General features: G+C 39.2%; 37 protein-coding genes, 2 tRNA genes, 1 rRNA gene, 1 other RNA gene, 1 riboswitch and 1 other annotated feature. Of the genes, 8 read left to right on the top strand and 33 right to left on the bottom strand.

What is annotated here, in order from left to right; genetic code table 11:
- From IEW76_RS03960 to tadA, 8 genes are all read right to left on the bottom strand, one after another.
- Positions 1-202: ribosomal RNA gene (locus IEW76_RS03960) — 16S ribosomal RNA — on the bottom strand; the annotation flags it as partial.
- A gap of 453 nt (positions 203-655) precedes the next feature.
- Entirely contained in the window at positions 656-919 is a 264-nt protein-coding gene (locus IEW76_RS03955; RefSeq protein WP_188651095.1) for a pro-sigmaK processing inhibitor BofA family protein, read from the bottom strand.
- A gap of 64 nt (positions 920-983) precedes the next feature.
- Positions 984-1,202 carry a YaaL family protein gene (locus IEW76_RS03950; RefSeq protein WP_188651094.1) on the bottom strand — a complete coding sequence of 73 codons (219 nt, stop codon included), beginning with the start codon at positions 1,200-1,202 and terminating at the stop codon, positions 984-986.
- A 13-nt stretch (positions 1,203-1,215) separates the two neighbouring features.
- Entirely contained in the window at positions 1,216-1,812 is a 597-nt protein-coding gene (recR, locus tag IEW76_RS03945; protein ID WP_188651093.1) for a recombination mediator RecR, read from the bottom strand.
- A gap of 11 nt (positions 1,813-1,823) precedes the next feature.
- On the bottom strand, positions 1,824-2,138 hold the full coding sequence (locus tag IEW76_RS03940; protein WP_036780665.1) for a YbaB/EbfC family nucleoid-associated protein: 315 nt from the start codon (positions 2,136-2,138) through the stop codon (positions 1,824-1,826).
- A 13-nt stretch (positions 2,139-2,151) separates the two neighbouring features.
- On the bottom strand, positions 2,152-3,852 hold the full coding sequence (dnaX, locus tag IEW76_RS03935; RefSeq protein WP_188651091.1) for a DNA polymerase III subunit gamma/tau: 1,701 nt from the start codon (positions 3,850-3,852) through the stop codon (positions 2,152-2,154).
- Positions 3,853-4,008: 156 nt separating this feature from the next.
- Positions 4,009-4,274, bottom strand: an RNA gene (gene ffs, locus IEW76_RS03930) — signal recognition particle sRNA large type.
- Between the two features lie 107 nt (positions 4,275-4,381).
- The gene (tadA, locus tag IEW76_RS03925; RefSeq protein ID WP_188651089.1) at positions 4,382-4,861 is read right to left on the bottom strand and encodes a tRNA adenosine(34) deaminase TadA; all 480 of its coding nucleotides are present in this window, start codon (positions 4,859-4,861) and stop codon (positions 4,382-4,384) included.
- A 74-nt stretch (positions 4,862-4,935) separates the two neighbouring features.
- Between tadA and IEW76_RS03920 the strand changes: the two genes are divergently transcribed.
- From IEW76_RS03920 to IEW76_RS03910, 3 genes are all read left to right on the top strand, one after another.
- A complete protein-coding gene (locus tag IEW76_RS03920; protein ID WP_188651088.1) occupies positions 4,936-5,469 on the top strand; it encodes a cysteine hydrolase family protein in 534 nt (177 codons plus the stop codon).
- A 69-nt stretch (positions 5,470-5,538) separates the two neighbouring features.
- Positions 5,539-6,825: a glycoside hydrolase family 18 protein gene (locus IEW76_RS03915; protein ID WP_188651087.1), complete on the top strand. Its 1,287-nt coding sequence runs from the start codon at positions 5,539-5,541 to the stop codon at positions 6,823-6,825.
- A 187-nt stretch (positions 6,826-7,012) separates the two neighbouring features.
- A complete protein-coding gene (locus tag IEW76_RS03910; RefSeq protein ID WP_188651086.1) occupies positions 7,013-7,594 on the top strand; it encodes a DUF421 domain-containing protein in 582 nt (193 codons plus the stop codon).
- Between the two features lie 3 nt (positions 7,595-7,597).
- On the opposite strand, the gene IEW76_RS03905 is transcribed toward IEW76_RS03910, so the two are convergent.
- The 6 genes from IEW76_RS03905 to aldA all read right to left on the bottom strand — a co-directional run bounded on the left by IEW76_RS03905 (position 7,598) and on the right by aldA (position 14,814).
- Positions 7,598-8,356, bottom strand: coding sequence for a DUF3891 family protein (locus IEW76_RS03905; RefSeq protein ID WP_188651085.1), 759 nt, complete (start codon positions 8,354-8,356; stop codon positions 7,598-7,600).
- 93 nt (positions 8,357-8,449) lie between these two features.
- Positions 8,450-8,962 (bottom strand): type 1 glutamine amidotransferase domain-containing protein, encoded by a 513-nt coding sequence (locus IEW76_RS03900; RefSeq protein ID WP_308422035.1) that lies wholly within the window; start codon positions 8,960-8,962, stop codon positions 8,450-8,452.
- A 75-nt stretch (positions 8,963-9,037) separates the two neighbouring features.
- The gene (locus IEW76_RS03895) at positions 9,038-10,354 is read right to left on the bottom strand and encodes a lysine N(6)-hydroxylase/L-ornithine N(5)-oxygenase family protein (protein ID WP_188651084.1); all 1,317 of its coding nucleotides are present in this window, start codon (positions 10,352-10,354) and stop codon (positions 9,038-9,040) included.
- A gap of 210 nt (positions 10,355-10,564) precedes the next feature.
- Positions 10,565-11,005 carry an RrF2 family transcriptional regulator gene (locus IEW76_RS03890; protein WP_188651083.1) on the bottom strand — a complete coding sequence of 147 codons (441 nt, stop codon included), beginning with the start codon at positions 11,003-11,005 and terminating at the stop codon, positions 10,565-10,567.
- Between the two features lie 419 nt (positions 11,006-11,424).
- The gene (gene acsA, locus IEW76_RS03885) at positions 11,425-13,140 is read right to left on the bottom strand and encodes an acetate--CoA ligase (protein ID WP_188651082.1); all 1,716 of its coding nucleotides are present in this window, start codon (positions 13,138-13,140) and stop codon (positions 11,425-11,427) included.
- Between the two features lie 225 nt (positions 13,141-13,365).
- The gene (aldA, locus tag IEW76_RS03880; RefSeq protein WP_188651081.1) at positions 13,366-14,814 is read right to left on the bottom strand and encodes an aldehyde dehydrogenase; all 1,449 of its coding nucleotides are present in this window, start codon (positions 14,812-14,814) and stop codon (positions 13,366-13,368) included.
- Positions 14,815-14,954: 140 nt separating this feature from the next.
- Positions 14,955-14,999, top strand: a riboswitch (PreQ1 riboswitch).
- A 65-nt stretch (positions 15,000-15,064) separates the two neighbouring features.
- Here aldA and queF point away from each other — a divergent pair.
- Positions 15,065-15,562 (top strand): preQ(1) synthase, encoded by a 498-nt coding sequence (gene queF, locus IEW76_RS03875; RefSeq protein WP_188651080.1) that lies wholly within the window; start codon positions 15,065-15,067, stop codon positions 15,560-15,562.
- Between the two features lie 337 nt (positions 15,563-15,899).
- Here queF and IEW76_RS03870 read toward each other — a convergent pair whose 3' ends face one another.
- From IEW76_RS03870 to IEW76_RS03860, 3 genes are read right to left on the bottom strand one after another with little or no spacing between them, the layout of a single operon-like run.
- Positions 15,900-16,091, bottom strand: coding sequence for a twin-arginine translocase TatA/TatE family subunit (locus IEW76_RS03870; RefSeq protein ID WP_188651079.1), 192 nt, complete (start codon positions 16,089-16,091; stop codon positions 15,900-15,902).
- 26 nt (positions 16,092-16,117) lie between these two features.
- Complete coding sequence (locus tag IEW76_RS03865; RefSeq protein WP_188651078.1) at positions 16,118-17,830, bottom strand: GMC family oxidoreductase; 1,713 nt, start codon at positions 17,828-17,830, stop codon at positions 16,118-16,120.
- Positions 17,831-17,845: 15 nt separating this feature from the next.
- A complete protein-coding gene (locus tag IEW76_RS03860; protein WP_188651077.1) occupies positions 17,846-18,592 on the bottom strand; it encodes a gluconate 2-dehydrogenase subunit 3 family protein in 747 nt (248 codons plus the stop codon).
- A gap of 172 nt (positions 18,593-18,764) precedes the next feature.
- Between IEW76_RS03860 and IEW76_RS03855 the strand changes: the two genes are divergently transcribed.
- Positions 18,765-19,364, top strand: a complete 600-nt coding sequence (locus tag IEW76_RS03855; protein WP_188651076.1) for a hypothetical protein — start codon at positions 18,765-18,767, stop codon at positions 19,362-19,364.
- Here IEW76_RS03855 and IEW76_RS03850 read toward each other — a convergent pair whose 3' ends face one another.
- Both IEW76_RS03850 and IEW76_RS03845 read right to left on the bottom strand, forming a co-directional pair.
- Positions 19,365-19,877, bottom strand: coding sequence for a site-2 protease family protein (locus tag IEW76_RS03850; protein WP_188651075.1), 513 nt, complete (start codon positions 19,875-19,877; stop codon positions 19,365-19,367). It lies immediately after the preceding gene.
- Positions 19,878-20,017: 140 nt separating this feature from the next.
- Positions 20,018-20,090, bottom strand: a tRNA-Arg gene (locus IEW76_RS03845).
- Positions 20,091-20,301: 211 nt separating this feature from the next.
- Here IEW76_RS03845 and IEW76_RS03840 point away from each other — a divergent pair.
- Both IEW76_RS03840 and IEW76_RS03835 read left to right on the top strand, forming a co-directional pair.
- The gene (locus IEW76_RS03840; RefSeq protein WP_188651074.1) at positions 20,302-20,940 is read left to right on the top strand and encodes a deoxynucleoside kinase; all 639 of its coding nucleotides are present in this window, start codon (positions 20,302-20,304) and stop codon (positions 20,938-20,940) included.
- Positions 20,940-21,620: a deoxynucleoside kinase gene (locus tag IEW76_RS03835; RefSeq protein WP_036780606.1), complete on the top strand. Its 681-nt coding sequence runs from the start codon at positions 20,940-20,942 to the stop codon at positions 21,618-21,620. The genes IEW76_RS03840 and IEW76_RS03835 overlap by 1 nt, the downstream gene beginning before the upstream one ends.
- 280 nt (positions 21,621-21,900) lie before the next feature.
- On the opposite strand, the gene IEW76_RS03830 is transcribed toward IEW76_RS03835, so the two are convergent.
- The 6 genes from IEW76_RS03830 to guaB all read right to left on the bottom strand — a co-directional run bounded on the left by IEW76_RS03830 (position 21,901) and on the right by guaB (position 28,575).
- Positions 21,901-21,993, bottom strand: a tRNA-Ser gene (locus tag IEW76_RS03830).
- Between the two features lie 289 nt (positions 21,994-22,282).
- Positions 22,283-23,557, bottom strand: a complete 1,275-nt coding sequence (serS, locus tag IEW76_RS03825) for a serine--tRNA ligase (RefSeq protein ID WP_188651072.1) — start codon at positions 23,555-23,557, stop codon at positions 22,283-22,285.
- A 60-nt stretch (positions 23,558-23,617) separates the two neighbouring features.
- Positions 23,618-23,843 (bottom strand) — a binding site (T-box leader).
- Positions 23,844-23,881: 38 nt separating this feature from the next.
- A complete protein-coding gene (gene pdxT / locus IEW76_RS03820; protein WP_188651070.1) occupies positions 23,882-24,472 on the bottom strand; it encodes a pyridoxal 5'-phosphate synthase glutaminase subunit PdxT in 591 nt (196 codons plus the stop codon).
- A gap of 21 nt (positions 24,473-24,493) precedes the next feature.
- Positions 24,494-25,378: a pyridoxal 5'-phosphate synthase lyase subunit PdxS gene (pdxS, locus tag IEW76_RS03815; protein ID WP_188651069.1), complete on the bottom strand. Its 885-nt coding sequence runs from the start codon at positions 25,376-25,378 to the stop codon at positions 24,494-24,496.
- 106 nt (positions 25,379-25,484) lie between these two features.
- A complete protein-coding gene (locus tag IEW76_RS03810; protein ID WP_373285941.1) occupies positions 25,485-26,816 on the bottom strand; it encodes a serine hydrolase in 1,332 nt (443 codons plus the stop codon).
- A 289-nt stretch (positions 26,817-27,105) separates the two neighbouring features.
- On the bottom strand, positions 27,106-28,575 hold the full coding sequence (gene guaB / locus IEW76_RS03805) for an IMP dehydrogenase (protein ID WP_188651066.1): 1,470 nt from the start codon (positions 28,573-28,575) through the stop codon (positions 27,106-27,108).
- 136 nt (positions 28,576-28,711) lie between these two features.
- Between guaB and IEW76_RS03800 the strand changes: the two genes are divergently transcribed.
- Positions 28,712-29,674, top strand: coding sequence for a YaaC family protein (locus tag IEW76_RS03800; RefSeq protein WP_188651064.1), 963 nt, complete (start codon positions 28,712-28,714; stop codon positions 29,672-29,674).
- A 32-nt stretch (positions 29,675-29,706) separates the two neighbouring features.
- On the opposite strand, the gene IEW76_RS03795 is transcribed toward IEW76_RS03800, so the two are convergent.
- The 8 genes from IEW76_RS03795 to dnaA all read right to left on the bottom strand — a co-directional run bounded on the left by IEW76_RS03795 (position 29,707) and on the right by dnaA (position 39,991).
- Positions 29,707-30,795 carry an HD-GYP domain-containing protein gene (locus tag IEW76_RS03795; RefSeq protein ID WP_188651062.1) on the bottom strand — a complete coding sequence of 363 codons (1,089 nt, stop codon included), beginning with the start codon at positions 30,793-30,795 and terminating at the stop codon, positions 29,707-29,709.
- 78 nt (positions 30,796-30,873) lie between these two features.
- Positions 30,874-33,417 carry a DNA gyrase subunit A gene (gyrA, locus tag IEW76_RS03790; protein WP_188651060.1) on the bottom strand — a complete coding sequence of 848 codons (2,544 nt, stop codon included), beginning with the start codon at positions 33,415-33,417 and terminating at the stop codon, positions 30,874-30,876.
- A gap of 150 nt (positions 33,418-33,567) precedes the next feature.
- A complete protein-coding gene (gyrB, locus tag IEW76_RS03785; protein WP_188651134.1) occupies positions 33,568-35,490 on the bottom strand; it encodes a DNA topoisomerase (ATP-hydrolyzing) subunit B in 1,923 nt (640 codons plus the stop codon).
- Positions 35,491-35,546: 56 nt separating this feature from the next.
- Positions 35,547-35,819 carry an extracellular matrix regulator RemB gene (remB, locus tag IEW76_RS03780; protein ID WP_188651058.1) on the bottom strand — a complete coding sequence of 91 codons (273 nt, stop codon included), beginning with the start codon at positions 35,817-35,819 and terminating at the stop codon, positions 35,547-35,549.
- Positions 35,820-35,828: 9 nt separating this feature from the next.
- Positions 35,829-36,947 carry a DNA replication/repair protein RecF gene (gene recF / locus IEW76_RS03775; RefSeq protein WP_188651055.1) on the bottom strand — a complete coding sequence of 373 codons (1,119 nt, stop codon included), beginning with the start codon at positions 36,945-36,947 and terminating at the stop codon, positions 35,829-35,831.
- A 29-nt stretch (positions 36,948-36,976) separates the two neighbouring features.
- Positions 36,977-37,198, bottom strand: a complete 222-nt coding sequence (gene yaaA / locus IEW76_RS03770) for a S4 domain-containing protein YaaA (RefSeq protein ID WP_188651053.1) — start codon at positions 37,196-37,198, stop codon at positions 36,977-36,979.
- Between the two features lie 113 nt (positions 37,199-37,311).
- Positions 37,312-38,454: a DNA polymerase III subunit beta gene (gene dnaN / locus IEW76_RS03765; RefSeq protein WP_188651051.1), complete on the bottom strand. Its 1,143-nt coding sequence runs from the start codon at positions 38,452-38,454 to the stop codon at positions 37,312-37,314.
- A 184-nt stretch (positions 38,455-38,638) separates the two neighbouring features.
- Positions 38,639-39,991 (bottom strand): chromosomal replication initiator protein DnaA, encoded by a 1,353-nt coding sequence (gene dnaA / locus IEW76_RS03760; RefSeq protein WP_188651049.1) that lies wholly within the window; start codon positions 39,989-39,991, stop codon positions 38,639-38,641.
- Positions 39,992-40,534: the final 543 nt, after the last annotated feature.

Raw genomic sequence — 40,534 nt, 5'->3', positions numbered from 1 at the left:
TTCACTGGGTTATTCGGTATTAGCTCCGGTTTCCCGGAGTTATCCCGATCTCATGGGTAGGTTGCCCACGTGTTACTCACCCGTCCGCCGCTCGATCCACAACAATCACCCCGAAGGGATCATGTTGATTCACGCGCTCGACTTGCATGTATTAGGCACGCCGCCAGCGTTCGTCCTGAGCCAAGATCAAACTCTCCATAAAGTTAGAGTTTGCCTAGCATCAAATAAATGATTACTGGCTTTAAAAAAATAATTTAAAGACATTGACGTTACATGTTGTTTCGTTCAGTTTTCAAAGATCAAATGTTTCTTTAAAGTGTTTGTATAACTTGTCCGCTGTTTAACAGCGACTTAATTATCTTAACACGCGGTTGTTTTTGAGTCAATAACTTTTTTGAAGTTTTTTTAACTCGTTTTTAACCTGATTTCGAACTCCTTATAGAAGTTGCCTTCTGTTTCTAGTATAATAAGAAACTTGCGTGTTTCGAAATCGTTTTGTTTTGCCGCTCTCAATGCGACATAAATAAATATACCACGCTGTATTATATAGTGCAATGGTTTTTCTATATTTTTTTGGTTTTTTTATTAAAAAAGTACACATAAACAAGAAAAACCCGCTTATAGCGGGCTTTTCTTACGTTAGTATTATTTACTATTAAACTACAAACAATTGAATTGCAGCGAGAGATGCTAGACCCGGGAGTCCTAGAAACCCCGAAACAAAAGCTGTAAAGACGTTAATAGGAATATGGATTCCCATTGAAGCACCAAATACATTGAAAAAGAACAAGAATAAAACCCCAATAACCACCTTAATTGCTCCGCTTCCTAAAAAACGCAATGGTTTTAAAGGAGCACCTGCAAACAACAAGACGCCAATCATTAAGACTACGCTTACGATAATAACTGTAGTATTCAAAATAAATCCCCCTTTGCCTGTCCTACAGTAAATGTATGAACAGACCCAGGGGGAAATGACAGAATCAATGATTTATAGCTCTGATTTCTCTTTTCCTTGCTTCTTTTAATAAGTAGAAATACTTTGCTTCTACTAAATGTAAATCCATTAAACCTTTCTCACTTGCATCAATACTGTGCTCCATTATCCGCTCAAGAGATTCCCATTCCTGCTTGAGACGTTGGATTTGATCTAGAAGCTGTTGATCACACTCTTTTTTCTTGATCCTTTTACGTCTAAACATGATGTCCCCTCTTTTACAGTTCTCTTCTTCCTTCTAATGCCTTGGATAATGTAACTTCATCCGCATATTCGAGATCGCCGCCCACAGGTAGACCATGAGCAATTCTCGTAGTGCGAATACCAGCTGGTTTCACTAAACGTGAAATGTACATTGCTGTTGCTTCTCCCTCAATATTAGGGTTTGTAGCAATAATGAGTTCTTGAACCCCTTCATCTTGAAGGCGGTTGATTAGGCTCGAGATATTAATATCCTCTGGTCCAATCCCATCCATAGGAGAGATGGCGCCATTCAATACATGATACCTGCCACCGAACTCTTTCATTTTTTCCATTGCAATTACGTCTTTAGGGTCTTGAACTACACAAATTACACTAGAATCTCTCTGCTCATCCTGACAAATGGCACAAGGATCCTGATCCGTAATGTGGCCACACGTAGAACAGTGAGTTAGCTCCCTTTTGGCACTCACTAATGCTTTAGCAAAGTCTAAAACATCGTCCTCTTGCATTTCTAATACGAAAAAAGCCAGGCGCGCAGCCGTCTTGGGCCCAATCCCTGGCAATTTCGTAAAACTATCGATCAATTTGGAGATGGGTTCCGGATAATACATCTCAATTCCTCCTAGAACATTCCAGGCATATTCATTCCTTTAGTAAATTGCCCCATTGTATCGTTTGTTTTATCATCTACTTGCTTTAATACATCGTTAGTAGCTGCAAGAATTAAATCTTGTAACATATCAACATCATCAGGGTCTACTACATCTTCTTGGATTTCTACATCCGTAATTTCCTTTTTACCATTAGCTACTACTTTAACAACACCGCCACCAGCTGTAGCTTCAAAGCTCATTTCGTGTAGTTCCTCTTGAGCTTTCATCATTTTCTTTTGCATCTTCTGCATTTGCTTCATCATATTGTTCATATTACCTTTCATGGTAATACCTCCTTTAGTCTTCTTGAATATCTAATAAATCATCGCCAACTAACTTACGCGCTTCTGCTATAAGTGGATCTTCCTGTTGAGATTCCTCTTCTGGTTGATCTTGTTGACGTTGCTTCTGGACATACTCCTCACGCATCTCCTGCCAATTCGTTTCTGGGATTGGAATGATGGTAATTTCTTTCCCCATAAATTCAAGCAACTGCTGCTGGATAATGGCTTGATTTTCAAGAGCGAGTGAGCAGTGAATTTCATATTTAAAGGACAAGACTATCGCATTGTCGGATGCAGCTCTTGGTGTACTATTCATTAACCTTGCATGAGCCGGGGGACTCGTCTGTCTAAGAGAATCCATAAAGTTAGCCCACTGGTTTTTAATTGTTTGTAAATCTTGTTTAGAAGCCTCATTCATAACATGTCGAATTCGTTCGAACGGAATCTTATAAGCATTTTTTCTATTGGACTTTTGCTGCGGGCGTTTTTGTTCCGCAGGAGAAGGAGATGCTGCTGGTTGTTGCTGAACATTAGCTAACCGCTTTTCCAATGCCTCAACTTGTTGTTGAAGCTTTTGAACAGATTCTGGTTCAATTGAAGATTGTGGTTGAGCTACAGGTTTAGCTATGCCTTGTATATCACAAATATTCAACATAGCAATCTCAATGAAAACCTTGGGGCTGTTTGTCCACTTCATCTCTTGCTGGCACTGATTTAGAACAGATATGGTTTGTTGAATCCAGTCAGAGGTAATACCGCCACTTAACTGCTTAAACGCTTCATCTGGTATAGCGCGTTCAAGAATATCTTCAAGTCCTGGTGCACTTTGATAAAGAAGGAGATCTCTTAAGTAGTAGATAAGATCGAATATAAAACGCCCAGGATCTTTCCCCTCTTGAATGAGCGAATCCACCTGCTGTAAGGTTTCCTTCACTTCATTCTTTTGCAGGGTTTCTACAATAGTAGCTAGTTTTTGTTGAGACACGGATCCTGTTACGGCCAGCACATCATCTATACCTACTTGTGCTTCACTGTATGAAATGGCCTGATCGAGTAGACTCAACGCATCACGCATACCACCCTCCGCTGAAAGAGCTACGGCTTCCAATGCTTCTCTCGTTACATCAATTTGTTCCTGTTGCACGATATGTTCCATCCGCTCCACAAGGGCTCCTTGGGATATACGTTTGAAATCAAATCGTTGACACCTGGATATGATGGTCAAAGGAATTTTATGAGGTTCTGTAGTTGCTAGTATAAAGATGACATGTTTCGGCGGTTCTTCTAGCGTTTTTAACAAGGCATTAAATGCTCCGATGGAAAGCATGTGTACCTCATCCACAATGTACACTTTGTAAGGAACAGAACTTGGTGCATATTTCACCTTATCACGTATATCCCGTATTTGTTCTACTCCGTTATTAGAGGCCGCATCAATTTCAATAACATCTGAAATGGATCCATTCATTATGCCTAAACAAGCTGAACACTCATTGCATGGCTCTTTAACGGGAGAACGTTCACAGTTTACCGTTTTAGCGAAGATTTTAGCTGCACTGGTTTTCCCTGTTCCTCGAGGTCCTGAGAACAAATAAGCGTGGGAAAACTTATTCTGGACAGTCGCATTTTGCAATGTGCGTGTAATATGTGTTTGTCCAACGACATCAGAAAAGTTTTTCGGACGCCATACCCGGTATAAAGCCTGATAACTCATTGTTCCCAATCTCCTTTATGGTTTCTTCCTCATTATACCTAAATGCAGAGGGGCATTTCAAAAGTTATTTCCCTCTTCAACCTAGATGTTTACTATTCATTTTTTATAATAAAAAACTCACCCTATTATAAGGTGAGTTGAGTTTATGTATTGGCGCCGTGCACCCACCGTCGATGAGGCGGCCCCAAGCGTTACTTGAGTTCATGGCTCGACCCGGGCTGTCCCGCAACACACGGGAATGACCGCTTACTGCTGCTTCCTTCCGGACCTGACAGGATTTACGGGTTCCCATTGTGCGGGACCCGGGTGTCAACACCAATCCCTCAAGGCAGACCTTGAAACCGCCCCACCTTGGGTGGGAATTCGGCCTCGCTATAGCGGATTGCGAGTACAGGACACCGCTACCTTCCCGCTTAGCACGGCAAACTTGTTATCAATTTGTTCGTGCGCTCTTCTTTAAGTGCGCACTAATTAGTATATCTATTTTTCATTTAAAATGCAAACAAAAATAGCGTTTGTGTTCTGTAAGTTATTGTAAATCTTTTTTTAGGCGTTTCTTTCTTGCCCTTAGTTCACGAAAGAAATCAGTCAGAAGCCGACTGCATTCAGGTTGAAGTACTTCAGATACCACTTCACATGTATGATTAAAACGGTCATCTTCTAGCAAGTTCATTAATGAACCCACACAACCTGCTTTCGGATCATATGCTCCAAAGATAACACGAGGTATTCTAGATTGCAATATTGCTCCTGCACACATTGGACAAGGCTCTAGAGTGACATATAACGTACATTCTTCAAGACGCCAGCTCCCCACCACTTGGTTAGCTCTCTCAATAGCTATAAACTCAGCATGAGAAGAAGCTAATTGCTCTGTCTCTCGAACGTTGTGCCCCCTGGCGATCACTTCTCCGTCTTTAACAACTACAGCACCAATTGGTACCTCACCCTTTTGTTCTGCTTTCTTGGCTTCTTCTATTGCTATTTCCATAAATGCCACGTCGTTCATGTTATCACTTCACTTTACTTGTTTAATTCTCAAAACTCTAGAAAGAATAACAGTAAAAGGGAGGTTCATCTAGTATGACCAAAAAGACCGCCATTCTCTTCATTGATCTCATTAATGATTTTGAGTTCCAGCACGGACCATCACTTTTAAAAGAATGTTACACTATGCTACCAAATATTTTACGATTAAAAGCTTACGCCAACAAGCACAACCTTCCTATTATCTACATAAATGATCATTACAAACTGTGGCAAGCAGATTTAAATCGAATTATAGATCAATGTACAAATGAACAAAACAAAGCTTTTCTTGAACAAATTGCTCCAACTGAATCTGATTACTTCCTTATTAAACCGAAGCATTCCGCTTTTCACCAAACGGCTCTACAAGCTCTTCTGGTTGAATTAAACGTAAACCACCTTATTATAAGCGGGATTGCGGGGAATATATGTGTGTTATTCACTGCAAATGATGCCTATATGCGAGAATACAAACTACACGTCCCGTCTGATTGTATTGCCTCTAATGACGTCGAAGATAACATCTACGCTTTAAAGATGATGAAAAACGTTTTAAAAGCGGATGTTTCGCCTATTCACAAGAAATGATCTATTCATACTTCTCCCCCTTCTTACATAAGTCTTAATTAGTTAAGCATTTAAAAAGGGGGCAATGGTGTGCAGATACATGTCGTGTCTTCAGGCGAAAGTCTATATAGTATAGCGAACCAGTATAGCGTTCCAATGGAGGAGATTGTAAAAGCAAATGAACTAGATGCACCAAATAATCTCGTCGTTGGGCAAGCTTTAGTCATTCCAGATCGGGGCGAGTACTACTTCGTAAAAAAAGGGGATTCATTATATTCTATTGCGAAACAGTATGGTTTAACAGCCCAGGAACTAGCGAATATCAATAATATTCCTGTCGATAAACCTCTCCCACTCAATTTACGTCTATATATTCCTCCACAGCCGAAAGTAAAAGCTGCCTTTAATGGTTATGCCGAAACTTATGGTGAAGAAGTATCACCAGAATTAGAGGAATATGTGAGGGAGCACGCTAAATCCCTTACGTACTTAGCACCTTTTAGTTATGAAATTAACCGTGATGGTTCACTCGTAGAACCACCGCTTAATGACTACTTCGCCATTGCCAAAGAAAACAATGTGGAAATGATGCTTGTTGTTAACAATATTGAAGAAGGTGGTTTCAGCAAAGAATTAGGTCGCCTCATTGTAACAGATACAGAATTACAAGATACATTACTCGATAATCTTATCCAAACAGCTAAAGATAAAGGGTTCGGAGACGTTCATTTTGATTTTGAGTTTCTTCCACCAGAGACAAAAGAAGATTATAATAATTTCCTTCGAAAAGCGAAGAAGCGCCTCTCGGCAGAAGGACTACAAATGTCAACAGCACTGGCTCCTAAAAAAAGTGCTGAACAAACAGGAGCTTGGTATGGCGCACATGATTATAAAGCACATGGGGAAATTGCTGATTTCGTAGTGCTTATGACGTATGAGTGGGGTTATAGTGGTGGTCCCCCTATGCCGGTATCTCCCATCAATCCAGTACGAAATGTAGTCGACTATGCCTTAAGCGTTATGCCAGCTGAAAAGATCTTCCTCGGGCAGAACCTTTATGGATATGACTGGACGCTCCCATATAAAAAGGGTAATGAACCTGCTGAAGCCCTATCCCCTCAAAAAGCTATTCGAAGGGCTAGAGAGAATAATGTAGAAATTCAATTTGATGAAGAAGCCAAAGCTCCATTTTATACGTATAAAGACGCTAACGGAAACAAGCACGAAGTGTGGTTTGAAGATGCACGTTCGATCCAAGCTAAGTTTGATCTTGTAAAGGAGCTAGGGTTAAAGGGCGTGAGTTACTGGAAGTTAGGTCTTCCTTTCCCTCAAAACTGGCAGTTAATTGAAAGTCAATTTGATGTGGTTAAACGATAAAGTATCTTTACGAAAAAGCCATTCAAGAACAGGGAGCGCTATAGTTGCGCCCCCTATTTTTATTGTACTCTACAAGTAACTCGTAAAATCTTTCGTCATGAACCAACACAGACGTTTATTTTCTCGTCTTGTAGTAAAAACTGCTCCTTTGCCACAAGCTATCATTGTGAGAAAGGAGCTGTATTTGATGTCTGTCATTTTAAAATCTATCCTTATGATAACAGCTGGTGTATGTTTACTGAGGTTCGCAGGAAGAAAATCTATTTCACAAATGTCTTTAGCCCAAACCGTTATCATGATCTCAATTGGTTCGATTATCATTCAACCCATAATTGAAACAAGTGTTTGGCGTACTATAACAGCAGCCTCTGTTTTTGTGCTATTTCTTATTATGCTTGAATACCTACAATTAAAATTTAACTCGTTGGAAAAGTTAGTAACCGGAAAGGCGAGAGTTGTGATTCAAAATGGACAACTTCAAACGAAAGAGTTAAAAAAACTCCGCTTATCGGTCGACCAGTTAGAAATGCTTGTACGACAACAAGGCATTAAGACGCTTTCTTCTATTCAAACAGCTACAATTGAACCTAATGGACAGTTAGGTTACGAATTGAAAGAGGAAGAGAAGCCATTAACAATTGGGGAATTTAAGCGACTAATACATCCTTCTATGCTTAAGCAGGCACCAAACCCCACTCCCCAATCAAATAACGATATTTTTAAAGAAATGGCTAACAAAGAACTTCATTCAGACCCAAAACTAAAATAACTTTCATCCTTCTATAAATGTAATGGTCCTCAAATGGCATTCGGCTGATTTATATGTGTCCTCCCATAAGTCAGCCGATATTGAGTCACTTATTCTTTTATAAGGAATAGAGACAGTAAAAGGACCTTTAAACGGAAAAGGCTTAACCGCAATATGTTTTTCATCACGCCATTCAGCCTCTAACCCTGCCGTAGCAATTGAAAAAGTTTGGGGGAATCCATCCCGAAACCAAGATAACTCGTTCTCTTTCTTCACTCCAGGTGAATTCATGCAACAATAAAGGGAGAGGTCATCACAAAATTGAAGAAGGTCTAAATGCTCCTTCAGATTAGCAGTCTCTTTGGAAAGCAAGGATATGAGGCGTTCTCTTCTCATTTCTTCATTATGTAAAAACTCTCTGACCGCTTCAGATAAGGTATCAGCTTTTGAGTAAAAAGAAGCATAATGCATGCTACACAATACAGCCGCATAAAAAGAGTATTCTTCAACCTCATCAACACCTCGTCGATACGCAGCCACCTTGTCTTCTTCCGGGAAGTCAATGAATGAATAAGGCTGCTTTTTATGATCACTCCAACGAGGTTTCTGGTCTAAAGGAATCCAAGCACGATCATGAAAGGCAACAGCATATTCCACATCACCTCTAAGTTCCTCCCCCACGAAACCAGTTTCTTTCCAATTCTTAGCCATAATCCCTGATACAAGAGCGTGGTGGTGCTGTTGAAATAATAGTATATGATTAGGTTCACTTACGACGATCACATTTATCCCCTCTTCCTCTAGATAGCTAGATAAAATCCTGCAACCTAAACAGTTGCAGGATTTATATATATCTATTCAGTTACTTTCTTACCTTTACACCAATAGCTTAAGCGATTCTCGGTTAAATGCAGGGATATCATCAGGCTGACGACTTGTAACAAGCTGGTTACCGCATACTACAACTTCTTCATCTTTATAATCGACACCTGCATATTCCATGTCTACAGCAATAGATGTAAAGCCAGTAGCTGTACGTCCCTCTAATGATTTAGCTGTAATAAGCAACTGAGGACCATGGCAAATGGCAAATACAGGCTTTTTCTCATCCATGAAGTGCTTAGCAAACTTCACAAAGCGTTCATCTGCACGCAATTGATCAGGGGAAAAGCCTCCCGGGATAAGTAAAGCATCAAAGTCTTCTGGTTTCACATCGTCAATGCTCTTGTCGATTGTTACTGTTTCATTTCCTTGCTTACCAGTAACCGTCTTCCCTTGTTGTTTCTCAATGGTTACAACTTCATGACCAGCTTCTTTAAATGCCTTAACCGGATCTGTGTATTCTACGTCTTCAAAAAGTTCTGTTACGACACATGCAATTTTACTCATGATGATCTCCTTTCCTTTGCTTTGATTACATTTCCTATATTTCCCTCACAAGAATTCTTTAAACCATTGAACTCGTTATTGTCTATCACTCATTTGAAACTGCTGAAAGATGGCCCCTTCTCCCTCTGGGTAAACCATTCTACCGGCAATCGTGTTAATCATCTTTATATTTCTACTGACAGAAAGACCTAAATTATTAGCTCCCGTCCCATGAGAATGGCTGATGTTTGTCGTAACAAATATCTTATGATCGCGCTTTTGTTTAAATACGATTTCACAATTACGAGCGACTTTAAATAGGTTCTCATCCTCGTAGACAACCCCTTGAGCAAAACGATTGTTAAACCACTCGGGAATATTAGGTTTATACCCTGTAGCCAAAATAACTTTGTCCGTATTATAAGTGAAGGCTTGATCTGCTTGCCATTGATGACAATGGAGCATGTAGCTTTCTTCACTTTTCTCAATCGAACTCACTTCAGTCAAAGGCTGGATTGTAACGTCGTTTTGATTTGAACCGATAGAACGATGGTAAAGCCAGTTATAAATATTACTAAGAGTAGAAGGATCGACTCCATTTTGTAAAGAATCTAAGTCAGACAAGGTGTTCTTCCTTTGATCGTACGTTAAGGAGTTGAAATAAGTCACATAATCAGGAGAAAAGAATTCCTGTGGTAATTTGGCTGTATCTAGCTGGAAAAGGCCAGGTGAACGTGTGAGCCAGGTTATCTCATAACCATAATGCCCCTGTTCTGCCAAAAGGTCTTCTACAATCTCAGCGGCACTTTGGCCTGACCCTATTATAGTAACCTTATCCCCTTTCACTATTTCCTCTTTCTTATATAAATAGCGACTCGTGTGCACAACGTCCTCTTCAGGCAACCCTTCCATTCCATCTAGGATGAGAGGAGCACTACCTGTCCCCATCACAATATGCTTTGCGTTATAACATTCTCTTTCACCTGTACTCACATCTTCTACCATGACTTTATAATAATAAAACTCATCACTTTGAACTTCCTCAACGTCAACAACCTTTTTACTGAAGTGCAAATGATCAAGCTGACCGGCTACCCATTGCAAATACTCATTGTATTCTTCCCGCGGAGCCTGAAGTTCTTGGAAAAAGAAAAATGGGTACAAACGATTCTGCTTATGTAAATAATTGACGAAAGAAAAGCGATTCGTTGGATCTGCAAATGTTACTAAATCAGCGAGAAATGGTACCTGCATATTTGTCCCTTTAATCAACATACCCGGGTGCCACTCCAATTGGTCTGTTTGCTCAAAGAACAATCCATTTAAATCTTCCACTGGTTCTAATAGTGCCGCTAATCCTAAATTAAAGGGGCCTACCCCAACACCGATTACATCATATAATTGTTTAGACATTCTTAATCCACCTTTAGTAGAGAGTCTTCTTCATTTTCCCTCAATATCAGGAAAATAAAACAAAAAGAGTAACCTCTACCATATAGAGATTACTCTTTTTAGATATAGATCCATCAAGTAAAAGAAAAATGAGCATGGTGGTTAACTCTCTGTAAGCTATGGTTCCCGCCATAACCATAAGTATTCTTTCTATATTGATTGTCTATATAGTTATGCTTCGTAATGCAGTATCTTATTTACTTCTTCATTTTCATGAAGAAGATCCTTTAATGTGTATTGATTTAAAACATAGAAAAAAGACTGTAAGGCCTCTTCTAAAGCATATTTTAACTGATCTGATGGTTTTAAAGCTTCCTCTTTAGAACCAGACTGACCATAATCAATTAGGATAAAATCACTTTCCATTTTTCGAATGACGTCTCCTAAATTGATATTTTCAGGTCTTTCTAATAGCTTAATCCCACCTGATCTGCCTCTGACTGTTTGAATTAATTCTAACTTTCCGAGGTGAAAAACCACTTTGCTTAAATGGTTTTGGGAGATATCAAATGCTTGAGAAATTTCTTTAATTGAAGATAGATGATCTTGTTCTTTAGAACCTACGTAAACAAGAACCCTTAAAGAGTAATCCGTGTACTTTTTTAGACGCATGCATTCTGCTCCTTTATTGCCGTCTGCTTTTATTATATTATTATAGCAAAAAAACTAGTACAAACGAACAGAAAAGAAGAGTTTTTTCACCTGCATCTCTTTTTAAATATTGGTATATCAATCATAAAAGGGTTTATTACTAATATATTAACTGTATAAAACTTAAATTAAAATGCTCTTAAAGAACGGTTTTTAGTGTAAATTTATTATACTACATTAAAAATACTATAAAACAAACATTTTACTCACAACTTAAAAGAGTCCCACTTTGCACAAGTAGGGATTTGTTAATTATAAGGATTAGCTCTACAAATAGTCCTATTTTCCATTAAGGTAGATTCAGGGGAAAGCTCACCTTATAACTAAACTTTAACAAAACCAAGTAAAAAAAGCTGTTCCAAATGGAACAGCTTTTTTGGTTATTCTTCTAGAGTTGAAACATCTCCTGTAGGAAGGCCTAGCTCCCATGATTTCAATAGTCTTCTCATAATCTTACCACTTCGTGTCTTAGGAATCGTATCTTTTACTTCTAATTCACGAGGGGCAGCATGGGCACTTAACCCTTTCTTTACAAACTGGCGAATTTCCTCAAGTAACTCCTCCGACTCAGAGTATCCATCATTTAAAGTAATAAACGCCTTAATAATTTCTCCTCGCTCAGGATCTGGTTTACCAATAACTCCAGCCTCTGATACAGCAGGGTGTTCAATCAGTTTACTTTCTACTTCAAATGGACCAACTCGCTCGCCAGAAGTATTAATGACATCGTCTAATCGACCCTGGAACCAAAAGTATCCCTCTTCATCCTTGTAGGCGCTATCTCCTGATATATACCAGCCATTTAAAAAATAGCTCTCATATTTCTCAGGTCGCTTCCAAATCGCGCGCATCATGGACGGCCATGGTGCCTTAATGGCTAGGTTCCCCATCTGATTTGGAGGAAGTTCGTTCCCCTCGTTATCTATAATAGAAGCAACGATACCTGGGAAGGGTTTGCCCATTGATCCTGGTTTCATATCAAGAGCAGGGAAATTACAGATTAATTGTCCCCCAGTTTCAGTCATCCACCACGTATCATGAATACGAAGCTCTAATGCACTCATTCCCCAGGCAATAACTTCAGGGTTTAAAGGTTCACCAACACTTAGAACATGACGAAGATTCGTTAAATTATACTCCTTCACAATATCTTCCCCAGCACTCATCAATTTACGAAAAGCTGTGGGGGCTGAATACCAAACGGTAACTTCTTTTTCTTGCAATGTCTCGTACCATTGTTCAGGACTAAAGCGTCCCCCACGGACTAAGTTTGTCACACCGTTCAGCCAAGGAGCAAAGATCCCATAACTTGTACCAGTTACCCAACCTGGGTCGGCTGTACACCAGTAGATATCATCTTCTTTCAAATCCAGCACCCATTTACCTGTTTGATAATGTTGAAGCATTGCATTGTGAACATGGTATACCCCTTTTGGCTTCCCTGTTGAGCCTGAAGTATAATGAAGAAGCATACCATCTTCTAAATCAACCCATTCTACATCAAAGCTTTTAGAAGCCTCTTTCATCTCAGCATGGTAATCAATATAAGCTTCCCCTTTTTGATCTGATTCACCAACTAAGACAACCTTTTTCAGATGTGGCAAATCATTAAAAGGCACACGTTCTAATAAATCTGGGGTGGTGACTAACATAGAAGCTTCACTATCTTCTAATCGATCACGAACCGCTTGTTCCATAAATGCCTCAAATAAAGGTCCAGCTATGGCTCCAACTTTCAGAATTCCAAGGAATGCCGCATAAAATTCCGGGCTACGGGGCATGAACAAGAAAACTCGATCCTCTTTCTCTACCCCATGTTTTTTCAGTACATTAGCAAATTGGTTGCTTGATTGTTTTAAATCAGTAAAAGTTAGCTTCTCTTCTCGATCAGGAGCAGAATAAATAAGTGCAGTTTGATCCGCTTTATCTGGATTTTCAGCATGACGATCAATGGCTTCATACGCAATATTTACTTTCCCTGTCGTATGCCAGCTAAAATTGGATTTAGCTTCATCCCAATTAAAATTTTGATACGTTTCTCCATAGTTGTTCATGTTGAAATTTCCACTTTTGGTCTCAATACGTTGCATGTTCATCCAATCACCTCGTCTCCATTTTGTAAACGATTACAGATCTCATTAAAAAAAGAAAGCATCGCTTTAAACTTAAACTATTTAAAAATTCCGTTAATTAATTCTATTGTATGTGATTCAATTGTAAATTTAAAGCCATAACCCTCACAATAATTGGAATTACCTAATTCAATCAGAAAAAAAGTCCTGTAAGGAGCACCTCACAGGACTTTTAACATGACAATTTTTTTATTTTTTCTTGGAGTTATAATCCATATAAACAACCTGAGTAACAAGGAAGTCTTCTAAACCGTGCTTACCATCTGCACCACCTATACCGGATTTACGAAGCCCTTGGTGGTAGCCTTGAACGGCTTCCATATTCTCACGGTTTACATACGTTTCACCAAACTTAAGTTCATTTACAATACGCATCGCTTCACTTAGATCTTCTGTATAAACAGAAGAAGAAAGGCCATAATCCGTATCATTCCCTTTTTCGATAGCTTCATCTATTGTAGAGAAAGTTGAAACTGGAATAACAGGACCAAAGATCTCTTCTTGTATAACAGTCATATCATGTGTGACATCAGCTAAAATAGTTGGTTCATAGAAGAACCCTGATTCCTGATCTCCACGTTTTCCGCCTGTAACAATACGTGCACCTTCATTTACAGCACTCTCCACCATCTTTTCAACTTCTTGTATACGGTCTTCACTAATTAATGGACCTACATCAGCATTTTTATCCTGAAGTGGGTTCCCTACCTTTTTATCTTCAAAAGATTTTTGAAGACGATTTATAAATTCTTCTGCAATGCTCTCATGTACATATACTCTCTCAGCATTTGTACAAGCCTGCCCGTTGTTAATTAAACGAGATTGAGTAACGCTCTTAACCGCAACATCCAGATCAGCGTTAGCTGTTACAATGGCAGGTGCTTTACCGCCTAATTCAAGATTTACTTTAGTGATGTTCTGTGCAGCAGCTTCCATTACCTTCGTACCTGCTCCAACACTACCAGTCATAGAAATCATATGAACCTTTTCATGAGTAGCCATTGCATTACCTAATGTTCCACCAGTACCGGTAATATAGTTATATATTCCTTTCGGCAGATCCATTCCATCAATAATCTTTGTAAATTCTGCTGCTGTATTTGGTGTTTGTTGACTTGGTTTTAATACAATAGAACAACCTGTTACAAGAGAAGTTGCGACTTTTCGAGCTAAAATAAATATTGGGAAGTTCCAAGGGACGATACCTGCAACAACACCGATAGGTTTCTTATAGACCATAATGTTTTCATTAGGACGGTCGCTTGGTACAATCTCACCTTCAATTCTACGTGCCCATTCGGACATGTAACGGAAGTAGTCTATCGCAAGATCTACTTCTCCACTTGCTAGTTCATAGGCTTTTCCTTGCTCTTCTTGCAATAGTTGAATAAATGTATCGCGTTTTTCAGCAATTTTATCACCCATCTCACGTACCGCTTCGCCACGCTTAATAGCTGGAGTTAGCTCCCACTCCTTCTGGGCATTAAATGCTGCTTCAACAGCTTTATTTACATCCTCTTCTGTTCCTTTAGGGGTTCTTGAAATGACTTCTTCCGTTGAGGGGTTTATGATATCAATATACTCACTACCTGTAGACTCAACATATTCGCCGTTAATGTATAATTTATGGGTTTGCATGAGAATCCTCCTTAAATGAGTGTTCTCAACAAATTTACCTCGGAATCTAGAGTTCAAAACGTTTGGGTAGGTTTTACGGTTCGTTGACACCAGTATCTGCCGCTTATATACTTGGTATGAACAGTATAGGACATTCCGTATAGGGAGAGGTTCTAGCTAAACCCTCTATAAAAAACTAAAGGACAAGAGGTGGGTCTTCTATTAAAGAAGTCATCCTCTTTTTTTGTTCTTTGAGAAAGTGGTGACTACTATGGCAGGAAGAAAAGATGAAGAATTAGAAGGAGTTACGTTACTTGGCAACCAAGGAACCAGTTACTCTTTTGACTACGACCCTGAAGTATTAGAATCATTTGATAACAAACATCCCCAGCGCGATTATTTCGTCAAATTTAATTGCCCTGAATTTACAACACTATGCCCTAAAACAGGCCAACCTGACTTTGCAACAATCTATATAAGCTACATTCCAGGTGAAAAGATGGTAGAAAGTAAATCCTTAAAACTATACCTTTTCAGCTTCCGTAACCACGGAGACTTCCATGAAGACAGCATGAACATTATCATGAACGACCTAATCAACCTCATGGACCCCCGTTACATCGAAGTATGGGGCAAATTCACCCCAAGAGGCGGCATATCCATCGACCCATACTGCAACTACGGAAAACCAAACACCAAGTACGAAAAAATGGCCGAACACCGCCTGATGAACCATGATATGTATCCGGAGACGATTGATAATAGATAGAAAAGCACAGGCGGGGTGCCCAGGGTAAATCGGAAGCTCGACTAAAATCGCCACGTCCTGTGGCAACGTCGAGCGACCCCACATCCTTTGGGGCCGGATAAGCAAGCTGCCGGAAGTGGCGATTAGCCACTGCAGGTAGTTTACTTATCTCGCTAGCCCCTAGCCCCCGGAGCTAGACACCAGAAAAGCGCAGGCGACTGACCAGCCCCGTACGGATAAGACAGCTTTTCGGAAAAGGCGGTTAGCCTTTGGAGAAAAGATGACTTATCTCGCTAGGGGCTAGAAGCCGGAGCTAGACACAAAAAAGCCAAGTACAAAAAAAGTACTTGGCTTTTTACTATTCTTTTTTAGGTTCCTTCAGTGCTTTAGGCTCTTCTTCATCATCTAATAATTCCCTTGTAGATTGCTTGAATTCAGCTAAGGTTTTCCCAAAGGCTGCACCAATCTCTGGTAGCTTCTTTGGCCCAAATAAGATGAGAGATAGAATCAAAATTAGCACTAAACCCGGGATTCCGATTTGAGGAAGCATAAGGCTTCACTCCTTCTGTTTAAAAATTAAACGAGAGAACCACCATTTTTACGATATTTTTTAATACCTTCAGCAGCACGATAAGCAAGTGCGCCTACTGTATCCGTCGGGTTCACACCACCATTATGAGCAAAGGCTGAAGCTCCTACTACAAATAAGTTCTCAGCATTCCAATGCTGTAAGTAGCTATTTACAACAGAGCTATTTGGATCAGCCCCCATAATGGCTCCACCTGTATTATGTGTCGTTTGGTAAGGTACAATACTGTAATCTGTTAATTCAGGGTTTGGAACTGTTTTAGAAGCCCCCATTTTCTCTGAGATTTCTGCTGTTTTTTTAGTAATATACTTTTGAAGCTTCTTATCCTGATCTGTAAAGTTATAGGTCATGCGCAACAACGGAAGTCCATATGCATCTTTGTAGGTCGGATCAAGATCTAAGAAGTTCTCTTTATAAGGTAGAGATGCACCTTGTGACCCGATCGTTAATGTACGGGTATAATACTTAATTGAGTTGCTTTTAAACTCTTTCCCCCACCTTGGAGTGTCCGGAGGAGTTGGGTTGTTGGCAATAGGACGTTTCCCCGTTTGAGTAATAGAAATAACGCCTCCATGAATGAAATCCAGATCAGAATGGTCAAAGTTATCACCATAAAAATCATTGATAGAAGTACCAAGTGCACCGGCTCCCATAAAGGTATTAAATTGCTCTTCTTCATAAAAACCAGTAGCTCCAGGAAGGATTTGATAGCAATAACTACGCCCCACAACGCCTTGGCCTGTTTTAGGATCATATTTTTGACCTATATCAGACATCAATAAGAATTTCACATTATTCATAACGTAAGACGTGAGTGCAACGACTTCAGCAGGTTGGATGAATTCCTCGCCACTTTGAACGTCTACATACTTTACACCCGTAACCTTACTTCCATCATAAATAACCTCAGTTACGTTGGAATGGTAACGGATTTCATAGTTTCCAGATTCCTTTGCAGCTGGAATAACCGAAATTACAGGATCCGATTTTGCTCCATATTCACACCCGAAACGCTCACAGAATGCACAATACTGACATGCATTAATCTGCATACCATACTGATTTTTATATGGTTCAGAAAGGTTAGCTGAAGGAATTCTATAAGGCTTGTACCCTAATTCCTTTGTAGCTTCTGAAAACTTATCAAGTGAACGGGTACTTTTCATTGGTGGTGTTGGATAAGGGTTACTCCGTTTACCTGCCATAGGATTCTCTTCACCTGATATACCACAGGCTTTCTCAAATTGATCATAGTAGGGCTCTAACTCGTCGTATGTAATGCCCCAGTCCTGTACAAAGTAGCCATCTTTAATTTTACCTTTTCCATACTTTTTCTCTGTCATTGATTTAATTTCGAAATCATATGGGAAGAAGCGGTACGTTTGTCCATTCCAATGTACACCCGCTCCACCAAGGTTTTCTCCCAACAGAAACGAACCTAATTGACGCATAGGTAGAGCACGTTGTTTACGATTATTTCGAAACGTAATGGTTTCTTTTGAAGTATCTTGCATCAATTCATATCGGAGGGCATAACGTAACTCATCGTGTCCATGCAAATAATCCTCTGTTGACCGTTCTTTCCCTCGTTCAAGCCCCACTACTTTCATACCATCTTTAGCTAGCTCAGCTGCTAAAATACCACCTGTCCAACCTACTCCTACTGTCACTACATCCACTTTTGGCAACGTCTTTGCCATATGATCTCCGCCTTTCTATTTATTCAACATAGAATGCAAACTTTGCGGCTCTATATCTACGAATTTATCGCTCTCAATTTTACCGATATAAGACATTTGGGCACCTGGGAACTGTTTCATCTTCCAACCTTCCATATTGCGATTACCACTGTACATTGGATCTGCGTAAACTCCTTCAATTGTTGCAGCTCTCATAAGTTCAAAAAACTCAGCAGAAGTTGTTCCCGTCATCTTCACCTCATCATTTTCAAAAGCTGTTAAAATCTTATCTTGTTCTTCCGCACTCAACTCTTGAAAACTCTTCTGATAATCAGATTGACTCTTTTCTTTTAACTTCTTAATACCCATACGGAAGATTTCTCCACGATTCATACGAGACTGATATCCTTGAGTAGGTTCACCTTTATAGAAAGGCCCCTGCATATATTCTTTTGTGTTATTGCCCCATGGACCTGCGAGTTGATGATCAATAAAGAATGGAACGCCTAGCTTAATAGCTCCTGGACCATTCTCATCCTCAGGGAAAACTCTCTCGCAGCTAGAAGCTAGCACTCGAAAGTCATCACGATTTGTGAAGAACATAAAGGCATCATTAAATTGATCTTCACTTCCACCATTTGATTGATTTTTAGTTTTCGGATCATCTTCCATAACTTGCATTGTAATTAAACTAGCAATTAACCCTCCACCGACTACACCACCTGCTGCATAACCACTTTTCTTTAAAAAGTCCCGGCGACTATACTTCTCTTGCTCGCTCATGTGTAGGCCTCCCTTACATATTTTGTCTCTAGTATTCCTCTAGAAAAAACGGTTATACTTTCCAACATAAAAAAGATGCTTAAAATTTTTAAGCACCAAGAGAAATATGTTAAAATTTTCTATGTTAGATAGCTGTACATATAAGAGAGAGAATGCAAGAGGGGGAGTTTAATTGAAGGCTATGATCGGGCAAGATACAAAGCCCATTAAGGTTGGTATGATTGTTATATTTATTATTGGGAGCTTTTTCTTCCCGCTTTTTTTGGTAATCTTCTTCCAAGATATTTTTTTCTTTTCTAGAGATCATATCTACTTCCAACCATTGCTATCTGCTTATGTATTATTCTTTGCAGGTTCTATGTTAATGGCCGGGACGCTCCTTCTAGATTTACTATACAACTCAAGAAGAGAACACAAGAATTTAAAGCATAGGCCATGGATGTTTTTCTTAGGGCTCCCTGCCGTTATACTTACTTGCATACTAGGAATAAATAGTTACTTCTATTTTGACCCTAAAGGTCTACACTTTAATGAAGCATTCACGTTAGAACGGACCGATATGGAATGGTCAGATATGAAAGAAGTGATTAAGGTCACCACCCGCGAGAACAATACAATCACATTGAAAGAACATGAGTTTATCGGAAAAGATGGTTCTCATTTTACCGTGCAAAATGATAGAGATTTCTTCGATTATAGAAACAAGATATACGCGTACTTAGAAGCGGCAGATGTACCTATGAAAACAGTCTTTATTGAACCAGAAGAATAGTTAACAGTTTACATCCTCTTCTGCCCACTGCTCCTTCTGGAAGGTGGCCCTTTTTCCATCTTTCAACATCTCAAATACAACTAATCCATTGCTTGGTTGTCCATCCGGGTAACGCATAGGGATCGCATCAAACATAACAAAATAAATGGAATAATACACAAAAAGGTTCCAGAACTTCTGTCCTTCAATAAGATCATAATAAATGAGTGCATTAACTCCTATGGCTGCCATTATGTTAAAAATCATGGGGCCAGCGTATACGAGGATATAATGGATACGCGAGTTCTTTTCAAGGCGTTCAAACTGACACCAGCTATAAAAGAAGTAATACTTTCGAAAGCACAGTCTTCCAATTTGCAGTATGGGTTTACCGCAACCAATATCTAACGTTTGATTTCTCGCTTTAAAAAGCACCGCAAAGAATAAGTGTCCAATCTCGTGGATCATAGACACAATGGGGAGTATAATAAATATCGAAACCATAAGATACAAAATATCGTACAACCCAAACATTCTAATTGCCTCCCCATGCGGTAAAAGTAGTCATGTGGGTTGGATTCCTTTTCAAAGTAGAAGTTAAACTAGGAACACTATCCTAAAATAGGGAATATAAAGAAAAAGCTGTCCAAATTGGACAGCTTTTTCTTATAAGATGACCCCGGCAGGATTCGAACCTGCGACACAAGGTTTAGGAAACCTATGCTCTATCCCCTGAGCTACGGAGCCATATGAATATACAATCTATTATATAGAAAAGTTATGGTTTTGAAAAGTTTCAGTTCTTAGCTCAATACATGGTATACAAGGAAATCGTGCAACCTACATATGGAATGAATTTTAGAGGTTATGACCGTTACTTACGCCGGGTGATTATGATAAAATGTAGTTTGTCTGTCTGAACGTATAGAGTAATACTGTTGGCGAAGGAGGAGGAGAGATGGGGAATACTCCCTTTATTGCAGTAGAAGGACCAATTGGGGTAGGTAAAACATCATTAGCTCAAAAATTGGCTTCCCAATTTGAATATACACTATTGAAAGAAATCGTAGAAGAGAATCCATTCTTAGGTAAATTCTACGACAACATTGAAGAGTGGAGTTTTCAAACAGAAATGTTCTTCCTGTGCAATCGATTTAAACAACTAGAAGATATTGAAACGTACTATTTGAATCAGAACAAACCTGTTATTTCTGATTATCACATTTCTAAGAACTTAATCTTTGCAGAAAGAACATTAAAAGAAGAACAATACAATAAATATGTTCAAATATACGATATTCTTACTAAGGATATGCCTCGCCCAAATATGATCATTTATTTACACGCTAGCCTTGATAAGCTACTAGAACGTATTAGAATGCGCGGGCGTGAGGTGGAGCAAAATATTCAAGCGAGTTATTTAGAACAGTTACTCCGAGATTATGATTTATTTATGGAGAAATTCGAACGTGAGCACCCAGATATACCAGTGATCCGCTTCAACGGAGATAATCTCGATTTTGTTAAGCACCAGGATGATTTAGATTATATGATTCAAACAATAGAGAATCACTTTAAAAAAGGGGAAGTTATATAATGAATGCACGCAACCAATATGGCATTCCACATGACGCCGTCATTACAATTGCGGGCACAGTCGGCGTTGGAAAGTCCACGATGACAAACGCTCTAGCCAGTGCCTTAAATTTTCGAACGTCATTTGAGAAGGTAGACACTAATCCATATTTGGATAAGTTTTATAATGACTTTGAACGTTGGAGCTTTCATCTACAAATATATTTCTTAGCTGAACGATTTAAAGAACAAAAGAAAATTTTCGAATATGGCGGTGGCTTCATACAAGACCGTTCAATTTATGAAGATACGGGCATATTCGCTAAAATGCACTATGAAAAAGGTACAATGAATGAAGTAGACTATAACACGTATACAAACTTGTTTGATGCTATGGTCATGACACCTTACTTCCCACATCCGGACCTTCTCATATACCTAGAAGGTTCATTTGATGATGTAGTAGGCCGTATCAAAGAACGCGGACGTCCTATGGAGCAGCAAACTCCTGTGGAATACTGGGAAGAAATGTTCGGCCGTTATGAGAACTGGATCGATAACTTCAATGCATGCCCTGTACTACGTCTCAATATTGCTGATTATGACGTTGTAAATGATGAGAATTCCATTGAACCTATCTTAGAAAAGATCGGTCATTTCATCCAACAATCCCGTAAATGGCGCTCTCGTCAACTAACGTAAAAAAGTGTGAGCTTTCCTATCTAAAGGAAAAGCTCACACTTTTTTATAATCTCTGAAATTTGCAGATCCGTTACTTTAGAAGTGCTTGGTCTGGCTAGAGGATCACGGTTCTCTAAACAAAAGCAGACGGAAACCTTCTCTCAAGCTTAAAGGTTGCTTCCTTATTATTGACGACCAAGCATATTATAATAGAACATCAAAAAAACCTCAGTGATTACTCACTGAGGTTGTCTATATCGTTTGTGATTTTTCAATCTCCAATTTTTACGCGCATAAAAAATGGCGGAGGAGGAGGGATTCGAACCCCCGCGGGGCGTTAACCCCCTGGCGGTTTTCAAGACCGCTCCCTTCAGCCGAACTTGGGTACTCCTCCGTGTTGGCGACAATTAATAATATAACATTGTACGTTATTAAAGTCAACATTTTTCAACAATTTTTTTTATGAAATGTTGAATGATGTCGAGCGCATTTAAATATGCTCAAAAACTCAACAAAAATCATTGTACCTGAACTTCACGTATAATACAAGGGTTTTATTAAAATTTTTAATAGAAGTGTGGTTATCACCTTTAGCTTCCCAATATTGAAAAAGAGAAAGGACTTCTTTATAAGTCCTTTCTCTTTCATAACAAGTATAAGTTTTTTCCGACATTATACTCTGTTTATTGAATAACTTCCTTACCACCCATATATGGTCGAAGGACTTCTGGAACTTTTACAGAACCATCTTCTTGCTGATAGTTCTCCAATATGGCTGCTACTGTGCGTCCTAGAGCTAGTCCAGAGCCGTTTAATGTATGAACAAATTCAGGCTTTCCTTTCTGATCACGACGGAAACGAATGCCTGCACGACGTGCCTGGAAATCTCCAAAATTAGAGCAAGATGAGATCTCACGATACGTATTATAACTAGGTAACCAAACCTCGATGTCATATTTCTTTGCTGCAGTAAATCCAAGGTCCCCCGTACACATGTCCATGACACGATAAGGTAGATTCAATAACTGTAGTACTTTCTCAGCATGGCCTGTCAGTTGCTCAAGTGCATCATAAGACTCTTCAGGTTTCACAAATTGCACAAGCTCTACTTTATTAAATTGGTGCTGACGAATTAAACCACGCGTGTCACGACCAGCAGAACCCGCTTCAGAACGGAAACAAGCACTGAATGCTACATATTTACGCGGTAGGTCTTCAATGGACAGAATTTCTTCGCGGTGATAGTTTGTAACAGGAACTTCTGCAGTAGGTGCTAAGAAATAGTCCCATTCCTCTACTTTAAAAGCGTCCTCTTCAAATTTAGGTAGTTGCCCTGTACCTGTCATGCTTGTGCGATTAATCATGTATGGGGGTAGCATTTCCTCATAATCATGTTCTTCTGCATGTAGGTCCATCATAAAGCTCATTAGAGCACGCTCTAATCGGGCGCCTAACTTTTTATAGAAAGTAAACCGGCTCCCTGTTACTTTAGCTGCTCTCTCAAAGTCTAAAATGTCTAAGTGATCCGCCACGTCCCAGTGTGCTTTAGGCTCAAACGAAAATTCAGGAAGTTCTCCCCACTCGCGGGCCACTTGGTTATCGTCCTCATCGCTTCCAACTGGTACGCTTTCGTGAGGAATATTTGGAATGGAAAGAAGAAGTGTTTCAAGACGTTCCTCTACTTCCTTTAGTTCTGTATCTAATTCTTTGATACGGTCCCCTACTTCACGCATTTCTGTAATTAAATGATCTGCATCTTTCTTTTCCTTTTTTAATGCAGAAATATCTTTAGATACCTCATTGCGTTTTGCCTTCAGTTCCTCTGTTTCACGAATTAACTCGCGGCGACGCTCATCAAGTTCCCCAAATGTATCTAAATCTGAAAGGTCTTCCCCACGATTTTGAAGTTTACTTTTTACTTCATCAAAATTAGTACGTAAGTATTTTAAATCTAACATGTTATTTCCTCCTTATAGATGTATACTGCATACAAAAAACTCCCGCCCCTTAATCAATTGATTAGGGACGAGAGTTTGTATATTCCCGCGATGCCACCCTTATTGAAGGCATAAATCACCTTCCGGCTTACTTTCTAGTAACGATGCGTCAGCACCGGATATGCTTACTTGTCCTTTCGGCATATCTGCTCAAGGATGGATTGGCAACGCTCCTTCACTGGTTTGCACCACCCACCAGTTCTCTGTAGAAGTTCACGTTGTTACTACTTCCTATCATCACGTTTCGTATATTTGTTGTTATGAAGAAGAATAGCGAATTTCTTGCTAAGATGCAAGTGTTTTCTTTGATTCTTCAACCATTTTTACAAAATGTTCGGTTAAGCGATGGTCATCTGTTAACTCCGGATGAAAAGCGCATGCGAGATAATGGCCGTCCTGAGCCGCTACAATTTTATCACCTTGCTTGGCTAGAACTTCTGCTCCCTCGCCCACTTCTACAATATATGGTGCCCGGATAAAAACAGCTTCATACTCCTTCGCAACGCCTTTAATGTCTATGAATGCCTCAAAACTCTCTCTTTGGCGGCCAAACGCATTTCGTTCGACCATCATGTTCATTAAACCAAGGTGTGTTTGATCTTGTCCTTGAATTTTTTGGGCTAATAAGATTAAGCCAGCGCATGTTCCAAAGATCGGCTTTCCACTTTTCCCAAACTCTTGTAAAGGCTCAAAAAAGTCATATTTATCAATTAAACGACGCATGGTTGTGCTCTCTCCGCCTGGTAATATTAGACCGTCAATATCATTCAGTTGAGATAACCGCTTCACAATTACAGCTTGAGCTCCGCTTGCTTCTATAGAACGTACGTGCTCACGAACAGCTCCTTGTAAACCTAAAACACCAATTACAGTCATGATGCATTCCCCTTTTGTCAATTACATGCTGCGATCTTGCATACGATCAGAAGGTTGAAGCGTAGACATCTCCATACCTTTCATAGCAGTTCCAAGACCCTTAGAAAGTTCTCCGATTAGTTTATAGTCATCATAGTGAGTTGTTGCTTCTACTATGGCACGAGCAAATTTCTCTGGATTATTGGATTTGAAGATACCAGAACCCACAAACACACCATCTGCACCTAGTTGCATCATTAAAGCTGCATCAGCAGGTGTTGCAATACCACCAGCAGCGAAGTTCACAACAGGAAGACGACCTTCTTCTTTAATTTGAAGAAGAAGTTCATACGGTGCTCCAATATTTTTAGCATAAGTCATTAGCTCATCTTCATTCATGCCTATAACTTGGCGAATTTGGGATTGAACTTCACGCATGTGACGAACGGCTTCAACGATGTTACCTGTTCCAGGTTCACCTTTTGTGCGAAGCATAGATGCCCCCTCACCAATACGGCGCGTTGCTTCACCAAGGTTACGACAGCCACAAACAAATGGAACAGTATAATCATTCTTCTTAATATGAAATACTTCATCTGCTGGTGTTAATACTTCGCTCTCATCAATATAGTCTACGCCCATAGACTCTAATACGCGAGCTTCTACCACATGACCAATACGAGCCTTTGCCATTACCGGAATCGATACAGCGTTCATTACCTCTTCAACAATGGTTGGGTCAGCCATACGGGCAACTCCGCCAGCTGCGCGGATATCTGCCGGAACGCGCTCAAGTGCCATAACTGCAACAGCACCAGCCTCTTCTGCAATCTTAGCTTGCTCCGCATTTACAACGTCCATAATGACGCCGCCTTTTTGCATTTCTGCCATACCTCTTTTAACACGATCTGTACCTGTTCTTGACATGAATATTCCTCCTACTCCGAATGTGCATCATAGTTATTAAAAGAATTAAACTCTTCTAAAAATATTGTATAACAAACCACTCTAAAAGCCTACAAATTTACTAGGTTTAGAACCAACCTTTTACAGTGTCCACAACGCTTGTAAAGATATCAGCAAAGAAACCTGTAATGGCTCCAATCATAAGCATAAACCAATTTGATTTCTCTACTTTATCTTGTGTCACAAGTTCAACATTTTCGTTCTGTTCACCATCGGCAGTAATATACCCATTATTGTTTTCGCTATTCACCAATGTAACTGAACCTACTTTTTGCCCTTTTTTAATAGGAGCAGTTAATTCACCCTTATCGTTTAAAGCTGATTCATCAAGTTTGTACTCTACACTGTATTGTTCTTCTGTACCCTTCTCAATCATGGTCGTAAGTGGCGCATTTGAAGCAATTTGAACAGCATCTTCTTTCCCTTTGGTTACAGGAACTGTCTTTTTATCTTCAATTTGATACCCCTTAGGATATAGTTCTTTCTTTTCAAATTGATTGAAACCATAATCCAATAATTTTCTCGTTTCTTCAAAACGAGCTTCCTTACTATCGGTTTTCATAACAACAGAAATTAGACGTTGACCGTCTCTTTCAGCAGTTCCTGTAAAGCAGTATCCTGCTAAGTCCGTCCATCCTGTCTTTAACCCGTCCATACCTTCGTAACCATATTGTGATAAGTACCCAGGCATCTCAGGAAGCATCCAGTTTAAGTTCTCAATTCTATCTCCTTCAAACTCGGTAGTCGTCATACTAGAGACTTCAAGAGCATCTGGATGATCGTTAATTAAACGGTAGGCTAACAATGCTGCAGAGCGAGCTGACATTAGGTTGTCCGCATTTGGCTCCGTACCTTTTGGAACATTTTCTCCCAGGTCCGTGTTTGACAACCCAGTTGAGTTAACAAACGTTGCGTCCGGCAGCCCTAGTTCGTCTGCCTTATCATTCATCATTTTAACAAAGTCACCTTCTGATCCTGCCACAAGTTCTGCTAACGCAATCGTCGTTGCATTATCAGAATTAATCGCCATGGCTTCATAAAGCTCTCTGACTGTATAATCCTTATTCTGTTTTAACCCTACACCAGAGAAAGCCGGATCAGCTGAAATGCTGTATGGATAATCGGTAATCTGAGTCGTCGTATCCCAGCTAATCTTTCCTTCTTTAATGGCTTCTAATACTAAGTATTCGGTCATCATTTTTGTCATACTAGCGGGTGGCAATGCTACATCTGCATCTTTCTCAAATAGTATTTTACCAGTTTCCGCGTCTACTAGAATGGCTGTTTTAGCTTGCACATCTACCGCTGCCGAAGTTGTAATCGGTTTCGTTAGCATGGAAGTAAATGATACAAGTACCATTATTAGCATGATAAAGGGTACTTTTAATCTAGTTTTCAACGTCCTTCAACCTCCAAAAAGATAGTATACATATGACGCTATTTTATCATAGGACGACTTAATAGAGAAACAGACTTTCCGCCCGTTATGGCGGAAGCTGGCTACTATACGTCATATGTTTGAAACCACGCATCCCTCACCTATTCACTTTAGACAAGGCTATATGTAATAGGAATAATATAGTTAAGTGAAGAAGCTTAGAGGAATCTATTAAAAGAATGAAGCCCAGATTAAAATAATCTGAGCTTCATTAATTGCAAATGCTCCTTATCATTATTCTAAGACTTGATCAGACAGAGTAGTTAGGAGCTTCTTTTGTAATCTGTACATCATGAGGATGGCTTTCACGCAATCCTGCATTGGTAATTCGAGTGAAGCGTGAATTATGGCGAAATGCTGTTAAATCAGCAGTTCCACAGTAACCCATGCTTGAACGTAGACCACCGATTAATTGATGGACTGTGTCAGCTAGTGGTCCCTTAAATGGTACTCGACCTTCTATGCCTTCTGGCACTAATTTGTTTGCCTCTGAGGATTCTTGGAAATAACGGTCTTTAGATCCTGACTTCATAGCATCTACTGAGCCCATGCCACGATAAACCTTAAATTGACGTCCTTGGAAAATGACTGTTTCTCCAGGGCTCTCTGATACACCAGCAAACATACTTCCAATCATAACAGCATGTGCACCAGCAGCAAGAGCTTTAGCTATATCTCCTGAGTACTTAATGCCACCATCTGCAATGACAGGTACACCGTATTGTTTAGCTTCTAATGCGCATTCGTATACAGCAGAGATCTGAGGAACACCTACACCAGCAACTACACGTGTTGTACAAATAGAACCTGGCCCTATACCGACTTTAATAATATTTGCCCCAGCTTCAATCAAATCGCGAGTTGCTTCTGGAGTTCCTACATTTCCTGCAACAATATTTAAATGAGGGTAAAGGTTACGAACAGAAGCTACTTGATCAATAACACCTTGAGAGTGACCATGCGCTGTATCAATTACAATCATATCAACACCAGCATCAACAAGTTTCTGAATACGAGTATCACTATCTGCAGTTACTCCTACTGCAGCACCAGCTAGTAAGCGACCAAATTCATCTTTAGCTGAGTTTGGAAACTCGATGACCTTTTCGATGTCTTTAATTGTAATGAGTCCCTTTAGTACACGGTTGTCATCTACTAATGGAAGTTTTTCTATTTTATAAGTTTGAAGAATCTTTTCAGCTTCCTCTAAAGTTGTGCCAACTGGAGCTGTAACAAGATTATCACTTGTCATAACTTCGGAGATCTGAATAGAGTAATCTTGAATAAATCGCAGGTCTCTGTTTGTAATAATTCCTGTTAACTGTTGATCCTGTTCGTTATTCACAATCGGAACACCTGATATACGATACTTACCCATTAGATACTCAGCATCGTAAACTTGATGTTCAGGTGTTAGAAAGAATGGGTTTGATATAACACCACTTTCACTTCGCTTTACACGATCAACCTGCTCAGCTTGTTCTTCAATGGACATATTTTTGTGAATCACACCAATACCACCTTGGCGAGCCATTGCAATAGCCATTTCTGCTTCTGTCACCGTATCCATACCTGCACTCATTAGTGGTATGTTAAGCTTCAAGGTGGAAGACAACTCCGTTTTCACTTCAACATTCCTAGGAAGAACATCAGATTTCCCCGGTATTAAAAGCACATCATCAAACGTCAAACTTTCTTTAGCAAACTTATCTTCACGCATTGATTACCCTCCTGACAAGTATTCATGTTTTCTGCTCATTAGGACAAACTAAAACCTATAAGTTGTTATATTGTAGATTACAATACGTTATAAAAAGGGGATTTTCAACTGTTTTTAAGAAAGTGAGGCCTCTACATTGAATATCCGAAATATTCTGTCCATTTATACAAAACTTCAATCTTCTCCACTTTCACAGCAATACTTACAAAAATGTTATGAAAGTCTCGACGTGGATGCTGAACGGAAGAGCTATGATAATACGTATCGACTGATCTATTACTTAGAGCATGGCCAGACCTTTTATAAACAGGCAGAAGAGTCTCCATTATCGGTCCAGCCTATCCTTTACTTTTATGGGATGGCCCAGTTTATTAAAGCAGCAATTTTAACACAGCGCCCGGATTATCCTGAATCCACAAGTGTACTAGCTCATGGCGTTACTAGCAGAAAAAGAAAAAAGCAAAATTATTCATTTTTACAAGACGAGGTAAAAATACAGAATAAAGGGCTTTTCTCATACGTTTCAGAGCATATGTTTCACATGGAACATTTTCCTAAAGAAAAATTCACTATGGATGAGCTGCTTAGAAGAATTCCAGAGATGAAAGAGATCTATGGTTTTTTAGATACTCCCTCTAACGGTTACCCAATAGGTCATAAAGATGGTAAAGTACTTACAATACCTATATCAATCCTTGATGATTACCATTGGAGTGAGAATTATTTCAAGCAGCATATCCATTCCATTCTCCCGGAGTGTGAAGAAATAAAAATAGAACAACATTCTATAAAGGTCTTAGTAACGTCGCCTATATCTACTATTCACAATCCTTACCTATACGTTAATCATGAGGATGAACAATTATTTATCCCCAATCAACGATCGTTACAATACCCATTACCTGAACTGCTTTCTCACTACTTAATTCTATATAACCTAAGTATGCTCTCTCGCTATGAAACAGAATGGTGGGGGGACATCCTTCATTCATACACGAGTGAAGATCTTGTATATATCCGAACATTCCTTGAGATTAGCAAGACTAAAATACCTTGGTTAATAGCGGATTTCCTCGCTTCTCATGTCACTAAAAACTAACGTCACCCACTACATAGAATGGGTGACGTTACTTATGAAATAATCTCTTCGATATAAAGATCTCGGTAGTACTTCAAATGGATAATTTCATCACTATGATGCAAGCGAATCATAGGTCTGGTTGGGTGCTTAGATTCTATAAATACAATCTCAGCCATTTGGTTATTAGACAATCGCACTTTCATCCCTGATGATAAGCTTGTCATACTTTGTACAAGCGTTTGAATAATCGTAGGATCAAATTTACCAAACTGTTGCTGTAACAATTCTTCTAAAACCTTAAATGGAGATTGTTTGGACCTATAAACTCTTTCAGATGTCATGGCATGGTAAAGGTCTGCTACAGCAATAATTTTACCGAATGTATGCAACTTACCGCTTGAAACCCCTAAAGGGTAACCGCTCCCATCCAATCGCTCATGATGTTGCAATACACCAAGTCTCACCTCATTTTTTAGAGCAGGAACCTTTTCCACTAATCTATAAGAATAGGTTGGATGCTTTTTCACTTCATTGTATTCATAGGAAGTTAAGGGCCCTTTTTTTGATGTGATTTTCTCATCAATTTTAGACATTCCACAGTCACTTAAGAAACCAGCTATGCCAACTTGAATTTGTTCACCTTTTGAGTATTGAAGCTGCTCAGCGAGAAGAGCTGATAGTAAGGCTACAGCCACAGCATGGTGATAAAAGTAGTCATCCTTGCTCGTATAGTGATGTAGTGAGTAAACTTCGTTTTTATGATCGGAAACTTGTTCTATTAGAGGTACGATCACTCGCCGAACAGCACTTATATCAATTCCAAATCCCGACTGCCATTGATGAAACAGGTTTTTATAGGATTGGACTGCATACAAATACTGATCTTTAAAATCTGTTGCTATCATTTCTTGAACATTCACATGTTTTTCGGGCTCTTCCTGAACTTTATGAGGTAAAAACGGGTTGCCGTTTGACAGTTTCTGCCCCACCTCGACTTCTTCAATTAAAAACTTATGTAAAATTGTAATGTGAATAGGCTTCACAACAGTATTCTTCGGTACAATTGGGCTATTTGTTTTTCCCATAACATCACTCATAACAATACAACCAGGAGTCAGCTGTCCAGGGTGTACACGCATGCTTTTCCCCTCCAATTTGGACATTTAAAGTGTTTGATGTAAGAAAAAGGAGATGTTTGTACATCTCCTTTTCTTTGACTACTCTTCTTCTGATGTTGGGTTTTCTTCGATGATTTCTTCTTGCTCAGTAGGTAATCGCTCATGATCTTCGGCTTGTTCACTAGGTTCTTCAAGCGTATCTTCTTCTTGCTCTTCAGTTTGGATACGTGCTACTGTTGCTACCTCTTCACCCTCTTGAAGGCGAATTAGACGTACACCTTGAGTGTTACGACCTGTCTGGGAGATACTTTCTACAGCCATTCTAATTAACACACCTGCTTCTGTGATAATCATAACGTCTTCATCTCCCGTCACAGCTTTAACAGCTACAACTTCTCCATTTTTCTCTGTAATATTACAAGTACGAATACCTTTACCACCGCGTCCTGTAATACGATATTCGTCAGCCGGTGTTCGTTTTCCGAAACCTTTAGTCGTTACGTTGAGGACTTGAAGACCGTCTTCAATGATTTCCATTGAAACAACTTCATCATCTTCTCGTAAGGAAATACCCTTAACTCCGGCCGCTGTACGTCCCATAGTTCGAACATCTTCTTCTGGGAAACGAATGAGGTAACCGCCTTTGGTACCAATCATAATGTGTTTATCCCCATCAGTCATACGAACTGAAATGAGCTCGTCATCTTCTCTTAAATTCAAGGCAATTAGTCCACCACGACGAATATTAGCAAAAGCAGATAGAGTGGTACGCTTAGATATTCCTTGTTTCGTTGTGAAGAATAGATACCAATCGTCCGCAAAGTCATCAACGGAAATAACAGCATTAATCCACTCATCTTTTTCAATTTCTAGCATGTTGATGATTGGAATTCCCTTAGCTGTCCGACTGAATTCAGGTACTTCATACCCTTTCGCCCGGTATACTTTCCCTTTATTTGAGAAGAACAGTAGCGTATTATGCGTTGAAGTTGAAAGAAGGTGCTCAACGAAATCATTTTCGTTTGTCCCCATACTTTGAACTCCACGTCCGCCACGTCTTTGAGAACGATAGGTTGTGGCCGGAAGGCGTTTGATATAACCTTGATGAGTTAATGTAACAATGACTGTTTCTTCAGGAATTAAGTCCTCATCTTCAATAAAGTCTGTTCCTCCTGCTACAATCTCAGTACGGCGTTCATCAGTGAAGCGTTCTTTTACCTCTGTTAACTCTTCTCGTATAATCTCAAGAACCTTTTCATTGTCAGCTAAAATGGCTTTCAGTTCAGCAATTAACTGTACAAGTTCTTCGTATTCTTTTTCAATCTTATCGCGCTCTAATCCAGTTAGGCGTTGCAAACGCATGTCTAAGATCGCCTGAGCCTGCTTTTCAGAAAGCTCAAAGTTCGTCATTAGATTTTCACGTGCAATATCTGTTGTTTCAGATTCACGAATTAACGCAATAATTTCATCAATATGATCTAGTGCAATGCGAAGACCCTCTAAAATATGAGCGCGCGCTTCTGCCTTACGCAACTCATACTCTGTGCGGCGACGAATGACGACCTTTTGATGTTCTAAGTAATGCTCTAAGCATTGCTTTAGATTTAATACTTTAGGCTGTCCATCTACTAATGCAAGCATATTGATTCCAAAGGATGTTTGAAGGGCCGTTTGTTTATATAAGTTATTTAAAACTACGTTAGGATTCACATCTTTACGAAGCTCAATAACCACACGCATACCTTCACGGTCGGATTCATCTCGTAAATCTGTAATTCCTTCTATTTTTTTGTCTCGTACTAATTCTGCTACTTTTTCCACTAGTTTGGCTTTATTAACCTGGAAAGGAATCTCTGAAACCAGAAGACGGGATTTCCCGTTTTTCATTTCTTCGATGTCTACTTTCGCACGGATGGTAATAGAACCTTTCCCTGTTTCATAAGCTTTTCTAATCCCACTTCTACCTAAAATTTGACCAGACGTAGGAAAGTCAGGACCGTAAATATGTTCTGACATAAGCTCATCGATCGTAATTTCGCTATTGCGACTCACAGCTAATACACCATCAATCACTTCACCTAAGTGATGGGGAGGGATATTGGTAGCCATTCCAACAGCAATACCACTTGCTCCATTGACAAGTAAGTTCGGGAAGCGAGCAGGAAGCACAATAGGCTCCTTTTCCGTACCGTCATAGTTATCAGCGTAATCAATGGTATCTTTATTAATATCTCTTAAAAGCTCCATTGAGATCTTTGACATTCTGGCTTCTGTATAACGCATCGCTGCTGCTGCATCTCCATCAACAGAACCAAAGTTACCATGGCCATCGACTAACATGGCACGATAGTTAAAATCTTGTGCCATACGGACCATTGAGTCGTAAACGGCTGAGTCACCATGTGGATGGTACTTACCAATAACATCTCCAACAATACGTGCAGACTTTTTATAGGCTTTATCTGCATGCATACCTAAGTCATGCATTGCATATAGAATTCGTCGGTGTACAGGCTTTAATCCATCTCTTACGTCTGGTAAAGCACGGGAAACAATAACACTCATTGCATAATCCATAAAGGATGTACGCATCTCTTGGCTAATATTGATTTCTTTTACGTTCGGGCGTTGTTGATCCGCCATCGTGATACCTCCTATTCAATGAGGAAAAAGAGATCTTAAATGTCTCTCCGAGTTGATTCAACTAGTTCTCATATTTCTTGCTTAAGCTTACAAGCCGAACCACCATGAAAAGGGTTCGGCTTGTATGTGTTCTCTAAGCTGCTATTTATTTTAAACGTCTAAATTCTTCACGTACTGAGCATTATCTTGAATAAAGTTACGACGAGGTTCTACTTTATCTCCCATTAATATCTCAAATACTTCATCAGCTTCCATTGCATCTTGCAAGCTAACCTGAAGCATTGTACGCGTTTCAGGGTCCATTGTCGTCTCCCACAATTGTTCAGAGTTCATCTCGCCTAGACCCTTGTAGCGTTGTAAGCTAGGCTTAGGCTGCTTAGATAACTGAGACAATGTAGCTTCCATCTCTTTTTCATTAAAGGCATAATGAATAGCTTTCCCTTGCTGAATTTTATATAGAGGTGGTTGAGCTATATAAATATATCCGTATTCAAGCAATGGGCGCATGTAGCGATAGAAGAACGTCAATAGAAGCGTTCTGATATGCGCACCGTCAACATCTGCATCTGTCATAATCACAATCTTATGGTATCTTGCTTTAGAAATATCAAACTCTTCCCCGATACCAGTGCCGAGCGCTGTAATAATGGAACGAACCTCGTTGTTTGATAAAATCTTATCTAAACGAGCTTTTTCAACGTTAATAATTTTACCTCGAAGAGGAAGGATGGCTTGGTAATGACGATCTCTTCCCTGTTTAGCAGATCCTCCCGCTGAGTCACCCTCTACCACATATAATTCACTGATTTTTGCATCCTTAGAAGAACAATCAGCTAGCTTACCTGGTAAATTAGATATTTCTAACGCACTTTTACGTCTTGTTAATTCACGTGCCTTCTTGGCAGCCGATCGTGCTCTTGAAGCCATTAATCCCTTTTCAACAATCATCTTCGCTGAGTCAGGGTTTTCAAATAAAAACTTAGAGAAGTACTCATTGAAGATATTATCCGTCACGGTACGAGCTTCACTATTCCCTAGTTTCGTCTTTGTTTGTCCCTCAAATTGAGGATCTGGATGTTTAATGGAAATAATAGCTGTGAGACCTTCACGAACATCATCACCTGTTAAGTTTGGATCATTCTCTTTGAACATTTGATTTCGACGAGCATAATCATTTATAGCCCTTGTAAGCGCCGTTTTAAAGCCAGATTCATGCGTACCGCCTTCATAGGTGTTGATGTTATTGGCAAAGGAGTAAATGTTACTTACAAAGCCATCGTTGTACTGTAAGGCGACTTCTACACTAATGTCTTCACTTTCATTCTCAACATAGAAAGGCTCATGCAATCCTTCACGTGTTCGGTTTAAATGCTCCACATATGAAACAATTCCACCTTCGTAAAGAAAATCTTTCGCCTCTTGTTCTTCATTACGTTGATCATCAATCGTAATGCGAATCCCTTTATTTAAAAACGCTAACTCACGAAGACGGTTAGCTAACGTATCAAAGTTATATTCTTTCGTTTCAGTGAAAATCTCGTCGTCAGGCATAAAATGAATACGTGTACCGGTTACATCTGTTTCGCCAATGACTTTAAGATCTTCTTGCGGTACACCACGACGGTATTGTTGGTAGTGAATCTTGCCATCTAAGTGCACATATACTTCTAAGCTGCTAGACAGAGCGTTTACTACAGATGCACCAACACCATGAAGGCCACCTGAAACCTTATAACCGCCACCGCCGAATTTACCTCCTGCGTGTAGCACCGTTAAAATTACCTCAACTGCTGGACGGTTCGCTTTTTTATGCATACCAACAGGAATTCCACGTCCGTTGTCCGTTACGGTAATACTGTTATCTTTCTCAATTGTAACAGTGATGTGATCGCAATACCCAGCTAGTGCTTCATCAATACTGTTATCAACAATTTCCCACACAAGGTGATGAAGTCCTTTTTCATTTGTAGAACCAATATACATTCCTGGACGCTTACGAACAGCTTCTAATCCTTCAAGCACCTGAATCTGACTTTCATCATACGCTTGTTGATTTGGTAGATTTTCTTCCATCATCAGTCATTCACCTACATTTCTTTCCCTAGGTTATATTCTTTCGTTCCCATGGATCATTCTGCAAAGTCTTCGATATTGTTCAATGTTGAAGTCATGTTGGCACGTTTCTTAAGAGTAAAGACAGAAAGTGGACTGAAGTAAATATAGTCTTTCGTTACGACAATTGACTTTGCCTCTGCATTTGGAGATTCAAAGACTCTTTGGTTCAGTCGCTGGTTCTGAATCATTTCTTCAACTATAGAAGACGAAGTCAGCAACTCATAGTCAATTATGGATATAACGTCCCCTGATTCAATGACATGATCTTCACCAATATGAATAAACAAAGTTCCACCTCAATTCGGCCTAGTTACGCTACCTTCTTGAACGTAAAAAACGTCCGCTTTTCGTAGAGTTTCGTGCTCAATGCCATCCACGCTCGTTGTAGATACAAACGTTTGGACTTTTCCTTGAATGGTATGCAATAGATGGGATTGTCTATAATCATCTAATTCACTTAAAACATCATCTAACAGCAAAATTGGATACTCTCCAACTTCACTGTGGATCAACTCAATTTCAGCCAGTTTTAGAGAAAGGGCTGTTGTCCGTTGCTGACCCTGAGAACCATAAGTTTGAACGTCTTTACCATTTACATAAAAAATTAAATCATCACGGTGCGGCCCAATTAAAGTAGTACCCCGCTCCAATTCGCGCTTTTCAATGTCTTGAAATTTATCTTGAAATACCCTTACAAGCATAGACAAATCCATATCTTTTGATACTTCTGCTGTAGGATTATACTCAATTTCAAGCTTTTCTAGCTGTCGACTAATTCCTTCATGTATTGGCATGGCCCAATCCCGTAGGAGACCTAAAAACTTAAATCGTCTTTGAACAATCGTTGCAGCGTGCTCTATAAGTTGATCAGTTAAGATTCGCAACATCGTTAAATCGGGATTTTGTTTGCGTTGGTATTCCTTCAATAAATGATTTCGTTGCTTTAAAATCTTTTGATACTGTCCCAAATGATAAATATAAGCAGGCTGAATCTGTCCAATTTCCATGTCTATAAAACGACGACGAACCTGAGGATTCCCTTTTACAAGGTTTAGATCTTCAGGTGCAAACATGACAATATTTAATGCGCCTATATAATCGCTTAAACGTTTTTGCTCAAGATGGTTAAGCTTTGCCTTTTTCCCTTTTGTAGACGTTACAATTTCTAAAGGGAAATGCCGCTTCCGCTTAAACACACTCCCTTTAATTTTAGCATATTCTTGGTCCCACATGATAAGTTCTTTATCGCGAGGGGTTCGATGGGATTTCGCAAAAGCCAAAACGTATATAGCTTCCATAAGATTTGTTTTACCTTGAGCATTCTCGCCGATAATAACGTTAACCTTATCATCGAACGTTATATCTAAATGCTCGTAATTACGGTAGTGTTTTAAAGTTAGTTGTTCTAAATGCATAGGGAGTCCCCTTCAACTTAATTGGGAAATTAAGATTCTGATACAACCTTAAAGGTACCTACACCTTCAACTTCTACAAGATCTCCAAAAGATAATTTTTTACCACGACGATCTTCTCTTTCTCCATTAACAAAAACTGGGTACTCAGACAAGAACCATTTTGCCATTCCACCGGTTTCAATGACGTTTGCAATCTGTAAAAATTTCCCTAAAGGAATCATATCAGTTTCTATTTCAATTGATTCATACATGTATTTTTCACCCTAATTCCAGACTTGACCTTCTACCTATTTTACTAAAGATTTGTCCATAAGAAAAGCAAGGGATGACATCCCTTGCTTTTTATTTCTAGAATCAGTAGAAATCAGTAAGTTCTAACAGGTAAAATCAATTGCAATATTTGATCATTTTCATTAGGGCGAATTAAAAATGGGCGCATAGCTCCAGTGAATTGAATATTTACTTTTTCACAGTCGACTACTTTCAATGCATCCATCATATACTTTGCACTAAAGGAGATCTTAAGATCTTCCCCTTCTAAAGATTCAGCTGTTACTTCTTCTACAACATTACCTACCTCAGGAGAGTTACTTGTAATTTCCACTCGGTTATTTTCTTTGGTTGAAAGTTTAACAACACTATTGCGGTTCTCCTTAGCTAAGAGAGAAGCGCGGTCAATGGATTGTAGTAACTCTTTGGTATCAATGTAAACCGTTGTTTTTACTTCATCTGGAATTAAACGTGATGTTTCAGGATAATTGCCATCTAATAAGCGTGAAAGGAAATAAAGATGCTTCGTACGGAATAAAATTTGATTTTCTGTAACGCTAATTTCAATGGTTTCTTGAGAATCATCAAGAATTTTATTAAGTTCTGTCAAACTCTTACCAGGAATAACAACATTCTCAAATGATAACGGCTGAACATTGTTCCCCATAGGGATTTTTCTTGAAGCAAGACGATGACTATCTGTAGCAATAAAGTATAGGTCATCACTTTCCACCTTCATGTTTACACCTGTCAAGATGGGGCGTGTTTCTGAGGTGGACACCGCAAAGACCGTTTGTCGAATTAAGTCTTTTAGTAAATCGATAGGAACTTCAAAACTTTGGTTTGTTTGAATTTGTGGTAAATGCGGGTATTCTTCTGCGTCTTGGCCATTTAAGTGAAACTCTGCACTACCTGATCGAATATTTACGTTAAAGTGATCATCTACTTCTATTTCAACTGTTTGTTGAGGTAACTTTTTAACGATATCTGGGAAGTACTTAGCTTGTAAAACAATGCTACCAGGTTCAATGTTTTCAACTAGTACGATCCCATCTTCCTCTACTGGAATAAAGGACTCAATGGTTACATCAGAGTCACTTCCTGTCAGTTTAACTCCGTATTCTGTCGCTTCTACTTTCATTCCTGTAAGAATAGGAATAGTGGTTCTAGAAGAGATGGCTTTCATAACATCTTGGACGCTATTCATTAATTGATCGCGTTGTATTGTAAATCTCATGAATCAAATCCTCCTAAATGGAATTCCATTAGTTATATTTATATTATAAAAAAGGTCGTAGTAGTCGTAAGGGCTGTGAATATGTGTATAAGTGTAACTGACCCCATGAAACTAGGGATATCCACATGTGGATAGATTGTGCGTAACTTTAAGGACAACTTATAAGACTATCCACAGCTCATTTTTACGATTTTAGTGTTTCCTTTAACTCTTCTAAGTCTTTTTGTAATTGTTGATCTTGACTAAGCATCTTAGAAATTTTCTCATGAGCATGAATCACTGTCGTATGATCACGCCCTCCAAACTCTTCTCCAATTTTCGGTAGTGAATAATCGGTCATTTCTCTTGATAGGTACATGGCGATTTGTCTTGGATAAGCAATTGTTTTGGTTCGCTTTTTAGCTGCAAAGTCATCTAGTTTAATACTATATTTTTCAGCTACAACTTCTTGTATAGACTGGATTGTAATTATTTTTGGCTTAGAGCTTGGAATAATGTCTTTCAAAGCTTCAGCTGCTAATGAAGCATCAATATCTCGATTAATGAGAGAAGAGTACGCTACAACACGTATGAGAGCTCCTTCTAATTCCCGGATATTTGTATCAATTTGATTCGCAATATAAAGCATTACCTCATTTGGAATATCTAGACCTTCGGCTTTGGCCTTCTTACGCAAAATAGCAATACGTGTTTCTAAATCTGGCGGGGTAATATCAGTAATGAGTCCCCATTCAAACCGAGAACGCAAACGGTCCTCTAAAGTCGGAATCTCTTTAGGTGGTCGGTCACTAGATATGACAATTTGTTTGTTTTCTTCGTGAAGTGTATTAAAAGTGTGGAAGAATTCCTCTTGTGTTTGTTCTTTTCCAGCTAAGAATTGAATATCATCAATTAGTAGCACGTCTACATTGCGGTACTTGTTACGAAAGTTAACTGCTTTATTGTCTCTAATAGAATTAATAAATTCATTTGTGAATTTCTCGGAAGAAAGATAAACGACTTTGGCTGAAGGGTTATGATCAAGAACATAATGTCCAATCGCATGCATTAAGTGTGTTTTTCCTAACCCCACACCTCCATAAATAAATAGCGGATTGTATGCTCTAGCTGGTGCTTCTGCTACAGCTAGTGAAGCTGCATGGGCAAACCGATTTCCTGAACCAATAACGAAAGTATCAAAAGTATATTTAGAATTGAGCATACTTTGAGGAGATTCCTCTTGCTCATTTTGCTGCATATTTTGTACTTGTTTCATCGCTGGTTTTACATCATCAGGAGTTACATCTTTAGCCTCTGGAATAATAAATTTTGTTTGCAGTTGAGCTCCTGTAACTTCAAATAAAGCATCGGATATTAACTTAGAATAGCGACTTTCGAGCCAATCCCTAGCAAATTCATTGGGTGCTACGATTATGAGCGTATCATCTTTAAGAGAGTCAGCTTTTGTACTTTTTAACCAAGTCTCAAAGCTGGGTTTACTTATTTTTTCTTCTATTTTCGCGAGCGTATTATCCCAAAGCTCGTTGATATTTTCCAACAAATTTCACCCCTTTCGAGCATAAAAATAGTAAAGAAGAGTTTATGAAACAAAAAACCTCACGTATCCTACCTTTCTTGGTATATATACATAAAGAAAGGAGATCCGGAGGTGGGTTGTACAACTTTTGTGCAATCTTTAGGACTTATAATTCTGTGGAAGCATAACTGTTACTATAACAGTCTGCAGTAAACTTATAAGCACAATCCACAATATTGTTGATAAGTAAGTGCACACCATTGTGAATAGATGTCCACAACTTATCCACAGTCTGTGGAAAAGAATTTTTGGTGTGTTTGGTTGTTCATTACTAAAACACAAATATAATACCAAATAAATCCCCGAGTTGCAATGGTTTTTGGTTGGTTATCCACACTGTCTACTGCTTGTAGATAATATTTATCCACAACACTATATTTTGTGATTAACTTGTCGATAATTGGTGTGGATAGTCGAAAAATCGTTAATAAAGTTATTCACAGACAAAGTGTACAGAAAATATTGCCCTGATTAAACACGATATTTAACGTGTAATGGATAGCT

Source organism: Pontibacillus salipaludis, assembly GCF_014642405.1.
Classification (GTDB): Bacteria; Bacillota; Bacilli; order Bacillales; family BH030062; genus Pontibacillus; species Pontibacillus salipaludis.
The sequence above is the reverse complement of the archived record's forward strand: the minus strand, read 5'-3'. Positions and strand labels throughout refer to the sequence as shown.

What these genes read in the sequence shown, in the direction of transcription:
- acsA (WP_188651082.1), bottom strand. Translation starts at nt 13,140, where the DNA reads ATGAACATGCAACGTATTGAGACCAAAAGTGGAAATTTCAACATGAAC.
- aldA (WP_188651081.1), bottom strand. Translation starts at nt 14,814, where the DNA reads ATGCAAACCCATAAATTATACATTAACGGCGAATATGTTGAGTCTACA.
- recR (WP_188651093.1), bottom strand. Translation starts at nt 1,812, where the DNA reads ATGTATTATCCGGAACCCATCTCCAAATTGATCGATAGTTTTACGAAA.
- IEW76_RS03860 (WP_188651077.1), bottom strand. Translation starts at nt 18,592, where the DNA reads ATGAGCGAGCAAGAGAAGTATAGTCGCCGGGACTTTTTAAAGAAAAGT.
- queF (WP_188651080.1), top strand. Translation starts at nt 15,065, where the DNA reads ATGGCAGGAAGAAAAGATGAAGAATTAGAAGGAGTTACGTTACTTGGC.
- IEW76_RS03795 (WP_188651062.1), bottom strand. Translation starts at nt 30,795, where the DNA reads ATGCGTGTACACCCTGGACAGCTGACTCCTGGTTGTATTGTTATGAGT.
- gyrB (WP_188651134.1), bottom strand. Translation starts at nt 35,490, where the DNA reads ATGGAAGAAAATCTACCAAATCAACAAGCGTATGATGAAAGTCAGATT.
- pdxT (WP_188651070.1), bottom strand. Translation starts at nt 24,472, where the DNA reads ATGACTGTAATTGGTGTTTTAGGTTTACAAGGAGCTGTTCGTGAGCAC.
- IEW76_RS03940 (WP_036780665.1), bottom strand. Translation starts at nt 2,138, where the DNA reads ATGAAAGGTAATATGAACAATATGATGAAGCAAATGCAGAAGATGCAA.
- yaaA (WP_188651053.1), bottom strand. Translation starts at nt 37,198, where the DNA reads ATGTATGAATCAATTGAAATAGAAACTGATATGATTCCTTTAGGGAAA.
- IEW76_RS03850 (WP_188651075.1), bottom strand. Translation starts at nt 19,877, where the DNA reads ATGTTTGGGTTGTACGATATTTTGTATCTTATGGTTTCGATATTTATT.
- IEW76_RS03835 (WP_036780606.1), top strand. Translation starts at nt 20,940, where the DNA reads ATGAATGCACGCAACCAATATGGCATTCCACATGACGCCGTCATTACA.
- IEW76_RS03910 (WP_188651086.1), top strand. Translation starts at nt 7,013, where the DNA reads ATGTCTGTCATTTTAAAATCTATCCTTATGATAACAGCTGGTGTATGT.
- tadA (WP_188651089.1), bottom strand. Translation starts at nt 4,861, where the DNA reads ATGAACGACGTGGCATTTATGGAAATAGCAATAGAAGAAGCCAAGAAA.
- dnaN (WP_188651051.1), bottom strand. Translation starts at nt 38,454, where the DNA reads ATGAGATTTACAATACAACGCGATCAATTAATGAATAGCGTCCAAGAT.
- recF (WP_188651055.1), bottom strand. Translation starts at nt 36,947, where the DNA reads ATGCATTTAGAACAACTAACTTTAAAACACTACCGTAATTACGAGCAT.
- IEW76_RS03865 (WP_188651078.1), bottom strand. Translation starts at nt 17,830, where the DNA reads ATGGCAAAGACGTTGCCAAAAGTGGATGTAGTGACAGTAGGAGTAGGT.
- IEW76_RS03950 (WP_188651094.1), bottom strand. Translation starts at nt 1,202, where the DNA reads ATGTTTAGACGTAAAAGGATCAAGAAAAAAGAGTGTGATCAACAGCTT.
- IEW76_RS03900 (WP_308422035.1), bottom strand. Translation starts at nt 8,962, where the DNA reads ATGAGTAAAATTGCATGTGTCGTAACAGAACTTTTTGAAGACGTAGAA.
- guaB (WP_188651066.1), bottom strand. Translation starts at nt 28,575, where the DNA reads ATGCGTGAAGATAAGTTTGCTAAAGAAAGTTTGACGTTTGATGATGTG.
- IEW76_RS03895 (WP_188651084.1), bottom strand. Translation starts at nt 10,354, where the DNA reads ATGTCTAAACAATTATATGATGTAATCGGTGTTGGGGTAGGCCCCTTT.
- pdxS (WP_188651069.1), bottom strand. Translation starts at nt 25,378, where the DNA reads ATGTCAAGAACAGGTACAGATCGTGTTAAAAGAGGTATGGCAGAAATG.
- IEW76_RS03840 (WP_188651074.1), top strand. Translation starts at nt 20,302, where the DNA reads ATGGGGAATACTCCCTTTATTGCAGTAGAAGGACCAATTGGGGTAGGT.
- IEW76_RS03870 (WP_188651079.1), bottom strand. Translation starts at nt 16,091, where the DNA reads ATGCTTCCTCAAATCGGAATCCCGGGTTTAGTGCTAATTTTGATTCTA.
- gyrA (WP_188651060.1), bottom strand. Translation starts at nt 33,417, where the DNA reads ATGGCGGATCAACAACGCCCGAACGTAAAAGAAATCAATATTAGCCAA.
- serS (WP_188651072.1), bottom strand. Translation starts at nt 23,557, where the DNA reads ATGTTAGATTTAAAATACTTACGTACTAATTTTGATGAAGTAAAAAGT.
- IEW76_RS03890 (WP_188651083.1), bottom strand. Translation starts at nt 11,005, where the DNA reads ATGCGTCTAAAAAAGTACACGGATTACTCTTTAAGGGTTCTTGTTTAC.
- dnaX (WP_188651091.1), bottom strand. Translation starts at nt 3,852, where the DNA reads ATGAGTTATCAGGCTTTATACCGGGTATGGCGTCCGAAAAACTTTTCT.
- IEW76_RS03920 (WP_188651088.1), top strand. Translation starts at nt 4,936, where the DNA reads ATGACCAAAAAGACCGCCATTCTCTTCATTGATCTCATTAATGATTTT.